The 54,333-nt window shown below is 62.1% G+C and carries 61 protein-coding genes (1 of these 61 only partly in view); 33 read left to right on the top strand and 28 right to left on the bottom strand.

Annotated features, from left to right (window positions below):
• From C5L13_RS12595 to C5L13_RS12530, 14 genes are all read left to right on the top strand, one after another.
• Positions 1-224, top strand: the final stretch of a protein-coding gene (locus tag C5L13_RS12595; RefSeq protein ID WP_105383644.1) for a conjugal transfer protein TraG. 1,759 nt of this gene lie to the left of the window's left edge; 224 of the gene's 1,983 nt are visible here — the last part of the coding sequence; its start codon lies off the left edge, out of view; its stop codon occupies positions 222-224.
• Positions 225-234: 10 nt separating this feature from the next.
• A complete protein-coding gene (locus tag C5L13_RS12590) occupies positions 235-699 on the top strand; it encodes a ribbon-helix-helix domain-containing protein (RefSeq protein ID WP_105383643.1) in 465 nt (154 codons plus the stop codon).
• Positions 700-841: 142 nt separating this feature from the next.
• Positions 842-1,837, top strand: coding sequence for a P-type conjugative transfer ATPase TrbB (gene trbB, locus C5L13_RS12585; protein ID WP_105383642.1), 996 nt, complete (start codon positions 842-844; stop codon positions 1,835-1,837).
• A complete protein-coding gene (locus C5L13_RS12580) occupies positions 1,834-2,166 on the top strand; it encodes a TrbC/VirB2 family protein (RefSeq protein WP_092715062.1) in 333 nt (110 codons plus the stop codon). Before trbB ends, C5L13_RS12580 begins: the two co-directional genes overlap by 4 nt.
• Positions 2,166-2,444 carry a VirB3 family type IV secretion system protein gene (locus C5L13_RS12575; RefSeq protein ID WP_105383641.1) on the top strand — a complete coding sequence of 93 codons (279 nt, stop codon included), beginning with the start codon at positions 2,166-2,168 and terminating at the stop codon, positions 2,442-2,444. Before C5L13_RS12580 ends, C5L13_RS12575 begins: the two co-directional genes overlap by 1 nt.
• 13 nt (positions 2,445-2,457) lie before the next feature.
• Positions 2,458-4,896, top strand: a complete 2,439-nt coding sequence (trbE, locus tag C5L13_RS12570) for a conjugal transfer protein TrbE (protein WP_105383640.1) — start codon at positions 2,458-2,460, stop codon at positions 4,894-4,896.
• Between the two features lie 2 nt (positions 4,897-4,898).
• Positions 4,899-5,666 (top strand): P-type conjugative transfer protein TrbJ, encoded by a 768-nt coding sequence (gene trbJ, locus C5L13_RS12565; protein WP_105383639.1) that lies wholly within the window; start codon positions 4,899-4,901, stop codon positions 5,664-5,666.
• A 10-nt stretch (positions 5,667-5,676) separates the two neighbouring features.
• On the top strand, positions 5,677-5,964 hold the full coding sequence (gene trbK-alt, locus C5L13_RS12560; protein ID WP_105383638.1) for a putative entry exclusion protein TrbK-alt: 288 nt from the start codon (positions 5,677-5,679) through the stop codon (positions 5,962-5,964).
• Between the two features lie 3 nt (positions 5,965-5,967).
• The gene (gene trbL / locus C5L13_RS12555; RefSeq protein WP_105383637.1) at positions 5,968-7,341 is read left to right on the top strand and encodes a P-type conjugative transfer protein TrbL; all 1,374 of its coding nucleotides are present in this window, start codon (positions 5,968-5,970) and stop codon (positions 7,339-7,341) included.
• The gene (trbF, locus tag C5L13_RS12550; RefSeq protein ID WP_105383636.1) at positions 7,338-8,027 is read left to right on the top strand and encodes a conjugal transfer protein TrbF; all 690 of its coding nucleotides are present in this window, start codon (positions 7,338-7,340) and stop codon (positions 8,025-8,027) included. The genes trbL and trbF overlap by 4 nt, the downstream gene beginning before the upstream one ends.
• Positions 8,024-8,980, top strand: a complete 957-nt coding sequence (trbG, locus tag C5L13_RS12545) for a P-type conjugative transfer protein TrbG (protein WP_105383635.1) — start codon at positions 8,024-8,026, stop codon at positions 8,978-8,980. The genes trbF and trbG overlap by 4 nt, the downstream gene beginning before the upstream one ends.
• Positions 8,977-10,119: a TrbI/VirB10 family protein gene (locus C5L13_RS12540; protein WP_105383634.1), complete on the top strand. Its 1,143-nt coding sequence runs from the start codon at positions 8,977-8,979 to the stop codon at positions 10,117-10,119. The genes trbG and C5L13_RS12540 overlap by 4 nt, the downstream gene beginning before the upstream one ends.
• A gap of 2 nt (positions 10,120-10,121) precedes the next feature.
• Entirely contained in the window at positions 10,122-10,337 is a 216-nt protein-coding gene (locus tag C5L13_RS12535; protein ID WP_105383633.1) for a DUF2274 domain-containing protein, read from the top strand.
• Between the two features lie 407 nt (positions 10,338-10,744).
• Positions 10,745-11,014 carry a helix-turn-helix transcriptional regulator gene (locus C5L13_RS12530; protein WP_105383632.1) on the top strand — a complete coding sequence of 90 codons (270 nt, stop codon included), beginning with the start codon at positions 10,745-10,747 and terminating at the stop codon, positions 11,012-11,014.
• On the opposite strand, the gene C5L13_RS12525 is transcribed toward C5L13_RS12530, so the two are convergent.
• The 13 genes from C5L13_RS12525 to C5L13_RS12465 all read right to left on the bottom strand — a co-directional run bounded on the left by C5L13_RS12525 (position 11,004) and on the right by C5L13_RS12465 (position 25,473).
• Positions 11,004-12,260: a tyrosine-type recombinase/integrase gene (locus C5L13_RS12525; RefSeq protein WP_105383631.1), complete on the bottom strand. Its 1,257-nt coding sequence runs from the start codon at positions 12,258-12,260 to the stop codon at positions 11,004-11,006. The two genes, C5L13_RS12530 and C5L13_RS12525, sit on opposite strands and share 11 nt — an antisense overlap.
• A 319-nt stretch (positions 12,261-12,579) precedes the next feature.
• Positions 12,580-14,157 (bottom strand): glutamine-hydrolyzing GMP synthase, encoded by a 1,578-nt coding sequence (gene guaA, locus C5L13_RS12520; RefSeq protein WP_105383630.1) that lies wholly within the window; start codon positions 14,155-14,157, stop codon positions 12,580-12,582.
• Positions 14,158-14,196: 39 nt separating this feature from the next.
• A complete protein-coding gene (locus tag C5L13_RS12515) occupies positions 14,197-14,850 on the bottom strand; it encodes a 5'-methylthioadenosine/S-adenosylhomocysteine nucleosidase (protein WP_105383629.1) in 654 nt (217 codons plus the stop codon).
• Entirely contained in the window at positions 14,847-15,296 is a 450-nt protein-coding gene (locus tag C5L13_RS12510) for a PaaI family thioesterase (protein WP_105383628.1), read from the bottom strand. The genes C5L13_RS12515 and C5L13_RS12510 overlap by 4 nt, the downstream gene beginning before the upstream one ends.
• Before the next feature lie 71 nt (positions 15,297-15,367).
• Positions 15,368-16,453: a DUF1513 domain-containing protein gene (locus C5L13_RS12505; RefSeq protein WP_105383627.1), complete on the bottom strand. Its 1,086-nt coding sequence runs from the start codon at positions 16,451-16,453 to the stop codon at positions 15,368-15,370.
• A gap of 5 nt (positions 16,454-16,458) precedes the next feature.
• Positions 16,459-17,562, bottom strand: coding sequence for an imelysin family protein (locus tag C5L13_RS12500; RefSeq protein ID WP_105383626.1), 1,104 nt, complete (start codon positions 17,560-17,562; stop codon positions 16,459-16,461).
• Entirely contained in the window at positions 17,562-19,100 is a 1,539-nt protein-coding gene (locus C5L13_RS12495) for a di-heme oxidoreductase family protein (RefSeq protein WP_105383625.1), read from the bottom strand. Before C5L13_RS12495 ends, C5L13_RS12500 begins: the two co-directional genes overlap by 1 nt.
• Positions 19,101-19,150: 50 nt before the next feature.
• A complete protein-coding gene (locus C5L13_RS12490) occupies positions 19,151-20,425 on the bottom strand; it encodes an imelysin family protein (protein ID WP_105383624.1) in 1,275 nt (424 codons plus the stop codon).
• Positions 20,426-20,560: 135 nt separating this feature from the next.
• Complete coding sequence (locus C5L13_RS12485; RefSeq protein WP_105383623.1) at positions 20,561-21,850, bottom strand: RsmB/NOP family class I SAM-dependent RNA methyltransferase; 1,290 nt, start codon at positions 21,848-21,850, stop codon at positions 20,561-20,563.
• A gap of 84 nt (positions 21,851-21,934) precedes the next feature.
• Entirely contained in the window at positions 21,935-22,345 is a 411-nt protein-coding gene (locus C5L13_RS12480; RefSeq protein ID WP_105383622.1) for a septal ring lytic transglycosylase RlpA family protein, read from the bottom strand.
• 383 nt (positions 22,346-22,728) lie between these two features.
• Complete coding sequence (locus C5L13_RS12475; RefSeq protein ID WP_105383621.1) at positions 22,729-23,625, bottom strand: SDR family oxidoreductase; 897 nt, start codon at positions 23,623-23,625, stop codon at positions 22,729-22,731.
• On the bottom strand, positions 23,625-24,800 hold the full coding sequence (gene queG, locus C5L13_RS12470; RefSeq protein WP_105383620.1) for a tRNA epoxyqueuosine(34) reductase QueG: 1,176 nt from the start codon (positions 24,798-24,800) through the stop codon (positions 23,625-23,627). Before queG ends, C5L13_RS12475 begins: the two co-directional genes overlap by 1 nt.
• Entirely contained in the window at positions 24,781-25,473 is a 693-nt protein-coding gene (locus tag C5L13_RS12465; protein ID WP_105383941.1) for a glutathione S-transferase family protein, read from the bottom strand. Before C5L13_RS12465 ends, queG begins: the two co-directional genes overlap by 20 nt.
• Positions 25,474-25,629: 156 nt before the next feature.
• Between C5L13_RS12465 and C5L13_RS12460 the strand changes: the two genes are divergently transcribed.
• Both C5L13_RS12460 and C5L13_RS28990 read left to right on the top strand, forming a co-directional pair.
• On the top strand, positions 25,630-26,436 hold the full coding sequence (locus tag C5L13_RS12460) for an undecaprenyl-diphosphate phosphatase (protein ID WP_105383619.1): 807 nt from the start codon (positions 25,630-25,632) through the stop codon (positions 26,434-26,436).
• A gap of 154 nt (positions 26,437-26,590) precedes the next feature.
• Entirely contained in the window at positions 26,591-26,809 is a 219-nt protein-coding gene (locus tag C5L13_RS28990; RefSeq protein ID WP_170117259.1) for a hypothetical protein, read from the top strand.
• Between the two features lie 85 nt (positions 26,810-26,894).
• On the opposite strand, the gene C5L13_RS12455 is transcribed toward C5L13_RS28990, so the two are convergent.
• The 6 genes from C5L13_RS12455 to dnaN form a co-directional block, all read right to left on the bottom strand.
• Positions 26,895-27,875: a complex I NDUFA9 subunit family protein gene (locus C5L13_RS12455; protein WP_105383618.1), complete on the bottom strand. Its 981-nt coding sequence runs from the start codon at positions 27,873-27,875 to the stop codon at positions 26,895-26,897.
• A 102-nt stretch (positions 27,876-27,977) separates the two neighbouring features.
• Positions 27,978-28,265 carry a DUF1330 domain-containing protein gene (locus tag C5L13_RS12450; RefSeq protein ID WP_105383617.1) on the bottom strand — a complete coding sequence of 96 codons (288 nt, stop codon included), beginning with the start codon at positions 28,263-28,265 and terminating at the stop codon, positions 27,978-27,980.
• A gap of 113 nt (positions 28,266-28,378) precedes the next feature.
• On the bottom strand, positions 28,379-29,074 hold the full coding sequence (gene pyrF / locus C5L13_RS12445; protein ID WP_105383616.1) for an orotidine-5'-phosphate decarboxylase: 696 nt from the start codon (positions 29,072-29,074) through the stop codon (positions 28,379-28,381).
• Positions 29,061-29,663 (bottom strand): histidine phosphatase family protein, encoded by a 603-nt coding sequence (locus C5L13_RS12440; protein ID WP_105383615.1) that lies wholly within the window; start codon positions 29,661-29,663, stop codon positions 29,061-29,063. The genes pyrF and C5L13_RS12440 overlap by 14 nt, the downstream gene beginning before the upstream one ends.
• Entirely contained in the window at positions 29,663-30,256 is a 594-nt protein-coding gene (pmtA, locus tag C5L13_RS12435) for a phospholipid N-methyltransferase PmtA (protein WP_105383614.1), read from the bottom strand. Before pmtA ends, C5L13_RS12440 begins: the two co-directional genes overlap by 1 nt.
• Before the next feature lie 118 nt (positions 30,257-30,374).
• The gene (dnaN, locus tag C5L13_RS12430) at positions 30,375-31,493 is read right to left on the bottom strand and encodes a DNA polymerase III subunit beta (protein ID WP_105383613.1); all 1,119 of its coding nucleotides are present in this window, start codon (positions 31,491-31,493) and stop codon (positions 30,375-30,377) included.
• A gap of 89 nt (positions 31,494-31,582) precedes the next feature.
• Between dnaN and C5L13_RS28745 the strand changes: the two genes are divergently transcribed.
• From C5L13_RS28745 to C5L13_RS12385, 10 genes are all read left to right on the top strand, one after another.
• Positions 31,583-31,723, top strand: a complete 141-nt coding sequence (locus C5L13_RS28745) for a hypothetical protein (protein ID WP_158693442.1) — start codon at positions 31,583-31,585, stop codon at positions 31,721-31,723.
• A 24-nt stretch (positions 31,724-31,747) separates the two neighbouring features.
• Positions 31,748-32,665 (top strand): 16S rRNA (cytidine(1402)-2'-O)-methyltransferase, encoded by a 918-nt coding sequence (gene rsmI, locus C5L13_RS12425; RefSeq protein WP_105383612.1) that lies wholly within the window; start codon positions 31,748-31,750, stop codon positions 32,663-32,665.
• On the top strand, positions 32,649-33,020 hold the full coding sequence (locus tag C5L13_RS12420; RefSeq protein ID WP_105383611.1) for a YraN family protein: 372 nt from the start codon (positions 32,649-32,651) through the stop codon (positions 33,018-33,020). The genes rsmI and C5L13_RS12420 overlap by 17 nt, the downstream gene beginning before the upstream one ends.
• A gap of 126 nt (positions 33,021-33,146) precedes the next feature.
• The gene (gene ugpB, locus C5L13_RS12415) at positions 33,147-34,469 is read left to right on the top strand and encodes a sn-glycerol-3-phosphate ABC transporter substrate-binding protein UgpB (RefSeq protein WP_105383610.1); all 1,323 of its coding nucleotides are present in this window, start codon (positions 33,147-33,149) and stop codon (positions 34,467-34,469) included.
• Between the two features lie 77 nt (positions 34,470-34,546).
• Positions 34,547-35,431: a sn-glycerol-3-phosphate ABC transporter permease UgpA gene (gene ugpA, locus C5L13_RS12410; protein WP_105383609.1), complete on the top strand. Its 885-nt coding sequence runs from the start codon at positions 34,547-34,549 to the stop codon at positions 35,429-35,431.
• Between the two features lie 9 nt (positions 35,432-35,440).
• Complete coding sequence (gene ugpE / locus C5L13_RS12405) at positions 35,441-36,289, top strand: sn-glycerol-3-phosphate ABC transporter permease UgpE (RefSeq protein ID WP_105383608.1); 849 nt, start codon at positions 35,441-35,443, stop codon at positions 36,287-36,289.
• Between the two features lies 1 nt (position 36,290).
• On the top strand, positions 36,291-37,391 hold the full coding sequence (locus tag C5L13_RS12400; protein ID WP_105383607.1) for a sn-glycerol-3-phosphate import ATP-binding protein UgpC: 1,101 nt from the start codon (positions 36,291-36,293) through the stop codon (positions 37,389-37,391).
• Between the two features lie 108 nt (positions 37,392-37,499).
• Complete coding sequence (locus C5L13_RS12395; protein WP_105383606.1) at positions 37,500-38,003, top strand: cupin domain-containing protein; 504 nt, start codon at positions 37,500-37,502, stop codon at positions 38,001-38,003.
• A 75-nt stretch (positions 38,004-38,078) separates the two neighbouring features.
• The gene (gshB, locus tag C5L13_RS12390) at positions 38,079-39,029 is read left to right on the top strand and encodes a glutathione synthase (RefSeq protein ID WP_105383605.1); all 951 of its coding nucleotides are present in this window, start codon (positions 38,079-38,081) and stop codon (positions 39,027-39,029) included.
• Positions 39,030-39,217: 188 nt separating this feature from the next.
• A complete protein-coding gene (locus C5L13_RS12385) occupies positions 39,218-40,753 on the top strand; it encodes a YifB family Mg chelatase-like AAA ATPase (RefSeq protein ID WP_105383604.1) in 1,536 nt (511 codons plus the stop codon).
• 18 nt (positions 40,754-40,771) lie between these two features.
• On the opposite strand, the gene cysK is transcribed toward C5L13_RS12385, so the two are convergent.
• Both cysK and dut read right to left on the bottom strand, forming a co-directional pair.
• The gene (gene cysK, locus C5L13_RS12380; protein WP_105383603.1) at positions 40,772-41,740 is read right to left on the bottom strand and encodes a cysteine synthase A; all 969 of its coding nucleotides are present in this window, start codon (positions 41,738-41,740) and stop codon (positions 40,772-40,774) included.
• A 131-nt stretch (positions 41,741-41,871) separates the two neighbouring features.
• Positions 41,872-42,342 (bottom strand): dUTP diphosphatase, encoded by a 471-nt coding sequence (dut, locus tag C5L13_RS12375; protein ID WP_105383602.1) that lies wholly within the window; start codon positions 42,340-42,342, stop codon positions 41,872-41,874.
• Positions 42,343-42,432: 90 nt separating this feature from the next.
• On the opposite strand from dut, the gene C5L13_RS12370 reads away from it, so the two are divergent.
• Complete coding sequence (locus tag C5L13_RS12370; protein ID WP_105383601.1) at positions 42,433-44,016, top strand: peptide chain release factor 3; 1,584 nt, start codon at positions 42,433-42,435, stop codon at positions 44,014-44,016.
• Between the two features lie 6 nt (positions 44,017-44,022).
• Here the strand turns inward: C5L13_RS12370 and C5L13_RS12365 are convergent, their stop codons facing one another.
• Positions 44,023-44,409, bottom strand: a complete 387-nt coding sequence (locus C5L13_RS12365; RefSeq protein WP_105383600.1) for a RidA family protein — start codon at positions 44,407-44,409, stop codon at positions 44,023-44,025.
• Positions 44,410-44,489: 80 nt separating this feature from the next.
• On the opposite strand from C5L13_RS12365, the gene C5L13_RS12360 reads away from it, so the two are divergent.
• Positions 44,490-45,017: an Lrp/AsnC family transcriptional regulator gene (locus C5L13_RS12360; protein WP_105383599.1), complete on the top strand. Its 528-nt coding sequence runs from the start codon at positions 44,490-44,492 to the stop codon at positions 45,015-45,017.
• On the opposite strand, the gene C5L13_RS12355 is transcribed toward C5L13_RS12360, so the two are convergent.
• Together C5L13_RS12355 and C5L13_RS12350 are read right to left on the bottom strand one after the other, a co-directional pair.
• A complete protein-coding gene (locus C5L13_RS12355) occupies positions 45,018-45,962 on the bottom strand; it encodes a threonine/serine dehydratase (RefSeq protein ID WP_105383598.1) in 945 nt (314 codons plus the stop codon).
• Between the two features lie 60 nt (positions 45,963-46,022).
• Entirely contained in the window at positions 46,023-46,919 is an 897-nt protein-coding gene (locus C5L13_RS12350) for a LysR substrate-binding domain-containing protein (RefSeq protein WP_105383597.1), read from the bottom strand.
• Between the two features lie 103 nt (positions 46,920-47,022).
• Here C5L13_RS12350 and C5L13_RS12345 point away from each other — a divergent pair, with 103 nt between their 5' ends.
• Positions 47,023-47,730: a glutathione S-transferase family protein gene (locus tag C5L13_RS12345; protein ID WP_105383596.1), complete on the top strand. Its 708-nt coding sequence runs from the start codon at positions 47,023-47,025 to the stop codon at positions 47,728-47,730.
• Between the two features lie 73 nt (positions 47,731-47,803).
• Here C5L13_RS12345 and otsA read toward each other — a convergent pair whose 3' ends face one another.
• Positions 47,804-49,180 (bottom strand): alpha,alpha-trehalose-phosphate synthase (UDP-forming), encoded by a 1,377-nt coding sequence (gene otsA / locus C5L13_RS12340; protein WP_105383595.1) that lies wholly within the window; start codon positions 49,178-49,180, stop codon positions 47,804-47,806.
• Positions 49,181-49,196: 16 nt separating this feature from the next.
• Positions 49,197-50,006: a trehalose-phosphatase gene (gene otsB / locus C5L13_RS12335; protein WP_105383594.1), complete on the bottom strand. Its 810-nt coding sequence runs from the start codon at positions 50,004-50,006 to the stop codon at positions 49,197-49,199.
• Positions 50,007-50,199: 193 nt separating this feature from the next.
• On the opposite strand from otsB, the gene C5L13_RS12330 reads away from it, so the two are divergent.
• Positions 50,200-51,027 carry a class II glutamine amidotransferase gene (locus C5L13_RS12330; protein ID WP_105383593.1) on the top strand — a complete coding sequence of 276 codons (828 nt, stop codon included), beginning with the start codon at positions 50,200-50,202 and terminating at the stop codon, positions 51,025-51,027.
• On the opposite strand, the gene C5L13_RS12325 is transcribed toward C5L13_RS12330, so the two are convergent.
• Together C5L13_RS12325 and coaBC are read right to left on the bottom strand one after the other, a co-directional pair.
• On the bottom strand, positions 50,993-51,358 hold the full coding sequence (locus C5L13_RS12325) for an MmcQ/YjbR family DNA-binding protein (protein ID WP_105383592.1): 366 nt from the start codon (positions 51,356-51,358) through the stop codon (positions 50,993-50,995). The two genes, C5L13_RS12330 and C5L13_RS12325, sit on opposite strands and share 35 nt — an antisense overlap.
• 1 nt (position 51,359) lies before the next feature.
• Positions 51,360-52,571: a bifunctional phosphopantothenoylcysteine decarboxylase/phosphopantothenate--cysteine ligase CoaBC gene (gene coaBC / locus C5L13_RS12320; RefSeq protein ID WP_105383591.1), complete on the bottom strand. Its 1,212-nt coding sequence runs from the start codon at positions 52,569-52,571 to the stop codon at positions 51,360-51,362.
• A gap of 131 nt (positions 52,572-52,702) precedes the next feature.
• On the opposite strand from coaBC, the gene C5L13_RS12315 reads away from it, so the two are divergent.
• The 3 genes from C5L13_RS12315 (at position 52,703) to C5L13_RS12305 (ending at position 54,154) form a co-directional block, all read left to right on the top strand.
• On the top strand, positions 52,703-53,068 hold the full coding sequence (locus C5L13_RS12315; RefSeq protein WP_105383590.1) for a hypothetical protein: 366 nt from the start codon (positions 52,703-52,705) through the stop codon (positions 53,066-53,068).
• Between the two features lie 62 nt (positions 53,069-53,130).
• Positions 53,131-53,388 (top strand): hypothetical protein, encoded by a 258-nt coding sequence (locus C5L13_RS12310; protein WP_158693441.1) that lies wholly within the window; start codon positions 53,131-53,133, stop codon positions 53,386-53,388.
• 217 nt (positions 53,389-53,605) lie between these two features.
• Complete coding sequence (locus C5L13_RS12305; RefSeq protein WP_105383588.1) at positions 53,606-54,154, top strand: glyoxalase superfamily protein; 549 nt, start codon at positions 53,606-53,608, stop codon at positions 54,152-54,154.
• Positions 54,155-54,333: the final 179 nt, after the last annotated feature.

The following is a 54,333-nucleotide window of genomic DNA, read 5'->3' as shown; positions in this document are numbered from 1 at the left end:
GCGCGGGCGAAGACGGCGGCGATCCGGCCAATGCCGGCATCCGCCGCGAGCCGGAATTGCCCGAGCATGAAGAAATCATCCCGCCGCCGTCGCCCGCGCAGGAATTCGAGCTTCTGGACGACGAACCCGATGTGGACGCCGCCAAGGCCAACGCCATGCGCAACCGAATGCGGATGGTCGCGCGGCAAGCCTCGCTCGACCCCGGCGACGGCATCGAACTGTAAGGACCGCGCCATGCCGACCCGCACCCGCAGGAATGTCTATTTCGATCCGGCTTTGCTCAAACAGGTCGATGCTCTCGCGATGCGCCGCAAGGTCTCGGCATCGGCCATCGTGGAGGCCGCCGTCGCGTCGTTCCTCTCCGGCGACACGACCGAGAAGCTGGAGGCGGCCATGTCGCGCCGCCTCGACAAGCTCGGCCGCCAGATCGGCACGCTCGACGAAGATCTCGCCGTGCTCGGCGAGACGCTCTCGCTCTTCGTCCTGATCTGGCTCTCCTCTACGCCGCCGCTGCCGGAGGACGCTCAGGCCGCCGCACGCGCGAAAGGCGCCGAGCGGTTCGAGGGCTTCATGCAGAATCTCGGCCGCCGTCTGGCGAGCGGCGACAGGTTCCTGAAAGAGCTTTCGCGCGACGTCGAGTCCATCCCCGAAGGTCCGGCAACAGACCAGAAAGATACGAACGGCGTACCGCAAGAATAATCGACCCGTCCTATTCACCGCCGATAGCCGTCGACCGCCGCACGGCTCTCGATACTTGTTGAACAGGCCCGATTTCGAGCTCTTTTAATCATCCCCGATCGGGGAACTGTCTGTTGCGTCCCCTTCCGAATTTGGGGATGGCATGACTTCTTCTCACCAGAAACCGGAGGCGATCCAGCGCGGCGCGCGAATGCTCCGCACGGCGCTCGGCCCGGCTATCGCACGCTTTCTGGAAGACCCCGCCGTCGTCGAGGTGATGCTGAACCCCGATGGGCGCATCTGGATCGACCGGCTCTCCGACGGACTGTCCGACACCGGCGAAGTCCTGTCGCCCGCCGATGGCGAACGCATCGTGCGCCTGGTCGCCCATCATGTCGGCGCGGAGGTTCACGCCCGAAGCCCGCGCGTCTCGGCCGAACTGCCCGAGACCGGCGAGCGGTTCGAGGGGCTTCTTCCTCCCGTCGTCGCATCGCCAGCCTTCGCCATCCGCAAGCCCGCCGTCGCCGTCTTCACGCTCGACGACTATGTGGCCGCCGGGATCATGCGCGCCGATCAGGCCGTGACGCTGCGCGAAGCCGTCGCAGCGCGCGCCAACATCCTCGTCGCGGGCGGCACCTCCACCGGCAAGACCACGCTGACCAATGCGCTTCTCGCCGAAGTGGCGAAGACCGCCGATCGCGTCGTCATCATCGAGGACACGCGCGAGCTGCAATGCACCGCGCCCAACCTCGTTTCCATGCGGACCAAGGATGGCGTCGCCACGCTCTCCGATCTCGTGCGCTCCTCGCTGCGCCTGCGCCCCGACCGCATCCCGGTCGGCGAGGTGCGCGGCGCCGAAGCGCTCGATCTCCTCAAAGCCTGGGGCACCGGCCATCCCGGCGGCGTCGGCACCATCCATGCCGGAACCGGCATCGGGGCGCTGCGCCGGCTCGAACAGCTCATCCAGGAAGCCGTCGTCACGGTCCCGCGCGCCCTGATCGCCGAGACCATCGACCTTGTTGCCGTTCTCTCCGGCCGCGGGTCCGCGCGCCGACTCGCCGAACTCGCCCGTGTCGAAGGGCTCGGGCCGGACGGTGACTACCGCATCACGCACCCCAGCCCTTTGGCCACCCCCACCAGCACAGGAGAACCCTCATGATCCGTATCCCCATGCGCGTGCGCCGTACCGTCGCGACGGTCGCTGCCGTCGCCTACGTCAATCTCGTCCTCGCTCCCGCCGCCCATGCCTCCGGCTCCTCCATGCCGTGGGAAGCACCGCTCCAGAAAATCCTCCAGTCGATCGAAGGCCCCGTCGCCAAGATTATCGCGGTCATCATCATCATCGCGACGGGCCTGGCGCTCGCCTTCGGCGACACGTCGGGCGGCTTCCGCAAGCTGATCCAGATCGTCTTCGGCCTGTCGATCGCCTTCGCGGCGTCGAGCTTCTTCCTGTCGTTCTTCTCGTTCGGCGGCGGGGCGCTCGTCTAATGGCGGTCGCGTTCGAGCAACTGGACGTGCCGGGATTTACCGTCCCGGTTCACCGCGCGCTGACCGAGCACATCCTGCTCGGCGGTGCGCCGCGTTCCATCGCGATCCTCAACGGGACGCTGGCCGGGGCCGTCGGCCTCGGCCTGCGTCTCTGGCTGGTCGGCCTCCTCATCTGGGTCGTCGGCCATTTCGCGGCGGTCTGGGCCGCCAAGCGCGATCCGCTCTTCGTGGAGGTCGGGCGCCGGCATCTGCGCATTCCCGGTCATCTGTCGGTTTGAGGGAGGCGCAAGCATGATGAACCTCGCCGAATATCGCCGCACCGCCAGCCGCCTTGCCGACTATCTGCCCTGGGTCGCGCTCGCCGCCGAAGGCGTCGTACTCAACAAGGACGGCAGCTTTCAGCGCACAGCGCGCTTTCGCGGTCCCGATCTCGATAGCGCCGTCGCCGCCGAGCTGGTTGCTGTCGCCGGTCGCATCAACAACGCCTTCCGCCGTCTCGGCTCCGGTTGGAGCATTTTTGTCGAGGCGCAACGCTCCGAGGCCGCGACCTATCCCGACAGCACCTTTCCCGATCCGGCGTCCGGCCTGGTCGATGCCGAGCGCAAGGCCGATTTCGAGGAAGCCGGCGCGCATTTCGTGTCGGGCTATTTTCTGACCTTCCTCTATCTGCCGCCGGCCGAGGAAGCCGCGCGCGCCGAAACTTGGCTCTACGAGGGCCGCGAGCGCAGCGGCGTCGATCCGCATGAGATCCTGCGTGCCTTCACCGATCGCACCGACCGCGTGCTGGCGCTGCTCGACGGCTTCATGCCCGAGTGCGACTGGCTCGATGACGGCGAGACGCTGACCTATCTGCATTCGACCGTCTCGACCAACCGGTATCGCGTGCGCGTCCCGGAGACGCCGATCTATCTGGATGCGCTGCTCGCCGATCAGCCGCTGACCGGCGGGCTCGAACCGCGTCTTGGCAGCGAACATCTGCGCATCCTCACCATCATCGGCTTTCCGACCGCGACGACGCCCGGCCTGCTCGATGATCTCAACCGGCTCGCGTTCCCATATCGCTGGTCCACCCGCGCGATCCTGCTCGACAAGACCGACGCAACCAAGCTCGTCACCAAAATCCGCCGCCAGTGGTTCGCCAAGCGCAAGTCCATCGCCGCGATCCTCAAGGAAGTCATGACCAACGAGGCGTCGGCGCTCGTCGATACCGACGCCGCGAACAAGGCGGCCGACGCCGACATGGCCTTGCAGGAACTTGGGCAAGATGTCGCCGGCATGGCCTATGTCACGGCGACGATCACGGTCTGGGATGCCGATCCGCGTCTCGCCGACGAGAAGCTGCGGCTGGTCGAGAAGGTCATTCAGGGCCGCGATTTCACGGCCATGGTCGAAGGTGTCAATGCCGTCGATGCCTGGCTCGGCTCGCTCCCCGGACATGCCTACGCCAATGTCCGCCAGCCGCCCATCAGCACCTTGAATCTCGCCCACATGATCCCCCTGAGCGCCGTGTGGGCGGGGCCGGAACGGGACGAGCATTTCGGTGCGCCCCCCTTGCTGTATGGCAAGACCGAAGGCTCGACCCCGTTCCGGTTATCCCTTCATGTCGGAGACGTCGGCCATACGCTGGTCGTCGGCCCGACCGGCGCAGGCAAGTCCGTGCTGCTCGCGCTCATGGCCTTGCAGTTCCGGCGCTACGAACGCGCCCAGGTCTTCGCGTTCGACTTCGGCGGTTCGATCCGCGCTGCCGCGCTCGCCATGGGCGGCGACTGGCACGATCTCGGCGGCGGGTTGACCGAAGGCTCCGACGGTTCGGTCTCGCTCCAGCCACTTGCCCGCATCCGCGACACCTATGAACGCGCCTGGGCGGCTGACTGGGTCGTGGCGATCCTGATGCGCGAGGGCATCACGATCACGCCGGAAGTGAAGGAGCATATCTGGACGGCGCTGACCTCGCTCGCATCCGCGCCGGTCGAAGAGCGCACCATCACCGGCTTCGCGGTCCTGCTCCAGTCCAACGACATCAAGCAGGCGCTCCGGCCCTATTGCGTCGGCGGAGCCTATGGCCGGCTGCTCGATGCCGAGGCCGAACATCTGGGCAGCGCCGACGTGCAGGCGTTCGAGATCGAGGGGCTGGTCGGCACAGGGGCCGCGCCCGCCGTGCTCGCCTATCTCTTCCACCGGATCGGCGACCGGCTCGACGGCCGCCCTACGCTGCTCATCATCGACGAAGGCTGGCTCGCTCTCGATGATGACGGCTTCGCCGGCCAGCTCCGCGAATGGCTGAAGACGCTGCGCAAGAAGAACGCGTCCGTCATCTTCGCCACACAGTCGCTCAGCGACATCGACAATTCGAGCATCGCGCCGGCCATCATCGAAAGCTGCCCGACGCGGCTCTTGCTGCCGAACGAACGCGCGATCGAACCGCAGATCACGGCGATTTATCGCCGCTTCGGCCTCAACGATCGCCAGATCGAGATCCTGGCGCGAGCGACGCCCAAGCGGGATTATTATTGCCAGTCGCGGCGCGGCAACCGGCTGTTCGAGCTGGGTCTGTCCGAAGTCGGCCTCGCGCTCTGCGCAGCATCCTCCAAATCCGACCAGACCCTGATCGCGAACCTCGTCGCCGAACATGGGCGCGAAGGTTTCCTCGCCGCATGGCTTCGCGCCCGCGACGCCGGATGGGCGGCCGACCTCATCCCGACTTTTCCCACCGCAGCAAAGGAGTCCTGACCATGATGATCCGTCGTTTCCGCTCGCGCGCCATGGCGCTCGCCGCAACCATGCTCGCGGCCGCGCCGCTCGTGATCTCGCCGATGGTGGCGACGCCCGCGCACGCCATCATCGTGTTCGACCCGTCGAACTATGCGCAAAACGTGCTGACGGCGGCGCGCACGCTGGAGCAGATCACCCACCAGATCACCTCGCTTCAGAACGAAGCGCAGATGCTCATCAATCAGGCGAAGAACCTCGCCAGCCTGCCGTTCTCGGCGCTCCAGCAGATTCAGCAGTCCGTCCAGAAGACGCAAGCGCTCTTGCAGCAAGCGCAGAACATCGCCTTCAACGTCCAGCAGATCGACCAGATGTTCCAGCAGAAATACGGGAACGTCTCGCTGTCCGCGACCCAACAGCAGCTCGTCGCCGATGCACGGTCGCGCTGGCAGAACACGGTGGGCGGCTTGCAGGACGCGATGCGCGTGCAGGCCGGAGCGGTGGGCAACATCGATACCAACCGCACGCAGATGTCCGAGCTTGTCGGCCGCAGCCAATCGGCGACCGGCGCGCTCCAGGCCACGCAGGTCGGCAATCAGCTTCTCGCTCTTCAGTCGCAGCAGCTCTCCGACCTTGTAGCGTTGCTCGCCGCCAATGGCCGTGCCGGTGCGCTGACCGAGGCGGAGCGCTCTGCAGCGGCTGAGCAAGGCCGTGTTCAGCGGCAGCGCTTCCTCACTCCGAGCAGCGGCTACACCCCCGGCAACGCGCAGATGTTCAACAACGGCAACTGAGGCGCGGGCGATGGATGGCAAGATGCTGGCCCGGCTGGGCGCAATCATATTCGTCGCTGTCGCAGTGACCGCGACGGCAATCGAGATGACCCGCGAGGAACAGGCTCCGCCCTCCGCGCCCGTGCGTCTTCACGAGCCCTCGGGCGATCCGTTGCGCGAGGGCCAGCGCCGGTGCCAGCAGCTTGGTCAGAAAGCGGCAGAGGATACCGACTGCCTGCGTGTCTGGGCCGAGACCCGCGACCGCTTTCTTGGCCGCACGACTGCGCCGGCCGTGCCGTCCACCGGCGAAGGGCGGTGAGCCATGGGCGGCGCAGGCGTCATCGACACATTCCTCGGAACCTTCACTAGATACATCGACTCAGGATTCGGCCTGCTCTCCGGCGAAGTGGCGTTCATCGCCACCACGCTCATCGTCATAGACGTGACGCTGGCCGCGCTGTTCTGGTCGTGGAGCGCCGATGACGACATTATCGCGCGCCTGGTCAAAAAGACGCTGTTCGTCGGCGTCTTCGCCTATCTGATCGGCAACTGGAACAATCTGGCGAAGATCGTCTTCGACAGCTTCGCCGGCCTGGGCCTGAAGGCGAGCGGCACCGGCTTCTCGACCGCCGACCTGATGCGTCCCGGCAAGGTCGCACAGACCGGCCTCGACGCCGCCCGCCCGCTGCTCGAATCCATCTCCGACCTGATGGGCTGGGTCGCCTTCTTCGAGAACTTCATCCAGATCGCCTGCCTGCTCTTCGCATGGGCGCTGGTGATCCTCGCGTTCTTCATCCTCGCCATCCAGCTCTTCGTCACGCTGATCGAGTTCAAGCTGTCGACGCTGGCGGGTTTCGTGCTGATCCCGTTCGGCCTGTTCGGCAAAACCGCCTTCATGGCCGAACGTGTACTCGGCAACGTCATCTCCTCCGGTATCAAGGTTCTGGTGCTCGCCGTCATCATCGGCATCGGCTCGACGCTGTTCAGCCAGTTCACGCGCGGCTTCGGAGGGGCGACCCCGAGCATCGACGACGCCATGGCCGTCGTGCTCGCCGCGCTCTCGCTGGTCGGCCTCGGCATCTTCGGTCCTGGCATCGCCAACGGCCTCGTCTCCGGCGGCCCGCAGCTCGGCGCGGGCGCAGCCGTCGGCACCGGCCTTGCCGTGGGTGGCGCTGCTCTGGCCGCTGGCGGTGGCGCGATGCTGGCAGCGAAGGGCGGAGCCGCGGCCCTGTCCGGCGGTGCAGCCGCCGTCCGCAGCGGTGCGACCGCCGCAGGCGCGGCCTCCGCTGCATATAGTATCGGTTCACTCGGTAAGTCCGGCGCATCAGGCGTGACTTCAGGTCTTAGCGGTGTCGCCCGTGCAGCAGGCAGCACGACCGGCAACGCGGCGACGTCGCCGCTTCGCCGCGCCACAGCCAGCGTCAAATCCAGCTTCTCCGATGGCGTGAAGGCCGGCTTCGGTGCGACCGGCGGGACTTCGACCGCCGGCACCATCGGTGGGTCCGACGCGGCCAATGACGCCGCATCCGCCAGTTCTTCGGTCGCTGCCTCCGGCGGCGCTCCCGATTGGGCCAAGCGCATGAAGCGCGGCCAATCCTTGAGCCATGGCGTCCAGGCGACCGCCCATGCCGTCCGTTCCGGCGACAGCCACGGCTCCGGCTCTTCCGTCAACCTTTCAGAAAGTGACCGCACATGAACCTCTTCAGACGACCCGCCGCGCATTACGGCAAGACCCCGCAACCCGAGACTCCCTACCAGAAGGCCGCGCAGATCTGGGACGAGCGCATCGGCTCGGCCCGCGTGCAGGCGAAGAACTGGCGATACATGGCCTTCGGTTCGCTGATCCTGTCGGCGGGCTTCGCTGCTGCACTCGTCATTCAGTCGGCGCGTGGCACCGTCGTTCCCTGGGTGGTGCAGGTCGATAGGCTCGGGCAGGCACAGACGGTCGCGGCGGCGACCGCCGACTATCGCCCGACCGATCCGCAGATTGCATGGCATCTCGCCCGCTTCATCGAACAGGTCCGCTCGATTCCGGCGGACCCGATCATCGTCCGCCAGAACTGGCTTCGCGCCTATGAATGGACCACCGATCGCGGTGCCGGCGCGCTCAATGACTATGCCCGCACCAACGACCCATTCGCCAAGGTCGGGAAGCAGCAAGTCGCCGTCGAAGTCTCCAGCGTCATCCGCGCTTCGGCGGATAGCTTCCGCGTCGCCTGGACCGAGCGCCGCTACGAGGACGGCAAGCTCGCTACGACCGAACGATGGACCGCCATCCTGACCATCGCGCTTCAGCCGCCGCGCGATGCCGACCGGCTTAAGGTCAATCCGCTCGGCATCTACGTCAACGCCATCAACTGGTCGCGGGAGATGAGCCAATGAACCGCGCAATCCGCAAATCCACGGTCGCCGTCCTGTTTCTTTCCGCTACGGCGCTCGCCGGCTGCGCCACCAATCGGCCGCCCGAGATCAACTACGACGCCAATGTGCCGCCTTTGCCTGCCGTTCCCGTAAGCGTGACGGACGACCGGCCGAAGCCTTTGCATATCCCGCCGGCCTGGACCGTCGCGCGTGGCGGTCAGGCAGCGGGCACGCCGACCGCGCGCGTCGATAACGCAAATGCAGCGGCCCGCGTGCAGCCACGCCGCGAGGGCTACTTCAACGCCATTCAGGTCTATCCGTGGAGCGAAGGTGCGCTCTATCAGGTCTATGCCGCGCCCGGCCAGATCACCGACATCGCGCTCGAACCCGGAGAGAGCCTGACCGGCGCAGGCCCGATTGCGGCCGGCGATACCGCCCGCTGGATCATCGGCGATACGGAATCCGGTTCCGGCGTGACCCGGCGCGTCCATGTGCTGGTGAAGCCGTCCCGCGCCGACATCGCCACCAATCTCATCATCACCACCGACCGGCGCACCTACATGGTCGAGTTGCGTTCCGGCGAGAAGCCCTACATGCCCGCCGTCGCCTGGGCCTATCCGCAGCCGGCCGGCGGCGGGCGTCAGGCCGTTCCGGCAACGCCGGTCATTCCGGCCGTCGCCGCGCGCAACTATCGCTATGGCCTGACCGGCAGCAATCCGCCTTGGAAGCCGATTGCCGTCTATGACGACGGCCGCCGCGTCTATGTCGAGTTCCCGCGCGGCATCGTGCAGGGCGAGATGCCGCCGATATTCGTCATCGGTCCCGAGGGCGAAGCGCAGATCGTCAACAGCCGCATCTATCAACACATTCTGATCGTCGACCGGCTGTTCGGCGCGGCCGAGCTGCGCCTTGGCGCCGGCGACCGCCAGCAGACCGTCAGGATCGACCGCACCGACGGGAGGCCGCAATCATGACCGAAGCCGAAACCAACGCCGAACCCATGCGCCTGCGCAGCGAGCCGCCGCGCGTCACACGCCTGTCCCGCAAGATGCTCGCCAGCGTCGCGGCCGTCGCCCTGGTCGGCATCGGCGGTGCGCTGATCTATGCCCTCCAGACTCGTGCGCCAGGCGATAGCGGCGAAGAGCTTTATTCCACAGCCAACCGTCAACCTGCCGATGGTCTCGCTAGCCTGCCGCGCGACTATACCGGCCCAATCCTTGGGCCGGCGCTACCGGGCGACCTCGGTCGGCCGATCCTGTCCGCGCAGAATGCCGGCCAGCCCGTCGCGCCACCCGTCGTCCCAACGCGCGGTAATGATGAGGCCGAACAACGCCGCCGTGCCGAGGAAGAGGCTGCCCGCACCAGCACCGTCTTCTTCCAGTCGCGGGCAGGCTCGACCACCACGAACACGACGGCGACCACGCCTGCGTTGCCGGGATTCGATCCCGCCATTCAGCCCGGCCAGTCGACTGCGCAGGACAGACAGCTTGCCTTCCTCAATGCTGCCGCCGACCGGCGCACCGTGACACCCGATCGCGTCACGCCGCCGGCATCGCCCTTCGTGCTCCAAGCCGGCGCCGTCATCCCGGCGGCGCTAATCACCGGCATCCGTTCCGATCTTCCCGGCCAGATCACCGCGCAGGTCACGGAGACCATCTATGACAGCCCGACCGGCCGCATCCTGCTCATCCCGCAGGGCTCGCGGCTGATCGGGCAATACGACAACAACGTCCAGTTCGGGCAGCGCCGCGCGCTCCTCGTCTGGAACCGGCTGATCTTCCCGAACGGCCGATCCATCGTGTTGGAGCGCCAGCCGGGCGCGGATGCGAGCGGCTATGCCGGGCTTGAAGATGGCGTCGATTACCACTGGTGGGATCTCGCCAAGGCCGCGGCGCTCTCGACCCTGCTCGGCGTCGGCGCGGAGCTGGCGACCGACGACAATGACCGCCTCATCGCCGCAATTCGGGGTGGCGCGCAGGACACGATCAATCAGGCCGGTCAGCAGATCGTCCAACGCCAGTTGCAGATCGCGCCGACGCTGACCATCCGGCCCGGCTTCCCAGTCCGCGTCATCGTCACCAAGGATTTGGTGCTCGAACCCTACAGGAGCTGACCATGGCCAAGCTGAAACTCGGCCCCATCGCCGATGACAAGCCCGTCAGGATCACGGTGGAGCTGCCTGCGGCGCTCCACCGCGACCTGATCGAATACGGCCGCCTGCTCACCGAAGGCGGCACGCCGATCGAACCCGCCAAGCTGATCGTGCCGATGCTCGAACGCTTCATCGCCACCGATCGCGGCTTCGCCAAGGCGCGACGGACGCCTGGCTAAGCCGTTGGGGGCAGCGGCTACGCTCCCGCTGCCCAACGCTTCGACCTTCTCCAACCAGCACCGGCGATGAGAATCCTGCGTTGCGCCAGTCCGAGCCTCCCGAGATTCTATTACCGCGGATCGACAGCATCCCCTTGAGCCAGGCCAATCGAACCAACGCGCGTTCATGACCGGGGGGTGCCTTCTGCGCGTAAGCGCGAATACGGCACGCTACACGCCGCCGATCGCCCTCCACAGTCCGCCATGCGCCGAGGAGATCGCAGTCACGTTGCTGGCCGCCTCCCGGCAAACGCTGGACACGGTGCTGAAGGAGCGAGGCGCGCTATGGCGACCCTGAACATCGGAATTGCCGATCACGAAGACATGGCGGCCTGCACCACGCGGATCGCGGGCGACGGGGGCTGGAAATGAGCCAATCGCCCCCACTGACCAAGCGCACCATTCGCCGGCATCAGCTCCGCGAGATCGTCCCCCTTGCCGACACGACCATCTATGACATGGAGCAGCGCGGCGAGTTTCCGCAGCGCTTCTATCTGACCGCCCGAACCGTTGTCTGGGATCTCGGTGAAGTGGAGGCTTGGCTTGAGCAGCGCCGCCAAGCCTCCAGAGCAAAAGCTGTCAAGCGGGCGCCGTCGCCTGACGTCAACCTGAGGAAAGCCCGGCCCGTCAAAGGCTAGGCTCGGGAACCAGAAGGTCCATGGACGCTGGATAGAGCGTCGGAACGTATTTCTGGCCTGCGACCCAGGCGTCGATGAGATTGGCCCATTCCTGCATCATGTGGCGGCGCTGGTGCTCATATTCCGCCTTGTTGTAGATGCCGCGCGACGACCGGCCGTCCTCATGCGCGAGGCACTTTTCGATCCAGTCGCTGTTGAAACCCAGCTCATTGAGCAGCGTCGAGCCCGTCCGGCGGAGATCGTGGACGGTGAACGGGTCCAGCGGCAGTCCCGCCTTCTTGGCCTGCTCGACGACTGCATAGGTCACGCGGTTGAACGTCGCCCGCGACATCGGCGCGTCCGCGTCATAGCGCGACGGCAACAGGTATCTGGAGTTGCCGGCGCAGGTCTTGAGCGCAACGAGGATGTCGATCGCCTGCTCCGGCAGATAGACATTGTGGGCCTTGGAGCGCTTCATCCGCTCCTTCGGGATCGACCACACCGCATTCTCGAAATCCACTTCATCCCAAGTCGCGTCCTGCAGCTCGCTCTTGCGAACCATGGTGATGAGGAACAGCTTCAGTCCGAGCCGGATGGTCGGCAGGGTCGCCACATGCTCAAGTTGGCTGAGCATGACGCGGATTTCAGCGGGCGATAGTGAGCGGTCCTTGGGAACGAAGGTGGCGATCGAGGCCGGCCCGACTTCCTCGGCGGGATTCGGCACCTTCTCCCCGTGCAGGATCGCGAAGGCGTAAACCAGCTTCACGATGTCCCGGACATGGACCGCCGTTGCGGGCGCGCCTCGGGCTTTCACCTTTGCGCACATCGCCCGCAAATCCTCGGAGCTGATTTCCGTCAGCAGCCGATTCCGAAATGTCGGAAGGATGTCCCGCTCGTAGATAGAGCGGCGCATAGCACGGGTGCTTTCCGCCATCCGGTGCTCTTGCAGCCAGCGCTCGCCAAACTCGCCGAAGCTCTTGGCCTCCTTGATCCGGCGCTTCTCCCGCTGCTTTTCCTGCGCAGGCGACCGCCCTTCGAGAATGGCGCGCTGCGCGTCGATCAGCTTCTCCCGCGCACGCGCCAGAGACAGGTCGGCCGAGCCGTATCGACCAAGCGTCAATGTCTCCCGGCGACCGTTCATGCGGTAGTCGTAACGGAACACGATCGCCCCGGAGGGCTGGACCGCGACGTACATACCGTCACGGTCGGCGACCTTGTATAATTTATCTTTTGGTTTCAGTGCCTTGATGGCGGCGTCAGTCAGCATTGGACCCTCCGAAATCGTTCAAAAAAAGCTAGAGAGCCACCAATTATACCGTCAGGCCAAAACAGGCCTCCCTGAACGGCGAATTTCCTTTTAATTTCAAAGGAGTAATTCCGAAAAAAATACCGTCACAAGCTCTCTAAGCCGTGACGGTATATGCAATCTGACGATGAAACAAGAGCCGCCATACCGTCAGCTATACCGTCAATCCCGAGGCTTGCCCCGCGATAGATGGCGATAGATGTCGGAAAATTTATTTAGCTATTTCAGTGTGTTATGGAGGGCTATAGCGTAAAATCGACGGCGTTCGGATGGGTCTGAATTATTCCCACTCGATCGTGCCGGGCGGCTTCGACGTTACGTCGTAGACGACCCGGTTGATGCCACGCACCTCGTTGATGATGCGGGTCGCCGTGCGGCCGAGGAAGTTCATGTCGTAAGGGTAGAAATCCGCTGTCATGCCGTCGACCGAAGTCACGGCGCGCAGTGCGCAGACGAAGTCGTAGGTACGGTAGTCGCCCATCACGCCAACCGTCTGCACCGGCAGAAGCACGGCGAAAGCCTGCCAGATCGTGTCGTAGAGACCGGCCTTGCGGATTTCGTCGAGATAGATCGCGTCCGCCTTGCGCAGGATGTCGAGCTTTTCGCGCGTAACGCCGCCGGGGCAGCGGATTGCGAGCCCGGGACCCGGGAAGGGATGACGACCGACGAAACGGTCCGGCAGGCCGAGTTCGCGGCCAAGTGCGCGGACTTCGTCCTTGAAGAGTTCGCGGAGCGGCTCCACGAGCTTCATGTTCATGCGCTCAGGCAGGCCGCCGACATTGTGATGGCTCTTGATCGTCACGGAAGGGCCGCCGGAGAATGAGACGCTTTCGATCACGTCCGGATAGAGCGTGCCCTGGGCGAGGAAGGCAGGCGCGCCCTTGCCGTCCTCGGCGATCTTCTTGGCTTCCGCCTCGAAAACTTCGATGAACAGGCGGCCGATCGTCTTGCGCTTCACTTCAGGGTCGGAGACGCCGGCAAGTTCGGTCAGGAACAGGTCGGAGGCGTCCACATGCACAAGCGGAATGTTGTAGTGGTCGCGGAACATCTTGACCACTTCCTCGGCCTCGTTGAGGCGCATTAGACCATGGTCGACGAAGACGCAGGTGAGCTGCTCGCCGATCGCCTCGTGGATCAGCACCGCCGCGACGGAGGAATCGACACCGCCTGAAAGGCCGCAGAGCACGCGGCCGGAACCGACCTGTTCGCGGATCTTGCGGATCATCTCGGCGCGATAGGCGGCCATCGTCCAGTCCGACTTCAGCCCCACGATCTTGTGCACGAAGTTGGAAAGGAGCTTGGCACCGTCAGGCGTATGCACCACTTCCGGATGGAACATGGTGGTGTAGTAGTGACGGCTCTCGTTCGCCGCGATCGCAAACGGCGCGTTTTCCGACGTTGCGATGACCTCAAAGCCTTCGGGAAGCTTGGTTACGCGGTCGCCGTGGCTCATCCAGACCGGATAACTGCTGCCGACGTCCCAGATGCCGTCGAAGAGCGGGCTCTTTGCCTTGATCTCCACATCGGCGCGTCCAAATTCTGCTGCGTGACCGCCTTCCACTTCCCCGCCGAGCTGCAGGCAGAGCGTCTGCTGGCCATAGCAGATGCCGAGGATCGGGATACCCGAGTCGAAAACGGCCTGCGGGGCACGCGGGCTGCCTTCCGATGTTACGGAGGCTGGCCCCCCGGAGAAGATGACGCCCTTGGGCTGGAGTCTCTCAAACGCGGCGGCCGCGTTCTGGAACGGGTGGATTTCGCAATAGACGCCGGATTCGCGGATGCGACGCGCGATCAGCTGCGTCACCTGGCTGCCGAAATCGATGATGAGGATGCTGTCGGGATGAGCTATCTGGGTCATGGCGAGCCTTTAAAGAAAAGTTGTTTTTAACGCAACTGCTCAGAAGGCCAATTCGCCATCCTCAAGCGCGTTAAAAAGACCGTCCACCGAATCCGCCAGCTTTACGTCGATCACGTGCAGGTATTCCCTCCAGTCGTCGACATGCTTGAGCTCTTCCTTTCCGTCCGAAATACCGCGCAGCCCGATGAGCGGAATTGCGAAAAACTGGCAGCAGCGCATCACGGCGAAGGTTTCCATATCCACCATGTCGGCTTCGATGAGATCGTAGGCGCCGCCGGAGACGATATTGCCGCCTGTCGAGAGTGAGGCGCTCGGAATGCCGGGGATACGCAAGGGGAGGGGCATCATCGCCGGATGGTCGAGGAAAGGCGTCCGGCCCTTCTCGAAGCCGAGCGGCGAGGCGTCCATGTCGCGGTAGGAGACCGAGGAGACCTGATAGACTTCGGTCTGTTCGAGGCTGCGGGAACCGGCCGAGCCGAGCGAGACGATGAGATCAGGCAATTCGCCCGAGGTCTTCAGCGTCGTCAGCACATGGCTCAACACGACGGCAGCCTCGACCGGACCGACACCGGTCATCAGCGGCTTGATGCGCGATTGAAGGGTCGGACCATATTCGGCGTCGACAGCCATGACGAAGAGAATGGATTTGCCGCCGGCAAGAGCCGGCTCGCCCAAGGGAAGCGGTTGGTTCATCCGGTTACGTCCTCCCGGCCGCGGATCACCATCATGGTCCCGGTCATGGATGCAATGAGTTTGGCGGGGCCGTCTCCGATGGCATAGGCACGGCCGTCTGCGACGATGATGGTTGAACCCGGCTTGGTGATTTCGCCGCGGAAGAGAAAGCGTTCGCCGCGGCCGGGCGACATCAGGTTTACCTTGAATTCGATCGTCAGAATGGACGCTTCCGGCTCGATGACCGTATAGGCGGCATAACCGCAAGCGGAATCAAGCGCGGCCGAGATGACGCCGGCATGCAGAAAACCATGCTGCTGGGTGAGTTTCGGGTCGAAGGGCAGCTCGATTTCCACCATGGCTTGTTCGACGCGTGCCAGTTCGGCGCCAAGCAGGCCCATCGCGCCCTGGCGCGCGAAGCTTTGCCTGATGCGTTGGCGAAAGTCGCCCGTATCTCTCCCGTTCATGTCCTATTCCTTTCGCAGGTGCGAAATTGGCATGGGGAGGGATGTTCGGCAAGCGAATGCTATGGATTGGGTTAAAAGGCGAGCCGAACGATGTGCTGATCCCAGGCGACGCGGCTGCGGGTCTCGTTGAACCGCCCGTCGTAGGAGGAAACGGCGATGCCACGCGCGGCGGGGGCGACACCGGCAGTGTCGCGGACAAACTCTTCCTTCAGGACAGCCCCGGTGTTCGCATCGAGGGTGACGGCTGCGCCGCCGACGGGCGACGTGATGCCGACGATGCCCTCGTGGCGGTTGACGGCGATCGCACCGACATAGTTGCCGAGCCGGATCGTTGTCTCCTCCGGCAGCGAGACGAAGGAGATGTCCTCTCCCTGCGAGAGCCAGCCGGCGAGCGGCGGCAGCGCGTTGCGCGCGCCTTCCCACTGGCAGGCGAACCATATGCGGCCATCCGCGCCGATATCGAGATGTCGCGTCGAAAGCTGACGAAGCGCGGGGGGCAGACCGTGCCGCTGCACGAGCGCGCCCGTCCTGGCGTCGAGCAGGACGAGCGACGGCTCCATGTGGTCGAGGTTGAGCTTGGTGCGGCCGAAATCCGGATGGGTCTCAATGCCGCCGTTGGCGATCACCAGGAGCGTGCCGTCATCCGAGACGGTCATGTCATGCGTGCCGATACCATGCGCTTCAAATTCGCCGATGCGGCGGAATTTATCCCGCGCGTCGTAGATGCCGATCATGCCGCGATTGCCGTCGAAATCATTCTCGCTGGCGTAAAGCAGAGCACCATTCGGGGAGAAATGCCCGTGGCCATAGAAATGCCGGCCTTCAGGCGAGGTGATGACGACCGGCTCTGCCTGGCCATCGGGGTCAAAGACCATGGCGAAAGTACCGGGCCGGCGGGCGAACGCGACGGCGCGGTTGGTGACGGCACTATAGGCCATGCCGTGGGCTCTGGCGGGTAAAGCGACGCGGTCGATGATTTCGCCGCGCTCGGAAATCGTGGCGATGCCGAAGGAACCGTCGGGCGCGCGAAAACCCGCGGCATAGACCGCGTCCGCCCGTTCCAGCGCCATCAGCGCGCGTGGCGAAAGCGCGGCGGTGAAGGCAATACCTGCCGCCTTCAGGAAGCCGCGCCGGTCAATGGCCTCGCCGCGCCACATGGCCGTCAGTCTCCATCCGAGAAGGAAAAGCCGGAACTGAGACCGATCGCGCCGCCGTAGCCCTCATTCAGGCTGGTGATCACTTCGCGGCCCTGGCCGAGCAGCGTGTCGAGCTTTTCGCGCTCCTTTGGGTCCTCAACCGCCGTCTCGAGGTCAGGCGTGACCTGCTCCGAAAGCTCGATCATAGATTTGAGGAGCGCTTGCGTGGAAGCGATGATCGGTCGATCGGATTGCTTCAGGAGGTTCTCCATGCCGGATACCTGCAGCAATGCCGCAAGACCCTCGAGATTGCCTTTGACGGAAGGCCAGGTGTTCTCGGAGCGCCAGAACAGCGCCTGCTTCGGGAATTTCGCCTTCTCCGGTCCCTTGTAGAAGGTCTCGATGCGCTGATCGCGCACGGTTTCGGCGCCATGGACGAGGATGCCGAGCAGCGCAGTGACCGCTTCTCCACCAGTGCGGAAGACCGGGTTGGCGGCCCCTGGCTGTTCCCACGCTTTTTGGATGCCATCAGGCGCATCCCAGATGCCGGAAATCTCCTTGGCAACATTGGTTATGTTGCCGGCAACCGCCGTGGCGTATCGGCAGCGAAAGCCGTTCTTCTCGGTAGAAAGGATCTCCGACCCCGTGCCAAAGAGCAGATATTCCAGGGCGCCGAAGCCCTGCGTCGCCACGCTCTTCGTCGCGAGCGTGGCGGGATCGGTCGCCGTTTCGTCCGATTTCGACAGAATTCCCTGAACCTGCTTGAGGCCGGTGCTCTTGCGGTCGGGATAGAACAGGATGCGTTCAAAGCGGTTCTGCTCGATGACAGGCCCGACGCGGACGATCTCGATATGGGCCCAGCTCACCGCAGCTGTACGGAAGGCGTTCCTGGCAGAATCGTAGTTTGCCGCCGAAGGCGCTTCGCAAAGCGTCTTCATAACGACCGTCATCTTCTCTGCCGATCGATGAAAGGCGCCATAGCCCGGCCGGATAAAACCGTCGACTGCAGCCGTCATGACTTTGGTGACCTCCGTTTCCGGCAGGTCGACGGATGGCGTGGGCTCGCCCTCCTGTGCAGCAGCCATGGCGGGTAGCAGCGAGATCAGGCCGGCGGCAAGGATCATGCGCATCAGAGAGACTCCAGGAATTTGATCAGCGCGGTGCGGTCGTCTTTGGAAAGCGAAGCAAAGGCGTCGCGAGCACGCTGGGCCTCGCCGCCGTGCCAGAGGATGGCTTCTGTGAGATTGCGAGCCCGCCCGTCATGCAGAAAGAAGGTATGGGCGTTGACGGTTTCGGTGAGGCCTATGCCCCAAAGCGGCTGAGTGCGCCACTCGTGTCCATCGGCAACGCCAACCTGCTGTCCGTCAGCCAGTCCCTCGCCCATGTCGTGCAGGAGGAAATCCGAATAGGGCCAGATGAGCTGAAAAGCATGGGCCTTGTTGCCGGCATCGCGGCGGGTGACGAATTTCGGCGTGTGGCAGGCAGTGCAGCCGGACTGGTAGAAGATCTCCTTGCCCTTCAGCACCGTCGGGTCGGCGATATCGCGTCTTGCCGGTACAGCGAGGTTCTCGGAATAGAAGGTCACGAGTTCCAGAACGGGGTCCGGCGCTTCGACAGGTCCGAGCCTTTCCTGTACGCCGGTCGGCATCGCAAGGCATTCAACCTCCGCCTTGGTGCAGTCTCCGTGATCGAAAGGATTGTCCGGTGTCGAAATGCCCAGATCGCCGGCAAAGGCTCCGGAACTCTGGTCACGGACGGAGGTGTTTTGGGCCTTGAAGCCGAAGCGGCCAAGCTTCAGGCCGCCCGTTTTGTGGTCGCGCGCGAGCGCGGGCTTACCCGATATCCCGTTGCCATCCTTGTCGTCGGGATCGGCTTTGGCGAGGATGTCCGCCTCGTGGATCGCCTGGATGAGCCCCATGCCGATCATCGGAGGCGCCACGCGCGGCGACAATGTCACGTCGCCTTCCAGCGGGCCATGGCTGAGATCGACGGCGGAATACGTCGGCTTGCGCAGCTGTACGACCTGCCCATCACCAAGCGTCACCGGGATTTCCTCATAGGAAACCTGCATCCGGCCTTCCGATTTCAGGCCGGGCACCGCCAGGTCCTGCAACTGCTCGCCATAGGTCGCGTCAGGGAAATTGAGTTTTCGGTAGTCTGAGATTGCCTCACGCTCGTCGTCAGTGCGGGCGGCGCGGGCAAGCCGGAGGAACATCGAGGTTGAATCCGCGGAGCCTTCGGGCGGATGTCCACGCCCATCCTTCAGATGGCAGCTTTGGCATGCCCGGGCGTTGAAGAGTGGTCCGAGCCCGTCGGACGCCTGGGTCGATGAAGGCGAGGAAACCCACAGCTTACGGAACAACGCATTGCCGAGCTTGAATTTCTCTTCCTCGTCGAAGTCGAGATTTGCGGAAAAATGCGAAAAGGCATCTCCGTTGACGAGCGCCTTGGTGGTCGCAGCGCCACCCTGCATGGTCTCGAATTGCTCAGGCTTGGAAAAATCGGTTGCAGGCCGCGTGACGGTTTCCACGCGCTTCTGATCTTTCGGATTGATATCCGTACGTGTCGTTGGAAAAAACGTCTCGCCGCCGACGGCTATCAGCGGTGCGAGAAGAAGAGCGCCCGAAACAAGCGGTAGCAGGAACAGCGAGGATATTGGCGCTCTCATCGGTCATCGGGCCGCAAGCTCATCAAGCCGCGGCCCGCCTTTATTGGAAATTATTTGAAAACGGCGTCAGGATTATCAAGGCTGTCGGAACCTTCAAGCTCGATCTTGCCGAGATCCAGCGACGCAATGACGCGCTCGGTCGTTTTGGTTTGATCGATCAGGCCATCGATCGCCTTCTGGACGACCGCATTGCCCTTGGCATTGTTCTCGCCGATCATCTGGTCATAGGCCTCGACCTTCTGTGCCCGGTCTGCCATGGCGTTCATGGCGGCGAGCGTCGCATCGAGCTTGCTCTTCATCTCCGTATCGAGCGCCTTGTCCTTGGCGGCGACCAGTTCCGAAAGCGAGGGGCCTTTCAGCTTCTTGCCGTCAACGCGGGTGTATTCGCCCGTATAGGCCGACTTGATGCCGATCGCGTCGTTGAGATGCGAGGCATAGGTGTTGTCGGAGAAGCAGTCGTGTTCTTCCTCCGGATCGTGGAGGAGAAGGCCGAGCTTCATGCGTTCGCCGGCAAGTTCGCCGTAGGACAACGAGCCTATACCGGTGAGGATTGCCGTCAGCCCCGCCTTCGGGTCGCCGGTGACGTTCTTGGTGGCATCGCCATCGGGAGCCCAGGCCTTCACCATGTCCTCGAGATCGGTAACGAGCAGGGTCGATGCGGCTTTCAGATAGGCGGCGCGGCGGTCGCAGTTTCCGCCGGTGCACTTGACCTTATCGTAATCGGTAAAGGGGCGCTTGCCCGCTCCCGCGCCCGTACCGTTCAGATCCTGTCCCCAGAGGAGGAACTCGATGGCGTGATAGCCGGTTGCGACATTCGCCTCGATCTCGCCGGCTTCGTGCAGGCTCTGAAGGGTCTCGGGTGTGATGTTGGTGACATCGATCTCTTCGCCGTTGACCTTGATTTTCGGATTGGCAATGACATTGGCGGTGTAAAGCTCGTTCCCGTCGCTTTCCTTGCCGTAAGAGGTGTCGACATAGTCGATCAGGCCCTCATCGAGCGGCCAGGCATTTACCTTGCCTTCCCATTCGTCGACGATCGGGTTGCCGAAGCGATAGACTTCCGTCTGCTGATAAGGAACGCGCGCAGCGATCCAGGCGGCCTTGGCGGCCTTCAGCGTTTCGTCGCTCGGCTTTGCGATCAGCGCATCGATTGCGGCGTCGAGCTTCTTGGCCGTCGTCAGCGAGTCCTCGTATTTGGCATGCGCAAGCTCGGCATAATGCTTGAGGACGGCGGCGGCATCGGCGGCCTTTGCCGGCGTGACGGTGTAGGCCGCGGAGGCGGCAAAAAGCGCCAGCGCGGCGCTCAGAACGGTCTTGCGGATCATAATCCCTCTCCTTTGGCGGCCGAGGTTCCCTTGCCGCCTATCGCGTTCTTCGCGCAAATGGAAACTGGTGTCAAATGATCTAGTTTAGAACGTTTTGAAAGAAGGAAAGGCGGTTTTTGACCCTGCCGTTCGCGGTCAAAGCTTGCGCTGCATCCGACAGAAAAAGAAACCGTCGGTATCGGTGCTTGCCGGGGTAAGCGTGACGGAGAGATGATCTTTCGATCGCGGCTTTGGCGCATCTTTTCCGAATGCCTGGCCCCATTGCGGCTCGGTCGGCACGACCGAAAACTGCGGGTTTTCTGCGCAGAACCGCGCCGTCTGCCGGTCGTTCTCTTCCGGCAGGATAGAGCAGGTGACATAGAGCAGCGCACCGCCCGGCTTCACAAAGGCTGCCGCTTCCGCCAGCGCCTCCTGCTGTTGGGCGATGCGCTCATCGAGGTTCTTCGGCGTCAGGCGCCATTTCGTATCCGGACGTCGGCGCCATGTCCCCGTGCCGGTGCAGGGCGCATCGACGAGAACGGCATTGAGCTTGCCCCTCAAGGGCTCGAGCTGACGGGCGTCGTCATGGACCTGAACGTTGCGGGTGCCGGCGCGGCGCAGCCGCTCGATGATCGGTGCAAGCCGCTTGCGATCGGTGTCGTAGGCGTGAATCTGACCCTTGTTGTGCATGGCGGCCGCCATGGCGAGGGTCTTGCCGCCGCCACCGGCGCAATAGTCGAGAACCTGATCGTGTTCGCTGGGCTGCACGAGTTCGGCGACGATCTGCGAACCTTCGTCCTGAACTTCGAACCATCCTTTTTGGAACGAAAGCTCGGCCGTGACGTTCGGCAGACGGGATGCTCCTTCGCCGGCGGCAATCCGGATGCCGTTGCGGGCGATGCGCGCGGGTTTGGCGCCGGAGCGTTCCAGCGCCTTGACGACCTTCTCTCGTGATGCCTTCAGCGTGTTGGCGCGGAGATCGAGGGTCGGCCGGCCACTGAGTGCCTTGGCCTCGACAAGCCAGTCCTCGCCGAAATTGGCTTCGAAGGATGGCTGTATCCAGTCCGGGATGTCGCCCTGAACATTGAGCGGCGCATCTTCGAGATTGCGGGAGGCAAGTGCCGAGAGGTTCGCTTCGGTAAGAGCAGGCGGCGCAAAGCGGTCATCGGCGAACTCGACATGCAGAGCCTCGGGCGAGAGGCTCCATTGCCGGATGAGGACCGCATAGGCGAGAGCAGTCGGGCTCTCGTCGTCCATGAGCCAGGCATGCGAGAGCCGCATCCTCAAGGCGTCATAGACGATGTTTCCGACGGCGGCGCGATCGCCCGAGCCGGCAAAACGATGTGCAAGGCCCCAGTCCTTGAGGGCGTCGGCGACAGGGCGCTTCCGCGTCTCTATATCGGACAGAACCTCGATGGCTCCGGCCACTCGTCCGCCCAGTCGCATGTCGCTCTCCGTGTCGGTTGCACCCGTATGGGAGGGCTCCTAGCTGCGATTGCTCCGAAGAGCAAGAGGCGGTGCCGTCCAGCCTCAGCCGTCGATTGCTTTCAGGCCCTTGCCGGCGATCTTCTGGTTTCCGGCGTCGACGATCTGATAGCAGACCTGTGCGGTGCCGGAGCTTACCATGCCGATGTTCTTGGCGGCGGCCCTAGAGACGTCGATCACCCGGCCACGGATAAACGGTCCGCGGTCGTTGATGCGTACGACGACGCTCTTGCCGTTGCGTTTGTTCGTTACCTTCACCTTTGTGCCGAAAGGCAGTGAGCGGTGCGCGGCGGTAAGCAGTGAGGCATTCATCCGTTCACCGGATGCAGTCTTGGAAGTCAGAGCATACCAGGATGCGTGACCGCACCCGGGCGCAGCATTGGCCTGCGCGGAGCCGAGAAGTGCAAAAGCAGCAGTTGCGGCCACGGCGAAAGTCGAGCGTCGAATTGTTGTCAAGTCGGTCGTCCCCGTTCGATTGGTCCCTGCACGTTGCGTGCAGGAATGGCTAAGCGGGGCGAAAAGTGGCGGAAAAGTGGGACCTTTGATCACGGAATATTACTGATTGTAATATTCGTGATTATAATTACGCCGATTCTTTTAAGAAGCCAGCTAACTTTCTTCGGAAGAAAACCTTTAAAAACAGACAGAAAGCGGAAAGCTATTCCTGAACGATTCCCAAAGTCCGGCCGTTCACGAAAAGTGCAGAAAAAAATTTGTTGCGATGCAAGATTCTTTGCCTCATTTGGGCAAATATTGTGGCGAGTTGCCGTAGGTCTTAAGAAATAATAACCGGCAGAATGGCAAAAGATGGAATTTTCACCCGTTTCAAAATGGGAAAATTATCCTCTCCAGCGGCCCGACGACCACATTTCTGCAAGTGACATGCGATAGTCTGGAAAGCGGAATTGGAACCCCAATGCGCGGATCTTGGCATTGGAAACACGCTTGTTGGCTCCATAAAAGGACCGGGCCATAGGGGTCATGTCGGCTGTCTCGAAATCCTGTTCCGGCGGTGGCTCCACCTCCATCAGCCGGGCTGCCTCGACGATGACGTCCTGCGGCGGCCCGGGCTCGTCGTCCGCGATATTAAATATGCCTCCCACCTTGCTCTTTGCGAGAAACAGGGCGGCCCCGCCGATGTCTTCGACGCGGATTCGGTTGAAGACCTGGTCCTTCTTTATGATCCGCCGCGCGGTGCCACGTGCGAGATTGACGAAGGCGTTGCGGCCTGGTCCGTAAATGCCGGCAAGCCGCAGGCTTGCCACCAGTATGCCCGCGTTTTTTCCTTCGTCGGCCCAGGCCTCCTCCGTGTCGACCCGCTCGATAGAGCGGTCGAGAATAGGGCTGCCAGGCGTCTCCTCGGTCACCCAACCCCCACCATGGTCGCCATAGACGCCGACGGTAGAGAGGTAGCCGATCCATTCGAGCTTCGGGCAAAGCTCGCGCAGTTTGCCAGAGACGAGTTTCAGCAACGGATCGCCTTCGTGGCTGGACTGCTGGCTCTTCGCTTTCGTTGGCGGAATAGACTGGATGAGGTGGGTCACCTCCTTCAATTCGGCCAGCAGTTCGTCGCTGAACGGGCTGCCGTCGAAAATGAAAGCCTTGATATCTTTCGACACCAGTTCCAGTGCCTTTTCCGCGGTCCGGACCGTACCGGAAACCCAGGCTCCGTCGGCCCTGAACGCCTCGGCGATCGCCTGGCCCGAATAGCCACATCCGAAGATCATCACGCGCATTAGGCAACTCCCGCCAGTTTCCATTCGTTCAGGACCTCCGGGTCGTTCTCGAGGTTCCGCGTCTGCGCAAACCGCAGGAATTCACCTTCCCGCATCAGGCGCTTCAATGCCCATATAGCCATACCGCGAACGACAGGCGAGGGGTCGTGCGAGAGCTGGATGCAGCGCGCAACGAGATTTGCGTCACCGGAATTGCCGGCGGCGATCAGCACGTTGCGAATGAAGCGGTCCCGGCCGATCCGCTTTACCGGAGAACCGCTGAAGAAGATGCGGAAGGTCGGATCGTCCAACGTCAAGAGAAATGCGATCGACGGTTCCTTCAGGTCTTCCCGCGCCTTCAGCTTCATTTCCGAAGCGCTTGCCGCGAACTTGTTCCACGGACATGCGGCCAGGCAGTCGTCGCAGCCATAGATGCGGTTGCCGATCAGCGGGCGGAATTCCGGATCGATCGGCCCTTTGTGCTCGATGGTCAGGTAGGAGATGCAGCGGCGCGCATCGAGCCGGTAGGGCGCCGGAAAAGCGGCGGTGGGACAGGCGTCGAGGCAGGCACGGCAGGAGCCGCAATGATCGTCCTCCCGTTCATCCGGAAGAAGGTCGGCGGTTGTGAACAAGCTGCCGAGGAAGAGCCAGGAGCCGTGAGTGCGGCTCACGAGGTTGGTATGCTTGCCCTGCCATCCAAGTCCGGCCGCCTCCGCCAGCGGCTTTTCCATCACAGGAGCCGTATCGACGAAAACCTTGACATCCTCGCCGGCGCGGGCGGCGAAGCGCGTCGCGATTTCCTTCAGCCGGCCCTTGATGATGTCGTGATAGTCCCGGTTCCGGGCATAGACGGAAATCGCCGCCTTATCGGGTTTCTCCAGAATGCCGCGTGGATCTTCATCCGGTCCGTAGTTGAGGCCGAACATGACGATCGACCGCACCTCCGACCAGAGCACCTTCGGGTCGGCGCGGCGTTCGCGGGTCTCGGCCATCCACTCCATGGTGGCGTGGTGCCCGTCAGCCAGAAAGGTGCCGAGCCGTTCGGGAGCTCTGGGAATAGTGTCCGAGCCGGTGATGCGACAGAGGTCGAAGCCCTGCGCGGCGGCCTCTTCGCGGATGAAGGCGGTCAGCTTCTCCCGCCGCCTAAGCGCCTTGTCCTCCTCTCGCGCTCTCGCTTCAGAAATCAAGGTCCGCATAGTGAGATACCGGAGTGATGCCGCGGATGCGTTCGGCAAGCAGCGGCCGGAAAGAGGGACGGGATTTCAGCCGCTGATACCATTCCTTGGCGACCGGCGTCTCGGCCCAATCGATCTCGCCGAGATAGTCGAGGACGGAAATCGAGGCGGCGGCGGCAAGATCCGCGTAGGTCAAACGATCTCCGGCGAGCCAGGGCCGCGAGCCGGCGAGCCAGGAGAGATATTTCATATGCTGCCGGATGTTGGCGCGCGATGTGCGCAGCACTTTCGAATCCGGCGCGCCGCCCCCTTGCGCCGCCGTCATCTGCAGCTTGTAGATCAGTTCGCGGGTCAGCGGCCGCGTCACATCCTGTTCCATCTTCTGGAGGAACCACTCCATGAGGCGGCGGATTTCGGCGCGCTGCCAGGGATCCTCGGCGAGCAGCCGGCGGTCGCGTTTCAAGACGCCGTGTGTCTCGTCCAGAAATTCCATGAGCACGGAAGGGCCACAAAGTACTCGCATGCTGTCATCCACGTAGACGGGGAGCGTGCCCGCGGGATTGAGCGTGAGGAATTCGCGGCGCTTTTCCCACGGCTGCTCTTCGACCAGTTCCGCCTGAAACCCGTATTCGGCAAGAATCAGCCGAACGAAGCGGGAAGCCGAAGACATGGAGTGATGGTAGAGAGTGGGCATCGATAATTGAACTTCACGAACATCGTCTAGGAAGGGTAAGGCTGCTTTTTGCGCCCGCCTGACATATGACAGCTATATGGATTTGGTAGGGCCAACACAAGCAACGGCTCATAGAGTGCTTAAAACTGCCCTTATCTACTCAATAAAGGATTAAGAATGGCGGATCAGTCCATTTTCAGCGCCCTCGTTCTTGGCTTGATCGAGGGGCTCACGGAATTTCTTCCCGTTTCGTCCACCGCCCACGTTCTGCTAGCCGGCCATTTTCTAGGGTTTCAATCTCCAGGCAACACATTCGCGGTATTGATCCAGCTCGGTGCGATTTTGGCGATCCTGCTTGTCTATTTCCGCAAGCTTCTGCAGATCGCCACCGACCTGCCCACTAGCGCAAAGGCCCGGCGCTTTGTCGCCACCGTGCTCATCGCCTTCCTGCCTGCGGCGGTCATCGGCGCTCTGGCGCATGATTTCATCAAGACGGTACTCTTCGAAACACCGATGCTAATCTGCGTCGTCCTGATTCTCGGGGGGCTCGTACTGCTGGCTGTCGACAAGATGAAATTCCAGCCGGTCTATCACGACGTGATGGACTACCCTCCGTCGCTCGCCTTCAAGATCGGGCTTTTCCAATGCCTCGCGATGGTTCCGGGCACATCCCGTTCGGGTGCTACCATCGTGGGGGCGCTGCTTCTCGGCGCCGACAAGCGTTCGGCAGCGGAGTTTTCCTTCTTCCTTGCCATGCCGACCATGCTCGGTGCGTTCACGCTGGATCTCTACAAGAACCGCGAAGCGTTGAGTTTCGATGACGGTGCGGTAATCGCCGTTGGATTTGTCGCGGCTTTCGTCACTGCCATCGTCGTCGTGCGCTCCCTGCTCGATTTCGTATCGAGCCGAGGCTATGCACCTTTCGCCTGGTGGCGGATCGCCGTTGGTGCCGCCGGTCTCATCGCCCTTCTTTTGGGGGCGTGAACAAAAAAGGCGGCCCGGAAGGCCGCCTTGTTTTCGGATCAGGTCACCTTAGTGCTGGACAGACGCCGTGCTGCACGGGTCGACGCCGTAGGCTGGCGCGCATCCGCTCTTGGTGGCAGCGCCTGTCTTCGGGGCCATGAACGAGCCCGCCAGGATGATCAATGCCGCGCATGCAAAAAAGAGGGCGATGGGCTTGCCCATGGAGGAATGCCTTTCCAAGGATGATTTGATCGTCACGGGTGAATGTCTGTTGGGAGGCGAGCTTTATTGCTCGCATTCAAACAATTCAATAAAGGATTTTGCTGAACCCGGCGTTAACGCCACTGCATTGATCACTGCGGCCTTTGTGCCACATCTCATGCCCGAAAGTTAAGCCGAAACAAAGGACTGCTCGCTTTTTGGGCGAGCAGGGCCTCTTTCCGCAAGGGCAAGCAAACGTTCAGCAAGATAAAGAAAAGTCAGGCAGCCCGGCCGGACCCGGTATATTGGCCCTGGGGACGATACTGCACGAGGTAGGATGGCAGGATGGACGTCGCGAGCGTCGGACGGATGCCCATCCCCTGGATCGTGCGGTCTTCCTTGGCTGCTGCTTCGGAGACGACATTGTCGACCTTGAGCAGTTGTACCTGATCGCTGGTGATCGGCGGCTTCACGAAGGGGATGAGCGATGCGATGCTGCCGATCAGCGATGCTATCCCGAAGGGCAGCGAGACGAGCTTATTCGACCGATTGGTAACACGCAGCATCGTTTCGAGACATTCGCGGAACGTCATGACTTCCGGACCGCCGAGTTCGTAGATCTTGCCGGCGCGGATCGTACCGTCGACCGAGCGGGCGACGGCTTCGGCGACATCCTCGACATAGACGGGCTGGAACTTCGTCTTGCCGCCGCCAACGAGCGGCAGAGCCGGAAACACCTTCGCCATCGCTGCGAACTTGTTGAAGAAGCTGTCTTCAGGGCCGAACATGATCGAAGGGCGAAGGATGACGGCATCGGGCAGCAGAGAGAAGATCGTCGCTTCGGCGCGGCCTTTGCTGCGCGCGTAGGACGACTTGGAATCCGGATCGGCGCCGATTGCGGAGATATGCGTAAGTTTGGCGCCGGCCGCATGGGCGGCTTCCGCGATCGAGCGGGCGCCGAAATCCTGAACCGCATCGAATGTGTTGCGGCCCGACTCGAACATGATGCCGACGCAGTTCACCACATGAGAAGCGCCTTCGACAGCCCGGAAGATCGACTGGCGGTAACGCAGGTTAGCCTGTACGAGCGCGATCTGGCCGACATAACCGGCCGGCAGCAGAAAGCCTGCAAGATCGGGGCGGCGCACCGCGACCCGCACCCGGTAGCCCCGTCTGACGAGCGTTCTTACCACATGCCGCCCGACGAACCCGGATCCTCCGAAAACGGTGACGAGGGGCGGAAGGTTACTGACGGTCATGACATGCTCCGGGAGCCGATTGGAAAGGTTGAATGGTCTTTAGCCGAATCGCGACAGAGGTGGAAGTGCCTACACTGCCGCATCCCTGCAGGTTTCCGAGCTTCAGGCGCCTTCGACGACGACCAGTTCTCCATCTGCCGCTTCCTGGCGGATTTTTGCAGCGATCTGATATTCCGGCGAATTATAGCAGTCGATCGCTGCCTGTGCCGAGGGGAACTCGAGGACGACATTGCGCGCACGCGCCTTGCCTTCCAGTTCCGTGAACGCGCCGCCGCGAGCGAGCGCCTTCGCGCCATACTTCTCAAAGGGGACTTTCGTCGCGGCAACATAATCCTTGTAGCGTTCCGGATCGCGAATATCGATGCGGGCGATCCAGTATCCCTTGGCCATGAGAATTCCTCCGATACGATGCTAAAAGCTGGCTTCGATCAAATTGGGCGGCCAGTCAATATGATCAAGGCCACAATATGCCGCCATGGCGGATAGCCGCGGCGCAAAGGTCTTTAGGAAAGGACGGTTTGCATCTCGGCTAAAATTGCCTCCGCCGCCCCCTTCGGATCGGGTGCCTTGACGATCGGGCGGGCGACGACGAGATGGCTCGATCCGGCGCGCAGTGCATCTGCGGGCGTCATCACCCGCTTCTGATCGCCGGCGTCCGAGCCGACCGGACGGATGCCCGGTGTGACGATCGCCATATCCGGGCCGACGATCTTGCGCACCGCAGCCGATTCCTCGGCCGAGCAGACAATACCGCCCATGCCGGCTGAAAGCGCCTGTTCAGCGCGGCGCAGCACCAAGGTATGCGGATCGTATTCGTAGCCGGCGTCCACGAGGTCGGTCTCATCCATCGACGTCAGCACGGTCACGGCAAGGAGGCAGAGACCGGAGCCGTTGGCTGCCTCGACGGCGGCACGCATCGCCTTCGGATAGGCATGCAGGGTCAGCATGGTCATACCCATCTTGGCGATATTCTCGACGCCCTTCGCCACCGTGTTGTCGATATCGAGCAGCTTCATGTCGAGGAAGACATTTTTACCGTCTTTGGCAAGATCGCGGGCGAATTCGAGCCCGCCCGCAAAGGCGAGCTGATAGCCGATCTTGTAGAAGGAAACCGCGCTGCCGAGCGTTGCGACCATCTTTTCTGCTTCGCCGACGGTCGGAATGTCGAGGCCTACGATCAGACGATTACGCGCGTTCATCGGCTCCAGCTCCCTGCCATGTCTCGATGGCCGTCCAGTCGCATGAGACGGTTCGATCCGCAAGGGCGAAGTGGAAGAGATTTCCGCCGCCGCCGGGCTGATCCCGGTCCCGCGAAATCGGCATGCCGAGAAGATGGCATTTCAGAAGGGTGCCGACGCCGCCATGGCCCACGAAGGCGATCGGCACCTCGGGGTCGTGGCTGTCGAGAATCTGAACAACGGCGGAGACGATCCGGGCTTGCGCGTCGACGGCCCGCTCCCAGCCCTTGAAGCTCTCCTGCGGATGGGCAAAGAACCAATCCGCCGCTTTTTCGAACTCGGGTGGCGGCAGGAAACCGGTGGCCGACCGGTCGTTCTCGTGCATCCGAGGGGCGACCTCGACTTCAATGCCGGCGGCAGACGCAAGTATTCTTGCGGTCTCCACGGCTTTCACCTCATCGCTCGAAACGATCCGGCCGATCTTTTTCGCCCAGTCCGACCGGCTGGCCTGTTCGGCACGCGCCTGCCCAACGTCCGAAAGCCCCCAATCCGGCACCGGCACGTCGGGATCGATCCGAACCTGGGGATGGGTAATGTAGAGGCCGAACATCAGGGCCGCGTATAGGTCCACAGCTGCGCCGGCGGAATATTGCGCATGACGAAATCGTAGTGCTTGATCTTGTAGCGGTCCGGATTGGCGATGATCGGCGAAATGGGGCCGTAGGTGATCTGCATCATCGGCCGGCCCGCCGGCATGCGGTCGAGCAGGTTTTCCAGAAGGGCGATGCGACGCTCCATCGGGAAGCTCAGCAGCGGAATGGCGGAGATCACGCTGTCAAAGGTCTTGTCTTTTAAATTGCCCAAAGTCCGGTCGAGATCGAAGGCGTCGCCGTTGATGAAATTCACGCCGGGAAAGGTCTTCAGGAGATGCTGATAGAAGTCCGTCGAATATTCGACGGAGACGAGCTCCTCCGGCCGGACGCCGTGCCTAAGGATAGCCTTGGTGATGATCCCCGTGCCGGGGCCGAGTTCCAGGACAGGCAGACCCGACCCGGTATTGATGACGCTTGCCATTCGTTTCGCGGTGACGGAGGAAGTCGGAAGAATGGCGCCGACCTGTTTCGGCCCGTCGATCCAGCCTTTGAAGAACCGGATTTCCTCATCGAACTTGCGGCCCAGCCGCTCTTTCAGACGCAATTCCATCGCCTGTCCTCCCTCTTAAGTGCCCTATGTGGACGTTCATGCCGCAAAGGCAAGAGCAAATGTCGCGTTTGGCACAGGTCATGAAAAAAGCGGCTGACTGTCAGCCGCTTCGATGATTCTAGACGCGCATCGGCATCAAGACATAAAGGGCGTCGTCCCCGGCGGTATCCCGCACCAGCGTCGGAGAACCCGCATCCGCCAGCATGAAGATCGCGTCATCGCCGGACAACTGCGCGGTGATGTCGAGCAGATACTTGGCGTTGAAGCCGATCTCCATCGGATCATTGTCGTAGCCGACCGCCACTTCTTCCGTCGCGCTGCCGGAGTCCGGGTTGTTGACCGTCAGCATGAGCTGGCCGTCCGTAAGCGACAGTTTGACTGCGCGGCCACGCTCCGAGGAAATGGTGGAGACGCGGTCCACCGCCTTGGTGAAGCTTTCGCAATCGACCCGCATTTCCTTGTCGTTGCCGGTCGGAATGACACGCTGGTAGTCGGGGAAGGTGCCGTCGATCAGCTTCGAAGTCATCACCACCGTGCCGATCGTCAGGCGGATCTTGGCATCTGAAACCTCGACGGTGACGACCGCTTCCGGATCGTCCATCAGCTTCTGCAATTCGCCGACCGTCTTGCGTGGAATAATGATCCCCGGCATGCCTTCCGAGCCGGCCGGTGCCTGAACATCGGCCCGGGCCAGGCGGTGCCCGTCGGTCGCGACAGCGCGAAGCTTCAGGTCGCCGCCAGCCTCGATCGTATGGAAGAAAATGCCGTTCAGATAGTAACGGGTCTCTTCGGTCGAGATCGCGAACTGCGTGCGGTCGATCAACATCTTCAGATCGGTCGCCTTCAGCTTGAAGGTATGGGTGAAGCTGCCGGCAGTGAGATCCGGGAAGTCCGATTCCGGCAGGCACTGCAACGAGAATTTCGAACGGCCGGACTGGACGGTCATGGAGCCGCCGTCGGGATTGGTGGCGAGCAGCACTTCGGAGCCGTCGGGCAGCTTGCGGACGATTTCATAAAGCAGATGCGCCGGAACCGTCGTTGCCCCCGCATTCTCGACCATGGCCGGGAGGGCTTCGGTGATCTCGAGGTCGAGGTCGGTCGCCTTCAGATCAAGGCTGTTTCCGGAGGCGCGCATCAGCACGTTGGAGAGGATCGGGATCGTGTTCCGCCGCTCGACCACGCGGTGCACGTGGTTCAGCGATTTCAGAAGGTTGGACCGCTCAAGAGTAATACGCATGGACGCTATCGCTTTCGACCGTGACGATCCGGCAGGGCCGGACCCTGATATTGTGCCGGCAACGCAGCCGGATGATGTGGACGCGCAAAATGGCAGAGAACGGCGGCGAAAAGCAAGAGGTGAACAAGGAGTTACGACGCCAAATCGCCAGATCGGCCTGCACTGCACACAGAAAACATCCGCTGCGTTTACTTGCCGAACCGGGCTGGGTTGCTCATAAAGAGGCATGAGCATCCTATTCCGTATGGTATCCCGTGGCAGACGAACATAAAGCCGCCCAGCGCGGCTATCGCGTTGCCAATACATTCGTGCCTGCCAGACCGCAGGAACCGGCGCTTTATCTGGTCGCGACGCCGATCGGCAATCTCGGGGACATCACCCTGCGTGCTCTTGAGACGCTTGCCGGTGCCGACGTGCTCGCCTGCGAAGATACGCGTGTCACCCGGGTCCTGCTGGACCGCTACGGCATCGTTAACCGGCCTTTTGCCTATCATGAACACAATGCCGACGAGGCCGGGCCGAAGCTGATCGCGGCGCTGGAGGAAGGAAAATCGGTGGCGCTCGTCTCCGATGCCGGCACGCCGCTCGTCTCCGATCCCGGCTATCGGCTGGGGCAGATGGCAATCGAGGCCGGTCACAGGGTCGTGCCGATCCCCGGTTCCTCTGCGCCGCTTGCTGCTCTTGTCGGCTCCGGCATGCCGTCGGACGCCTTTCTTTTTGCCGGTTTTCTGCCGGTCAAGGACAAGGGACGGCGCGATCGGCTGGCGGAGCTTTCGAAAGTGCCCGCCACGCTGATCTTCTTCGAATCTCCGCATCGGATTGGCGCTACTCTTGCGGCGGCCGCGGAGGTGCTTGGCAAGAGCCGCCGGGCCTGCGTCTGCCGGGAGCTCACAAAGACCTTCGAGGAGTTCCGTCGAGGATCGCTGGATGAACTTGCGACCTACTATGATGAAGAGCGAACCGTGAAAGGCGAGATCGTATTGCTTGTCGCGCCGCCCGAGGCGGAGGAAGCGCCGGGCGAGCTCGAGGTGGAAGCGCTGCTGCGGGAGCTCTCGGCCACGATGCCGACGGCCAAGGCAGCCGCGGAAGCCGCCCGTCTCACAGGTCTTGGCCGAAAGGATCTCTATCAGCGACTTCTGGACATGAAGGAAGCCGATGGCGGCGGAGAATGATCCGGGCCTGAAGCGGCGCAAGGCCGAACGCCGAGGCCATGTCTCGGAATATCTGGCCGCGTTTTATCTGATGGCGAAGGGTTATCGCATTCTTGCCATTCGCTATCGCACCAAATTGGGCGAGGTCGATCTCATCGCCCGCAAGCGCGACCTCGTAATTTTCGTGGAGGTCAAGGCACGCATAGGCGAGCGCGAAGCCATCGATGCGGTCGGCTACATCACCCAGCGGCGAATCCAGGCGGCTAGCGATCTTTGGCTTTCAAAGCGTAAGGATGCGGCTACGCTTTCGCAGCGCTACGACATTATTGTGGTGCTCCCAGGACGCTTTCCCCGCCATTTTCCGGACGCCTTCTGATAGCTGGCTTTGGTCCTTGAAATATTTGATCCTTGCACTGTCACAAAACTGACATAAAACTGTAAAGGCGGTGTCATGGGAGGACCCTATTGGGGGCCGGCACCAATCAAGGTGGAGGACATAACAATGTTGAAAAAACTTTCGATGGCCGCATTCGCGGTCGCGCTTTCGGCAACGTCGTCGCTTGCCGCGACGGAAGTCACCTGGTGGCACGCCATGGGTGGCGAACTTGGCAAGAAACTGGAAGAGATCGCCCAGAAATTCAACGACAGCCAGGCCGACTACAAGGTCGTTCCGGTCTACAAGGGAAGCTACCCGGAAACGCTGACGGCCGCGATCGCTGCCTTCCGAGCCAACCAGCAGCCGGCTATCGTTCAGGTCTTTGAAGTTGGTACCGGCACGATGATGGCCGCCAAGGGCGCCGTCTACCCGGTCTACAAGCTGATGGCCGACGAGGGCGAAACCTTCGACCCGAAAACATTCCTGACACCGGTCACCGGTTATTATTCCGATACCCAGGGCAACATCCTCTCGTTGCCCTTCAACTCGTCCACACCGATTATGTATTACAACAAGGACGTCTTCAAGAAGGCTGGTCTTGATCCGGAAGTCGCTCCGAAGACCTGGAAGGAAGTCGAGGAGTTCTCCAAGAAGATCGTTTCCTCCGGCGCGGCCAAGTGTGGCTTCACCTCGGCCTGGATCACCTGGGTTCAGACGGAAAACCTCTCGGCGCTCCACGACAAGCCCTTCGGCACCCTGCAGAACGGCTTTGGTGGCGTGAAGTCCGAATTCACCTTCAACGGCCCGCTCCAGGTCAAGCATTGGGCAAATCTGAAGAAGTGGCAGGACGAAGGCCTGTTCAAGTATGGCGGTCCGGTCGGCGGCGACCAGGCGGCGACGATGTTTTACGCGCAGGAATGCGCAATCACCATGAACTCGTCTGCAGGCCGCGCTGGCGTCATCAACAACGCCAAGACCTTCACGCCGGGCTTTGCTCCGCTGCCTTACTATGACGACGAGATCAAGGAGCCGAAGAACTCCATCATCGGCGGCGCCACTCTCTGGGTGCTGAACGGCAAGGACAAGGCCACCTACAAGGGTGTAGCCAAGTTCTTCAGCTATCTCTCCAAGTCGGAAGTCCAGGCTGATTGGCACCAGTTCACCGGTTACCTGCCGATCACCAATGCTGCCTACGACCTCGGCCAGAAGCAGGGTTACTACCAAAAGAACCCCGGTTCGGACATCGCGATCAAGCAGATCACCCGCGGCACGCCGTCGGAAAATTCCAAGGGCGTTCGCTTCGGCAACTTCACCCAGGTCCGCACGATCGTCGACGAGGAGTTCCAGGCACTTCTCGCCAACAAGAAGGACGCCAAGCAGGCGCTCGACAGCGCCGCGCAGCGTGGCAACGCGCTTCTGCGTGAGTTCGAGGCGGCCAACTCGAACTGATAGTCCCGATCACTGCAGGGAGGGCCGGCGTTCGCCGGGCCTCCTTCGCTCGTTCATTATTTTGTGGTGAGGGAACGGTGGATACCAAGAGAACAACTTTCAACAACCGCCTGCTGCCCTATCTGCTGCTCGCGCCCCAGCTCGCCATCACGCTTGTCTTCTTCATCTGGCCTGCCGCCCAGGCCGTGAAGTCCTCCTTCGAGCGGGAGGACCCCTTCGGCTTTTCCACCGTCTTTGTCGGTTTCACGCATTATCAGCGGCTTCTCGCGGATCCGAATTATCTGGATTCTCTTTGGCGCACTGCCGTGTTTGCCGTATCGGTAACGGTTCTTGCGATGGTGCTTGGCCTTGCCTTCGCGGCTGCTGTCGATCGCCTGGCGCGGTCCGCCAAGTTCTACACCACGCTCCTCGTCTGGCCCTATGCTGTCGCCCCGGTGGTCGCCGGCGTCCTCTGGTGGTTCCTGTTCAACACGTCCACGGGCCTCTTGCCCTACTTTCTGGAACGCTTCGGCATTCGCTGGGATCACGATCTCAACGGCACCCATGCCATGATCCTGATCATCATCGCCGCGGCCTGGAAGCAGATCTCCTACAATTTCCTTTTCTTCCTCGCCGGCTTGCAGTCGGTGCCCCAGTCGCTGATCGAAGCCGCGGCGATCGACGGTTCCGGCCCGGTGAAACGCTTCTTCACGATTTCCTTGCCGCTTCTGTCGCCGACGACGTTCTTCCTGTTCATCATCAACGTGAACTACACGATGTTCGACACCTTTCCGATCGTGGATGCCACGACGGGTGGCGGACCGGCGCAGGCCACGACCACGCTGGTCTACAAGGTCTATCAGGATGGTTACGTGGGTCTAAATCTCGGTTCCTCTTCGGCTCAGTCGGTGCTTTTGATGTTGATCGTGATGCTGCTGACCTTCGTGCAGTTCCGCTTCGTCGAACGCCGCGTCCAGTATTGAGGAACGATCATGGTTGAAAATCGCCCCTTCCTGACCTTCCTCACCCACGCTTTCCTGATCCTGGGATTTCTGGTGGTCGCTCTGCCGGTCTATGTCGCGATTACGGCGTCGACCCATGATATTTCGACGCTGATGAGCGGTCCCGTTCCGCTTCTGCCGGGTTCGCATTTCATCGAGAACTATTCGACCATCCTGACGAGCGCCTCGGCCGCCCATGGTCTCCCGAACTACTCGCATATGGCGCTGAACTCCCTGGTCATGGCGCTGGTAATCACCGCAGGAAAGATTGCGATCTCGATCCTCTCGGCCTTCGCGATCGTGTATTTCCGGTTTCCCTTCCGGCAGTTGGCCTTCTGGATCATCTTCGTCACTCTGATGCTGCCGGTCGAGGTGCGCATCATGCCGACCTACAAGATCGTGGCCGACCTGGGCATGCTGAATTCCTGGGCCGGTCTGACGGTCCCCCTGATCGCATCGGCTACGGCCACATTCCTGTTCCGCCAGTTTTTCATGACGGTGCCGGACGAGCTTCTCGAAGCGGCCCGTGTGGACGGAGCCGGCCCGCTGAAGTTCTTCCGGGACATCCTGCTGCCGCTCTCGCGCACCAATATCGGCGCGTTATGCGTCATCCTCTTCATCTATGGCTGGGTTCAGTATCTCTGGCCGCTCCTGGTGACCACGGATCCCGGCTACTACACGCTGATGATGGGCATGAAGCGCATGGTCACGGTGCAGGACGGCGTCATCGAGTGGCACCTCGTCATGGCAGGTTCGGTGCTTGCCATGCTTCCCCCCATCCTGGTCGTGGTTTTCATGCAGCGGTTGTTCATCCGCGGCCTTACTGAAACGGAGAAATGACATGGCCGGTATTCACATCGCCGAGGTTTCAAAGGTTTATGCCGGCGGCGTAAAAGCCGTGAATTCGGTGTCGATCGACATCACCGACGGAGAATTCATCGTGTTGGTCGGTCCGTCCGGCTGCGGCAAGTCGACACTTCTGCGCATGGTCGCGGGGCTGGAGACGATTTCCGGCGGTCAGGTGAAGATCGCCGACCGCGTCGTCAACAACGTGGAGCCGGCCGATCGGGACATCGCCATGGTGTTTCAGAACTATGCGCTCTATCCGCATATGACGGTCTACAACAACCTCGCCTATGGCCTGAAAAACCGTGGTACGCCCAAGGCCGAGATTGATGCCCGCGTGACGGAAGCGGCCCGAATGCTGGAGATCACCCAGTATCTCGATCGCAAGCCGCGTGCGCTTTCCGGCGGCCAGCGCCAGCGCGTCGCAATGGGCCGTGCGATCGTGCGCAAGCCGGCCGCTTTCCTGTTCGATGAACCGCTGTCAAACCTCGACGCGAAGCTGCGTGTCTCCATGCGCGGCGAGATCAAGCGCCTGCAGCGCCGCCTCGGCACCACGTCCATCTACGTCACCCACGATCAGCTCGAGGCGATGACGCTCGCCGACCGCCTCGTGGTGCTGAATGGCGGCAGGATCGAGCAGATCGGTGCGCCTCTGGAAGTTTATCACGCGCCGGCGTCCACCTTCGTCGCGAGCTTCATCGGCTCGCCGGCCATGAATCTCGTCAAGGGCGAACTGCACGGCGACAAGCTGGCGATCGGCCCGGCAATGGTCGGCCTCAACGGTTTTGCGCCCACGTCCGGCACCGTTACCGTGGGTGTCCGCGCCGAGGATATCCGGATTGCCCGTGCGGATGAGGAGGCTCTGCCCTTCCGTCTGGAATATGCGGAGGAACTGGGTGCTCAGCGTCTTATCCACGGCACGGTGGGCGATCAGCAGATTACCGCCGCCGTATCGCCTGAAATCGAACTTGCGCCCGACATGCAGATTGCTTTCGATGCGAGCCGCCTGCATTTCTTCTCGGTCGATACCGGCAAGCGCCTGCCCGGCAATCTGCCGGCAGAGGCGAAACTCGCTCCTATCGAGCCAGTCGTCTGACCGGCGTCCTGAAATCGTGCTGATCGCTAAAATTGTAGCATTGGCTTGAACAACCAGGTTACGCTTTGCCGCTATCGTCTCCCGATCTGACAGCTACAGGGGGGCAATATGAGCTGGCAAATTCTTGCTGCGAGTGTGGCGGCCATGGCCGTTCGGCACAAGTCCTACGCGCCGGAGCAGACGCCGGTTAAAGCATTCGTTGGCGCCTGTCCGGATTCTCTCGAAATGGCGCCGCTGCCGATCGAGCCGTCCTGGATTATCTCGGGCGACCCGCAGGCGCGCGCTGCCTCCCATTCCAAGGCCGACGATCAATGCGCCGCGACCGGGGTGTGGGATTGCACCGCCGGCACCTTCCGCTGGTTTTTCGGCTGGGACGAGACCGTCGTGATCCTTGAAGGCGAGGTGCATGTAACGGCCGAAGACGGCACCCAGAGCACCCTGCGCAGCGGCGATGTGGCCTATTTCAAGGGCGGCACCTGGGCCACCTGGCGGATCGATAACTATGTCCGCAAAGTCGCTTTCCTGCGCAAACCTTTTCCGGCGCCGCTCGCGGCGCTCTATCGTCTTCGCAACATGCTGCGCCCCAAGGCCCAGGTCGGCCTGGCGGCTTGATATCGGTTTGATTTCCGTTGCCTTCGAGCGCCCGCCGTCCTACATCAGGCGGGCATTTTTTGAGGGGCTGAAGTCATGGCGAAAATCCGCACCGTCGCGTTCCAGATGGACCACATCTCCGGCGTCAACATAGCCGGCGATTCCACATTCGCCATGGCGCTGGAAGCGCAGGCCCGTGGCTTCGAGCTTTTCCATTATACCCCCGACCGGCTGACCCAGCGAGATGGCAGGATCTTCGCGACCGTGGAGCCGCTGCAGGTCCGGGACGTGAAGGGCGACCATTTCACGCTCGGCGAAAAGGAACGCGTCGATTTGTCGACCATGGACGTCGTCCATCTGCGCCAGGACCCGCCCTTCGATATGGGCTATATCACTTCGACGCATCTGCTCGAACGTATCCATCCGAAGACTCTGGTGGTGAACGATCCGGTGTGGGTCCGCAATTCGCCGGAGAAGATCTTCGTGACCGAATTTGCCGATCTGATGCCGGCAACCCTCATTTCGCGCGACCCTGCGGAAATCGCACACTTCCGGGAGGAGATGGGCGACATCATTCTCAAACCGCTCTACGGCAATGGCGGTGCGGGCGTTTTCCATTCGGCGCGCGACGATCGGAACTTCACGTCTCTTCTGGAAATGTTCGGCCAGATGTATCGCGGCGAGCCCTATATCGCTCAGGCCTATCTGCCGGCTGTGCGCAAGGGAGACAAGCGCATCCTGCTGGTGAATGGGGAACCGGTCGGCGCGATCAACCGGGTGCCGGCCGAACATGACAGCCGCTCCAACATGCATGTCGGCGGGCGTGCGGAGGCGACCGAGATCACGGCGCGCGAACAGGAGATTTGCAAGCGGATCGGGCCGGCGTTGCGGGAACGCGGCTTCCTCTTCGTCGGCATCGACGTGATCGGCGACTACATGACCGAGATCAACGTCACCTCCCCGACCGGCATCCGCGAAGTCAAGAAGTTCGGCGGCGCAGACGTCGCAAGCCTGCTGTGGGACGCCATCGAAGCGAAGCGGGGCTGAGGCCAACGGGCTCTCTCGTTCGCTTTTGTTCCAGCGATGCAACCCGATACAACTCGGTTGCACCGCAAGCGTGAATTTGTTCCCTTAATGTTCTTGTATTTCCGCTGATCCTGTGTCAGGTTGCAATCGCTGGCGCGGAAAGCGTGTGTCGCTGACGCTCCGGACATGATGTTTGGGGGCAGGGTCACATGGTTTCGCGCGTCAGCACGGTTGCATTCCAGGGCATAGAGGGCGTTCCGGTCGACGTGCAGGTCATGGTCGGTCCGGGTAAGATGAACATGCATATCGTCGGCCTGCCAGACAAGGCGGTGGCCGAAAGCCGGGAGCGGGTGCAGGCGGCTCTCCACGCTTCGGGGCTTGCCATGCCGCCGAAGAAGGTGACGGTCAATCTTGCGCCGGCCGATCTGCCGAAGGAGGGTTCGCACTACGACCTGCCTATCGCGCTTGGGCTGATGGCGGCGCTCGGGGCTATTCCCGGCGATGCGCTGACTGATTATGTGGTGCTCGGAGAACTCAATCTCGACGGCACGCTGGCGCCCGTGGCCGGGGCTCTTCCGGCAGCCATCGGCGCCAATGCGATCGGCAAAGGCCTGATTTGCCCGGCCGATAGCGGCGCGGAGGCCGCGTGGGCTGGTCCCGATATAGACATCCTCGCGCCCCGCAGTCTGATTGCGCTCGCCAACCATTTCCGCGGCACGCAGGTTATCTCGCGGCCGCAGCCGGCAATCCGCGCGCTACCGGCCAACCTGCCGGATCTTGTGGATATCAAGGGGCAGGAAAGTGCTAAGCGGGCGCTGGAAGTCGCCGCGGCCGGGGGCCACAATCTCTTGATGGTCGGCCCACCCGGATCGGGAAAATCCATGCTTGCCGCACGGCTGCCGTCCATATTGCCGCCGCTTTCCGCGGTCGAGCTTCTGGAAGTATCGATGATCCACTCGATCGCCGGCCAGCTTTCCGGCGGCAAGCTTTCGGATCGCCGCCCGTATCGTACGCCGCACCATTCCGCCACTATGGCGGCATTGGTCGGCGGCGGCTTGCGCGCCAAGCCCGGTGAAGCCTCGCTCGCCCATCACGGCGTGCTCTTCCTGGATGAATTTCCCGAATTCTCGCCTCAGTCGCTCGATGCGCTGCGTCAACCGCTCGAAACCGGCGAATGCATCATCGCCCGCGCCAATCACAGGGTCTCCTATCCGGCGAGTATCCAGCTTGTTGCGGCCATGAACCCCTGCCGCTGCGGGATGGCCGGCGAGCCGGGGCACACCTGCGCCCGAGGTCCCCGCTGCGCTGCCGATTACCAGGCGCGCATTTCCGGGCCGCTGATGGATCGCATCGATATCCGCATCGATGTCCCGGCGGTTTCCGCGGCCGATCTTATCCGCCCCATGCCCGCCGAAAAAAGCGCCGACGTCGCCAGGCGCGTCGCCGCGGCGCGAGAGAGACAGCGGGAGCGTCTGGAGCATGCCGGCCACCCGGCGATCCTCACCAATGCCCGGTGTTCCACGTCGTTGATCGAGAAATTCGCCGAGCCGGACGCAAATGGCCTGCAGTTGCTGCGGGATGCGGCGGAGAAATTGAAATTCTCCGCCCGCGGTTATCATCGGGTTCTGAAGGTTGCCCGCACGCTTGCCGATCTCGACGGCAAGGATACGGTCGGCCGCATCCACCTGGCCGAAGCCATCTCATACCGCATGGCCGGCGAGCGGCTGGCAACGGCTGCGGCGTGACGTGGGCGGAATAGGGGCCTAGCCTCCCAACCCTTCGAAGAGCGCGGTCGAAAGATAGCGTTCCGCGAAGGAGGGGATGATGACCACGAGGTTCTTGCCGGCATTCTCCTCGCGGCTGCCGACCTTGACGGCGGCGACGAGAGCCGCACCGGAGGAAATGCCGACCGGCACGCCTTCGAGCCGGGCCACGAGGCGGGCCATCTCCATAGCCTCCGGGCCGTTGACGGTGACGATCTCGTCATAGATCTTCGTGTCGAGAATTTTCGGCGCGAAACCGGCGCCGATACCCTGGATCTTGTGCGGGCCGGGTTGGCCGCCGGAAAGCACGGGAGATTCTTCAGGCTCGACGGCGATGACCTGGAGGTTGGGGTTGCGGCCCTTCAGTACCTGGCCGGCCCCGGTGATCGTGCCGCCGGTGCCGATGCCGGAAACGAAGATATCCACCTGGCCGTCAGTGTCGTTCCAGATCTCTTCAGCGGTCGTCTTGCGATGGATTTCCGGATTGGCCGGGTTTTCGAACTGCTGCGGAATGATCGCGTCAGGCAGCGTCGACGCAAGCTCTTCGGCTTTGGCAATCGCGCCCTTCATGCCTTTCGGTCCTTCTGTCAGGACGAGTTCCGCGCCGAGCAGCGCCAGCATCTTCCGGCGCTCGATCGACATGGTTTCCGGCATTGTGAGGATCAGCTTGTAACCCTTCGCGGCAGCGGCGAAGGCAAGCGCAATGCCGGTATTGCCGGAAGTGGGCTCCACCAGCGTCGTCCTGCCGGGCGCAATCTTGCCCTGGGCTTCCAGGCTTTCGATCATCGCAACGCCGATACGGTCCTTTACCGATGCGATCGGGTTGAAGAATTCCAGCTTGGCCAGGAGATTTGCCTTGATGCCCTTCTCCTTGGCGAGCTTGTCGAGACGTACGATCGGCGTGTCGCCGATGGTTTCGGTAATCGAAGAATAGATCCTGCCGCGGCCCGGCGTTCTCGTCTCTGCCATGGTGCTCTCCCTGAGTTTGAGGGAGAAGGTAGGGCTTGTTCGGGTCGAATGCCAGCAACGTCACACCGGCGGAAGCGAGAAATGGAAATTTTGTTTCCGGAGAAGGCGGAACCCGAAAATGGCGTTGCGGTTCAAACGCCGGTCGAGCCGAAGCCGCCAGCGCCCCGGGCGGTCGCGGTCGCCTCTGCGATCTCCGCAACGCGCGCCTGGGTCACCGGTGCCACGACCAGCTGGGCAATCCGCATGCCGCGCGTGATCACGAAATCCTCTTCGCCGAGATTGATCAGCAGTACCTTCACCTCGCCGCGATAGTCGCTGTCGATCGTACCAGGCGTATTAAGGCAGGTAATGCCGTGCTTGAAGGCAAGGCCGGAGCGCGGGCGCACCTGCATTTCGAACCCGTCGGGGATTTCGAAGATGAAGCCGGTTGGTACCAGCGCCCGCTTGCCCGGTGCGATGGTGATCGGCACATCTTCGGCCACCGCCGCCCGCACGTCCATTCCGGCCGCACCGGCGGTCTCATAGGACGGCAGGTCGATGCCCATGCCATGCGGCAGGCGGATGAGATTGAGCTTCGGCGCGGAGGGGGTGTGCATGTTCATAAGGTATTACTTTGCCCCCGTAGCCGGCAGGTCAATTGCAATGGCGGGCTTTAATCGCTAGATACGCCGGCAATTCACAGGATTTACACTATGCCCGAAACCATTGCCGAGGCGGTTGCCCGCCGCCGCACATTCGCGATCATTGCCCACCCGGACGCCGGCAAGACGACGCTGACCGAAAAGCTGCTGCTTTTTGGCGGCGCGATTCAGCTGGCCGGCGAGGTCAAGGCGAAGAAGGATCGCATCCAGACCCGTTCGGACTGGATGAAGATCGAGCGCGAGCGCGGCATCTCGGTGGTCACCTCGGTGATGACCTTCGAATATGGCGGCAATGTCTTCAACATTCTCGACACGCCCGGCCACGAGGATTTTGCCGACGACACCTATCGCACGCTGACCGCGGTGGATGCGGCCGTCATGGTCATCGACGCGGCAAAAGGTATCGAACCGCGTACGCTGAAACTCTTCGAAGTCTGCCGGATGCGGGACATCCCGATCATCACTTTCGTCAACAAGATGGACCGCGAAAGCCGCGATCCTTTCGAGATCCTCGACGAGGTGGAAGAGAAACTGGCGCTCGACACGGCGCCGGTGACCTGGCCGATCGGCCGCTCCAAGACCTTCTGCGGTTCCTATCATCTCGCCGACAACACCGTGCGGGGGTCGGACACGGAAGTGAAGCCGACCAAGGTCAACGGCCCCCAGTCGGTTGCCGATCGCCTGCCGGAAAACGAACGGGCAGCGTTTATCGAGGAAACGGAACTCGCGATCGAGGCCTGCAGGCCTTTTGATCGGCAGGCCTTCCTCGAAGGCCATATGACGCCGGTCTTCTTCGGCTCCGCGTTGCGCAATTTCGGCGTCCGCGATCTCATCGATGCGCTGGGCGATTTCGCGCCGCCGCCGCGCGACCAGGTCGCCGACATCCGCAAGGTCCATGCTGCCGAGGACAGGATGACTGCCTTCGTCTTCAAGATCCAGGCGAACATGGATCCTAACCATCGCGACCGCATCGCCTTTGCCCGCGTCTGCTCCGGCAAGCTGGAACGCGGCATGAAGGCACGGCTTGCACGGACCGGAAAGCAGCTCGGGCTGACGGCGCCGCAATTCTTCTTCGCGTCGCAGCGTCAGTTGGCGGATACCGCCTATGCCGGCGATGTGGTCGGTATCCCGAACCACGGCACGCTCCGTATCGGCGACACGCTGACGGAGGGCGAGTCGCTGGTCTTCCAGGGTGTGCCGAACTTCTCGCCGGAAATCCTTCGCCGCGTACGGTTGGAGGATGCCATGAAGGCGAAGAAGCTGAAGGAAGCCCTGCAGCAGATGGCGGAAGAAGGCGTCGTGCAGCTCTTCTCGCCGGAAGATGGCTCGCCGGCCATCGTCGGCGTGGTGGGCGCGCTACAGCTCGACGTATTGAAGGAGCGGCTTTCCGCCGAGTACGGTCTGCCGGTCTCGTTCGAAATGTCTCGCTTCTCCGTCTGCCGCTGGATCTCGTCGGAGCAACCGGCCGATCTTGAGAAGTTCCTCACCGTCAAGCGCGGCGATATCGCCCGCGATCTGGATGGCGATCCTGTCTTCCTGGCGCAGGATGCCTTCTCGCTGCGGTACGAGGCAGAGCGTTACCCAACCATCAAGATGGTAGCGATTAAGGAATATCACGTCGCCAAGGCGGCGTGATTTCCGTCAGCCCGCGGCGATGATATCGATCTCCACAAGCCAGTCGTCGCGCAATGTCTCGACGACGATGGCGGTCGTCGGCACGCAATGCGGGCCGAGCGCGGCAAGCCGAGCGTTCTGGTTCGCCTCCACGTAGGATCCGTCGCGCAGGTAGCTGGTCACGCGCACGATATTGTCCGTCGTCATTTCCGCTTCAGCCAGAATTCGCTTCAGATTTGACCAGATCAGCCGCAGTTGCGTGTCGAGATCGGCTCCGGCCGTTCCCGTTTCGTTGAGACCCATCGTGCCGCTGACGAAGAGAAAACGATCCGGATGGCGCACTTCCACGGAGTGCACATAATCGGGCGTAGCAGCATAGATGCCGTCTCGCGGATTTCTAGCAATCATTTCCATCTCTGTTCCTCTGGAATTTCTACGGCTTTATCGCATTATTCCCGAACATTATTCGGCGTGAAAGCAGAAAGGGCGGCATAATGGAAAATACAGAAGCCATTCGGCCGAAACGGCGAGAGGCGGCCGCGCTGGACACATTCGACCGAAAGATATTAGCCGCACTCGCCGCCGACGCAGACCAGAGCTATGCCGCGCTCGGCCAAAAGGTCGGGCTCTCGCCGCCGGCGGTGCATGAGCGGGTGAAGCGCCTGAAGCGCTCCGGAGTGATCCGCGACACCGTCGCGAGGATCGACGGTACTGCGGTCGGCAAGCCGCTCCTCGCTTTCGTGCATGTTGAGGCGGCCGGCTGGGGAAAGAGCGAGCGGCTGATGCGGATCGCCCGCTTTCCGGAAGTCGAGGAAATGCATTCCGTCGCGGGAGACGCGAGCATGATCCTCAAGGTTCGGACGGAGAACCCGCAGGCGCTGGAATTCCTGCTCGGGCAAATCCATTCCGTACCCGGCGTGCGCGGCACCCGCAGTTATGTCGCGCTCTCCACCTATCTCGACCGTCCTGTGCAGGCGGACGTGACTGAGGATTGGCCGTCCGTGCCGTTACCGCAAGAGTGATCAGCCGAACTTGACCGCAGTCGTATTGGCGCCGCAGACGAGCACGCAGACGCGTTCGTCAGGTTCGGGCACATATCTGCCGGAGAGAAGAGCGGCGAAGGCTGCAGCCCCGCCGGGTTCGGCCACGATCCGTGCGCCGGCCCATAGCGCCTTCTGGGCATTGAGTATTTCGTCGTCGGAGACCAGCACCGGCGGCAGGACGAATTTTTGTGCCACCGGGAACATCAACGCGCCGATTTGCTTCGGCGCAAGCGAGTCCGCGGCGATGCCGCCGGCCGGCGCGTCCACCGGCCTGCCGGCCTTGAAGGCGTGATCGAGCGTCGGCGCGCCGTCCGATTCGACCGCGACGATCTTTACCCGGCCGCGGAACCACGAGGCGATGCCGCCGATCAGCCCGCCGCCGCCGACAGCCACCAGCAATGTCGTCATATGCGGCAGGTCCTCTTCGATCTCCTTGCCGAGCGTGCCCTGGCCCGTCAGCGTCTCCATCTGGTCATAGGCATGGATTTGCAGCGCCCCGCTTGCCGCCGCATATGTCTCGCTTGCCGCCAGGGCATCCGCATAGCGGTCGCCGCCGACCACCAGCTCTGCGCCATAGGAGCGGATCAGATCGATCTTCGCCTGCGAGGCGACGCTCGGCACGAAGATGTGCGCCGGCACGCCACGTTCGCGGGCGGCATAGGCGACCGCCGCACCATGATTGCCGCCGGATGCCGCCACCACGCCGGCCGCCGGGACGTCGCGGGTAAGCAGGCTGGTGAAGGCGCCGCGCACCTTGAAGGAGCCGGAATGCTGCAGCAGTTCGAGCTTGAGGTCCACTGGCCGCATCGGGCCGCCGAAATCCTTCATGTCGACCCGCATCACCGGTGTGCGGCGAATGAACGGACGGATCTGCGTCTCGGCTTCGGAAATGCGTTCGGGCGTGACGAGATTTTCGATCGACATGATGGCCTCTTTTGATTGGATGGCGATGGGTAGCCCGTAATTCGGCGAATGAAAAGCGCTTCAGTCGCCCACCCGCTCTGCGAGGAAGTCGACGACCGCGCGAACGGCCGGAAGCTGCCCGCGCCGATGCGGCATCAGGATCGTCGTGGTGATGCTGCCGGCTGTCCAGGCAGGAAGCAGACGAATGAGCTTTCCTTCGGTAAGTGTTCCCTGACAAACCGAGGTTGGCAGACACGCCACACCAAGCCCCGCAATCGCCGCCTTCATCATCACCATGGGTTCGTCCGCAGCGATCACCGGCGTCGGCGCGATCTGAACCTCTTCTCCGTCCTGCGACGTCAGCTGCCAGCGGGTGTCTCCGAGACCCGCCGTGATGGCTCGATGTCCGGCAAGGTCCTCCGGCCGCCGCGGTTCCCCATGAAGCCTGACATAGTCCGGGGAGGCGACGACGAAGAAAGCGTGGGTAGCGAGCTTGCGCTGCAGCAACGTCGAATCCGGCAAGGGCGCCTGATGGCTGCGGACTGCGATATCGAACCCCTCCTGCACGATGTCGACGAACCGGTCGCTGACATGCAGCGAGAGTTGCAGCTTGGGATATCGCGCCGGAAGTTCGACCAGATGTTCCGCGAGCACGAACTGGGCGGTCGGCACGGCGGCGGTCATTCGCACGATGCCGCTCGGCTCACCGAGATGGGTGCGCACGATTGCCTCGGCCATCTCGGCTTCGATGACCGAGGCCTGGGCATGCCGGAGGAATTCCCTTCCCAGATCGGTGAGAGCAAAGCTTCTTGATGTACGCTGGATCAGCCGTACCCCGAGCCTGCTTTCCAATTCTGCCACCCGCTTGCTCACGGTGGATTTTGGCACACCCAGCATTCGCCCGGCGGCCGAAAAGCCGCCATGCTCCACCGCTTGAACGAAAAAATTCAGATCGTTGAGGTTGAGCGGACTGCTCATGTCAGCTTCCAGATTTGTAAACTTTGAGGCGCTGAAATGGCATCTACACATTCAGCGTCCACAAATCATATTGGCTTCCAGCATCAACGCAAGGAGTGAAATCATGACACCGATCCTGTTTTATGGTGTGCCTGAAGGATGTTCGTTCGGTTCGATTGTCGCGCTGGAATGGACCGGCGCCCCCTATCGGCTCTGCCGTATCGACATGCCGGGTGTAGTCTCGAGTGAGACTTACAGGCCGCTGAACCCGATTGGCGAAACGCCGTCGCTGATGCTGCCGGACGGCCGGGTGATGAGCGAGAGCATGGCAATCCTCAACCACATTGCGGCACGCACCGTGCATAAAGGTTGGGGTTTTCCTTCGGACTCGGAGAAATTCGACCGGCTGAACCAGATGCTGGCCTTTCTCAACACCAGCTTCTTCAACGCATTCGGCCCGCTCTGGCATACGGTGGAGCATGAGCTTGAGCCGCAAGCCAAGGAAGCTCTGCGAGCCTACGGCATTGAGAAGGTGGAGAAGGCACATGCTCAGCTGGAAACGCTGCTTGGCGGCCGCCCATGGCTGCTCGGCGAGGAAAAGAGCTTCGCGGACGCCTATTTCGCCGGCATCGCCCGCTGGAACGACTTTCACCAGGTTGTCGACCGGCGGAAGTTCCCCTCTCTGAATGCTCTCTACGAGCGGCTTCAGCAAGATCCCGCAGTGCGCTTCGCCTGGGCGATCGAGCACGAAGAGGATGCGAAGACCACCGGCAGGTTCCTGGGGCATGTCAGCCTCGACGAGGCGCTGGGATCGCTGAAGCAGGCAGCTTGAGAAGGACGTGGGGGATATTCGGCTGGATATCCCCCGATGCCGAGGGTGCGGCCGTATTCCCGCGACACCCGGTTCAGGCGGCTGCAAGATCCTTCAGGAAGTCGTCGCACCAGTGGTTGATATCGTATTTCAGGAGATGGTCCATCATCTTCTCCCAGCGCTGCTTGCGCTCTTCCAGCGACATCGTCAGCCCGCGTGCGATCGCATGTGCCGTGCCCTCGATATCGTAGGGATTGACGAGCAGCGCGCCGGTAAGTTCGCGGGCCGCACCAGCGAAGCGCGACAGTACGAGCACGCCGGGATCCTCCGGGTCCTGGGCGGCGACATATTCCTTGGCGACGAGGTTCATCCCGTCGCGCAGCGGCGTCACCAGTCCGATCCGCGCCAGCCTGTAGAGGCCGGCCAGCACCGGTCGGGCCACGGAGCGGTTGACGTACCGGATCGGCACCCAGTCCACGGTGCCGATCGCGCCGTTCACCCGCCCGGCCTGTTCGGCGACGGTGCGCTGCATCTGTTCGTATTCCGGCACTTCCGAGCGGGATTTCGGGGTGATCTGCAGATAGGTCACCTTGTTCTGGTAGGCGGGATTGATGGTGATGAACTGTTCGAAGGCGTCGATACGTTGGGTAATTCCCTTGGAATAGTCGAGCCGGTCGACGCCGATGATGAGGTCGCGGCCTTCGACGCTCTGGCGGGCCTTGCGCACGATCGCGTTGGAGGCGGCTTTGCGGGCGAATTCCGCGAAGGCGGCCGTCTCGATGCTGATCGAATAGGCACCGCCCTTGAATGTGCGCCCATAAGTGCTGAACTTGCCTTCGCTGAGGCGTTCGCCAATGCCCTCGCGCACCAGCCCGCCGCCGAAATTGTCGAGGTCGAAATCCGTCTGGAATCCGACGAGATCGTACTGGGACAGCCCGCGCATGATCTGCTCGTGCACCGGCATGGAAAACAGCACGTCCGCGGGTGGCCAGGGAATGTGCAGGAAGAAGCCGATCTTATTCTTGAAACCCATCTGGCGCAGCTCGGAAGCAAGCGGGATCAGATGGTAGTCATGCACCCAGATGACGTCGTCTTCCTTGATAAGCGGCGCCAGCCGATGGGCGAAGAAACGGTTGACGCGGAAATAGCCGGCCATTTCCTTGCGTCCGTATTCCGCGAGGTCCAGCCGGTAATGGCAGATCGGCCAGAGTACCCGGTTGGCGAAGCCATGGTAATATTCCTCCACATCGGTCTTGGTAAGATCGGTCAGCGCGTAGGTGATGTTGCCATGCGTCTGCAAGTGAAGGGCGGCAGGCTCCTTCCCGCCGCTCGACTTTCCGGACCATCCCATCCAGATACCCCCGCGTTCGGCTAGCGCCGCCTGCAGGGCGACGGCCAATCCGCCCGCCGGGGCGGCCCCGCTTTTTTCCGGAACGGTGACACGGTTGGATACGACCACGAGACGGCTCAAGGTTTCTTCCTTTTATTCATGCAGCGGTTTTATCGTCGGCAAGCGCAGCAAGGATGCCTCGGAGCGCTTCGGCCGATCGGATGATCGATTTTGCCTCGGTCCCATCCAGCGTCTCGGCAATGCGGATCGAATGTCCGCCAAGTTCATTGGCGATGCGGAACATGGCTTCGTCGGTCACGTCGTCGCCGATGGCTATCGGCTTGCGGCCTTTGAACGGGGCTTGGTCGAGGAAAGCTTTGAGGGCATGGCCTTTGCTCGCGCGTGCGGGTCGGATCTCCATCACCATCTTGCCCCGCTGAAGGATGAAGTCGGGGCCTGCCATTTCGAGATAGCGCGGCATGGCGTCCTCGAGCACGTCCTGCTGCTCGGGGGCCAGGCGGTAGTGAGCGGCGACCGCAGCCCCCTTGTCCTCCACCAGCACGCCGGGCCATTGTTTTGCCTCGCGAGAAAGCGCAGCTTTCAAGTCCTCGAACGAGGCGCCCGGTTCTATCCGGCTGATGGCGCCCGACGGATCGCGTCGTTCCGACCCGTGCAGCCCCGCAATCGGAAAGGCATAGGGAGCAAATAGCCGGTCGGCATAAGGCAGTGCCCGACCCGTTACCAGGGCGAGCGCACCGTCGAGTTTCATGGAAATCCGGTGGAGATGCACCGGCAGATCCGGGGGCACGACTATACCGTCAGGGGTTTCGGCCAGATCGATCAGCGTGCCGTCGATGTCGAGAAATAAGGCCCACTCGTGAGGTTGGTTTGCCAGTTTGGAGAGGACTTGCTCTCCCGGCAGAGCCGATGTTTGCCCTGCCTGAATGGGATGTTGCTGATGCGACATAGTGCCTGATTTAGGCCACAAGTTCACGCCGGCAACCCGTGCTTGGCAACATTACGTTGCAAAAAGTGATGTCTGCCCTGCCGAAAACCTGTCATCAGGGATTCCGGTTGAAGTTCCGTTAACCATTTACCGGGACTCTGAGCTTTACAAGTTTCTGGCCGCGGTCGGGCGGCGATGTCGGAGCAGCAGATCCATGTGCCGTTGGGCAGCCTATCGCGGTGAACCTCTTTATCTCGAAGAGCTCGTATCCTCGCCGGCCCATTCTCTCATCGAGCAGTCCCATTGCGCCACCCGTGCCAAGACGGCCACCAATGGCGACGGCTTCGGCATCGCATGGTATGGAGACCGGCCGGATCCTGGCCGCTATCGCGATATTCTCCCGGCCTGGTCGGACTGCAATCTGAGAAGCATCGCCCGCCAGATTCGCTCCCCGCTGTTCCTTGCCCATGTCAGGGCCGCAACTGCAGGCGGCACGCGGCGCGACAACTGTCATCCCTTCGTGCACGGCAATTGGTCATTCATGCACAACGGCCAGATTTCCGGCTTCGAACGTATTCGCCGGAGCATGGAAAGCATGCTTTCGGACGAGCTCTTCCACGTCCGCACCGGCACGACGGATTCCGAGCTTCTCTTTCTGCTTGCGCTGGAACTGGGCCTTGATACCGATCCGTTTGGAGCGATGGAAAAGGCTATCGCGACGGTAGAAGACCTCTCGGTCGAAAAATCCGGCGACGCGCTGGTGCGCTTTACCGCGGCCTTCTCGAACGGTCAGGAGCTTTTTGCGGTGCGTTATGCCACCGATCACAAGCCCCCGACCCTCTATGCCGCGCCGATGGGCGGCAAGACGGGTTATTGCCTTGTCTCCGAGCCGCTGAACGATGATGTCGATGCGTGGGCGGAAATACCCGACGCCAGTGCCGTGAAGGTCAGCAGCGAAGGCGCACAGGTATCTGCCTTCGCTCCTCGCCTCAAGGATGTGGACACCGTCAGGAAGTCGGCGCAATCCCCAATTCCTGCCTAAGTTTCTTCGTCAGGCCGGCCGCCACAAGGTGATATGATTGTGTGAGGTAGTGGACGAGCTCGTCATCCGAAAGCGGCGATGAGCTTCCGATCTCCACCCATTTGCGTTTGGCAAAATGGGGAGCCTGGCGAATCCCCTCGAGCGCCGTCAGGATCTCGAAACTCTCTTCCGGGCATTTCGCCACCACGCGTGCCTCGTCGCCTTCTCCTGAAAGCAATGTAAAGACCTTGCCGCCCACTTTGGCAACGTGGCTGTCCCACTGATCGACAAGGGACGTGCCCGGCAGACTTTTGACGAAGGCATCGAAGCCCTTGCGCCCGAAAACGCTCATGTCAGGCTCCCGTCAGCCGTTCGGCGATAAGCTGTGCCAATCGTTCCGCGACCTCGTCCTTGCCGAGATCCGGCCATTCGTCGATCCCGTGGGCAGAGATGATCTTTACGCGGTTGCGACTACCGCCCATGATGCCGGTCTCGGGGGAAACGTCATTGGCGACGATCATATCGGCGCCCTTGCGTTCGAGCTTGGCGCGCCCGTTCTTCTCGATATCCTGCGTCTCGGCGGCAAAGCCCACGACCAGTTTCGGCCGCCTGTCGTGATGTCCCACCGTTTTCAGGATGTCGGGATTTTCGGCAAGCTGCAGCGGAGGTGGGACCTCTCCCGGCCGTTTCTTGATCTTCTGTTCAGCGGAGGAGGCGACGCGCCAGTCGGCGACGGCCGCCACCATCACCGCGATATCGGCCGGCAAGCGGGAAAGCACGGCATCGAGCATCTCTTCCGCCCGTTCCACATGCACGGCCTTGACGCCGGACGGATCGGGGATGGTCACCGGGCCGGAGATCAATGTGACGTCGGCACCAAGTCTTGCAAGTGCTGCAGCTATCGCATGGCCCTGACGGCCGGAAGAGCGGTTGGCGATGTAGCGGACCGGATCGATCGGCTCATGCGTCGGACCTGACGTGACGATTGCCGTCTTCCCGGCCAATGGTTTCGCTGTGCCGTCCAGCAACCGTTCCACCGCCGCGACGATTTCCAGCGGTTCGGCCATGCGGCCGATCCCCGCCTCGTTGCTTTCGGCCATCTCGCCGGCCATGGGGCCGATGAAATGGATGCCGTCCGCCTTCAGCGTCTCGGCATTGCGCCTTGTCGCGGGTGCGGCCCACATTTTCGGATTCATGGCGGGTGCGATCAGCACCGGCCGGTCCGTCGCCAGCAATACGGCGCTAGCGAGATCGTCGGCAAGCCCATGCGCCATCTTTGCCATCAGGTCGGCACTTGCAGGCGCCACGACTACCAGATCGTTCTCGCGTGCAAGCCGGATATGGCCGACATCCTGTTCGTCCTCGCGCGAAAAGAGATCGACATAGACATGGCTGGCGGAAAGTGCGCCGACGGCAAGGGGAGTGACGAATTCCTGGGCCGCCCTGGTCATGATCGGCCTGACCGATGCACCTCGCTCGCGTAGCCGGCGGATGAGATCGAAGCTTTTATAGGCCGCGATGCCGCCGGAGATGATCAGAAGGATGCGCTTGCCTGTCAGTGCCATGCTCTTGTCCGGATAGGAGATATGTGACGGAAGCTAAGCCCTTGCCCACAAAGTTGCAATCGGCGCGACTTCCGGTGTCATGGAACTGTGACGAGAGGGTGGGCGTTCTTTTTCCGCAAAGGAGAACTTTCATGGCCAAGAAGAACGCAATTCCTAAAAAGGTCGCTGGTTTCAAGATACCGAGATCCATTCGCAAATCCTCGTTCCTGAGGAGCATGCTGGCCAGCAAGACGGGTCGGGATATCCTGGGTAAGGCATTGCTCGCAGGTGCCGGTGCTGCAGCCGCCGTGTTGGCGGAGGAGCGTAGTGAGATCGCTCAGGCCGGAAAGAAGGGTGCCCGCAAGGGCGCAAGGGTCGTGGGTATTGCCGGCGAGGCCATCCAAAGCGCGGCGCATGCCGCCATGGACGTGGTGGCCGATCAGACCCGTTCGATTTTCCCGGCCAACAAGAAGAAGGAAAAAGACGATCGCCCTTTAAGGGAAGCGGTAAGGCACTAGCCACGAGAGGTGGTTCCTCCCGCCGCAAGCGGAAATCTCGCCTGCCGCGACCGCTGACGCGCTTGGTTCTGAAACGGTACGGCAAAACGCCGGCGGGCCGAATAGGGGCGGCTGCAGTTTTGAAGGCGCTCGGCGTACTTGTGCGGCGCCACCCGAAGACGGCGTTGGAAATGGTGGGTGCCGGTTTGGGCGAAGCCGGCCGCGTGGGTTTCCAGGAAGTGAAGGCGGCCGTCATGCCGTCCCGCAATCCGCAAGAGGAAGGGGGCGCCGCCGCTCCGGCCGCGTCTCCCAACAGCCCTGCGGAGATGAAAACCGTCTGAAGTGACCTTCTTCTTCGAAGCCGTGGAGACCGGATTGATCACCCTGCAGATGTGATGCTATCGATAGGTCGGCCGGATGCGGCCAGCCGTCTGCGGGGCTTTCAGCCCATGGTGAACGCATCCACCGCCTCTCATCCTCAGCCACCCGGCCGATGATGACGAACGGATCAGCAATGCGGACACTGATCTTGCCGTTCGTCCTTTGGAGGGTGATGAGATGCGCGATTTCCGCGATGCTAAACTGATGGCCAGAAGCCTGCGGGAGGCGCTGGCAGAACGTAAGATAGATCTTACCAATAGCCAGGTGCTCGAACTCGTCGCGAGCCAGTTCGGCTACGACAACTGGAATGTGCTTGCCGCAAAGATCGAGGCAGCGGAGCCTCCCCGAAAGCAGGAGGCTGCGTCGATCCAGCCCGCGATCCCGATCTTCCGCATATTCTCCGTCGATAAGGCCACAGAGTTTTATTGCAGCTTTCTGGGCTTCAAGGTGGATTGGGAGCACCGCTTCGGCGACAACTCCCCGCTCTATTGCCAGGTTTCCCGCAGCGGCATGCTGATGCATCTGAGCGAGCATGCGGGCGATGCTTCACCCGGCGCGCGGGTCTTTGTGCCGATGCAGGGTATCAGGCAATTCCATGCCGAACTGATCGGCAAGAACTATTCCTATATGAGGCCCGGGCTCGAACAGGCGCCGTGGGGCCTGGAGGTCACGGTCACCGACCCCTTCAGCAACCGGATTACCTTCTGCGAGCGCGAGGAAGCGTAGCGGCTGGCCGCTAGAGCGTTTCATCGCTTGACTGAATCTGATGGGATTCCCTGTGGGCCGGTTTTGTGATTCAAGGTGCTGGCTGGGCGGAGGCCAGCATCTGATGACACGAGCTCTTTCGAATGATCTTCGCGAGCGTGTTGTGGCGGCGGTTGTGGCCGGTGAGAACTGCCGTTCGG

The sequence above is a fragment of the Neorhizobium alkalisoli genome (assembly GCF_002968635.1).
Lineage (GTDB): Bacteria > Pseudomonadota > Alphaproteobacteria > Rhizobiales > Rhizobiaceae > Neorhizobium > Neorhizobium alkalisoli.
The sequence above is the reverse complement of the archived record's forward strand: the minus strand, read 5'-3'. Positions and strand labels throughout refer to the sequence as shown.

Bases quoted from the DNA above. Each gene is read 5' to 3' on its own strand.
- C5L13_RS12455 (WP_105383618.1), bottom strand. From the start codon at position 27,875: ATGACCGTCAGTAACCTTCCGCCCCTCGTCACCGTTTTCGGAGGATCC.
- C5L13_RS12590 (WP_105383643.1), top strand. From the start codon at position 235: ATGCCGACCCGCACCCGCAGGAATGTCTATTTCGATCCGGCTTTGCTC.
- C5L13_RS12400 (WP_105383607.1), top strand. From the start codon at position 36,291: ATGGCCGGTATTCACATCGCCGAGGTTTCAAAGGTTTATGCCGGCGGC.
- C5L13_RS28745 (WP_158693442.1), top strand. From the start codon at position 31,583: ATGGCAGAGAACGGCGGCGAAAAGCAAGAGGTGAACAAGGAGTTACGA.
- trbB (WP_105383642.1), top strand. From the start codon at position 842: ATGACTTCTTCTCACCAGAAACCGGAGGCGATCCAGCGCGGCGCGCGA.
- C5L13_RS12345 (WP_105383596.1), top strand. From the start codon at position 47,023: ATGACACCGATCCTGTTTTATGGTGTGCCTGAAGGATGTTCGTTCGGT.
- trbJ (WP_105383639.1), top strand. From the start codon at position 4,899: ATGATGATCCGTCGTTTCCGCTCGCGCGCCATGGCGCTCGCCGCAACC.
- C5L13_RS12495 (WP_105383625.1), bottom strand. From the start codon at position 19,100: ATGAGAGCGCCAATATCCTCGCTGTTCCTGCTACCGCTTGTTTCGGGC.
- pyrF (WP_105383616.1), bottom strand. From the start codon at position 29,074: ATGAACGCGCGTAATCGTCTGATCGTAGGCCTCGACATTCCGACCGTC.
- C5L13_RS12525 (WP_105383631.1), bottom strand. From the start codon at position 12,260: ATGCTGACTGACGCCGCCATCAAGGCACTGAAACCAAAAGATAAATTA.
- otsB (WP_105383594.1), bottom strand. From the start codon at position 50,006: ATGTCGCATCAGCAACATCCCATTCAGGCAGGGCAAACATCGGCTCTG.
- C5L13_RS12305 (WP_105383588.1), top strand. From the start codon at position 53,606: ATGCGCGATTTCCGCGATGCTAAACTGATGGCCAGAAGCCTGCGGGAG.
- C5L13_RS12330 (WP_105383593.1), top strand. From the start codon at position 50,200: ATGTGCCGTTGGGCAGCCTATCGCGGTGAACCTCTTTATCTCGAAGAG.
- C5L13_RS12505 (WP_105383627.1), bottom strand. From the start codon at position 16,453: ATGTGGCGCGGCGAGGCCATTGACCGGCGCGGCTTCCTGAAGGCGGCA.
- C5L13_RS28990 (WP_170117259.1), top strand. From the start codon at position 26,591: ATGATCAATGCCGCGCATGCAAAAAAGAGGGCGATGGGCTTGCCCATG.
- C5L13_RS12350 (WP_105383597.1), bottom strand. From the start codon at position 46,919: ATGAGCAGTCCGCTCAACCTCAACGATCTGAATTTTTTCGTTCAAGCG.
- C5L13_RS12510 (WP_105383628.1), bottom strand. From the start codon at position 15,296: ATGAACGGGAGAGATACGGGCGACTTTCGCCAACGCATCAGGCAAAGC.
- gshB (WP_105383605.1), top strand. From the start codon at position 38,079: ATGGCGAAAATCCGCACCGTCGCGTTCCAGATGGACCACATCTCCGGC.
- C5L13_RS12420 (WP_105383611.1), top strand. From the start codon at position 32,649: ATGGCGGCGGAGAATGATCCGGGCCTGAAGCGGCGCAAGGCCGAACGC.
- trbK-alt (WP_105383638.1), top strand. From the start codon at position 5,677: ATGGATGGCAAGATGCTGGCCCGGCTGGGCGCAATCATATTCGTCGCT.
- guaA (WP_105383630.1), bottom strand. From the start codon at position 14,157: ATGACCCAGATAGCTCATCCCGACAGCATCCTCATCATCGATTTCGGC.
- C5L13_RS12365 (WP_105383600.1), bottom strand. From the start codon at position 44,409: ATGGAAATGATTGCTAGAAATCCGCGAGACGGCATCTATGCTGCTACG.
- trbG (WP_105383635.1), top strand. From the start codon at position 8,024: ATGAACCGCGCAATCCGCAAATCCACGGTCGCCGTCCTGTTTCTTTCC.
- trbL (WP_105383637.1), top strand. From the start codon at position 5,968: ATGGGCGGCGCAGGCGTCATCGACACATTCCTCGGAACCTTCACTAGA.
- C5L13_RS12500 (WP_105383626.1), bottom strand. From the start codon at position 17,562: ATGCGCATGATCCTTGCCGCCGGCCTGATCTCGCTGCTACCCGCCATG.
- pmtA (WP_105383614.1), bottom strand. From the start codon at position 30,256: ATGGAATTGCGTCTGAAAGAGCGGCTGGGCCGCAAGTTCGATGAGGAA.
- ugpB (WP_105383610.1), top strand. From the start codon at position 33,147: ATGTTGAAAAAACTTTCGATGGCCGCATTCGCGGTCGCGCTTTCGGCA.
- C5L13_RS12460 (WP_105383619.1), top strand. From the start codon at position 25,630: ATGGCGGATCAGTCCATTTTCAGCGCCCTCGTTCTTGGCTTGATCGAG.
- trbF (WP_105383636.1), top strand. From the start codon at position 7,338: ATGAACCTCTTCAGACGACCCGCCGCGCATTACGGCAAGACCCCGCAA.
- cysK (WP_105383603.1), bottom strand. From the start codon at position 41,740: ATGGCAGAGACGAGAACGCCGGGCCGCGGCAGGATCTATTCTTCGATT.
- C5L13_RS12385 (WP_105383604.1), top strand. From the start codon at position 39,218: ATGGTTTCGCGCGTCAGCACGGTTGCATTCCAGGGCATAGAGGGCGTT.
- C5L13_RS12490 (WP_105383624.1), bottom strand. From the start codon at position 20,425: ATGATCCGCAAGACCGTTCTGAGCGCCGCGCTGGCGCTTTTTGCCGCC.
- C5L13_RS12465 (WP_105383941.1), bottom strand. From the start codon at position 25,473: ATGCCCACTCTCTACCATCACTCCATGTCTTCGGCTTCCCGCTTCGTT.
- C5L13_RS12440 (WP_105383615.1), bottom strand. From the start codon at position 29,663: ATGTTCGGCCTCTACATTACCCATCCCCAGGTTCGGATCGATCCCGAC.
- C5L13_RS12515 (WP_105383629.1), bottom strand. From the start codon at position 14,850: ATGAACCAACCGCTTCCCTTGGGCGAGCCGGCTCTTGCCGGCGGCAAA.
- coaBC (WP_105383591.1), bottom strand. From the start codon at position 52,571: ATGGCACTGACAGGCAAGCGCATCCTTCTGATCATCTCCGGCGGCATC.
- trbE (WP_105383640.1), top strand. From the start codon at position 2,458: ATGATGAACCTCGCCGAATATCGCCGCACCGCCAGCCGCCTTGCCGAC.
- C5L13_RS12530 (WP_105383632.1), top strand. From the start codon at position 10,745: ATGAGCCAATCGCCCCCACTGACCAAGCGCACCATTCGCCGGCATCAG.
- C5L13_RS12355 (WP_105383598.1), bottom strand. From the start codon at position 45,962: ATGTCGATCGAAAATCTCGTCACGCCCGAACGCATTTCCGAAGCCGAG.
- dut (WP_105383602.1), bottom strand. From the start codon at position 42,342: ATGAACATGCACACCCCCTCCGCGCCGAAGCTCAATCTCATCCGCCTG.
- C5L13_RS12325 (WP_105383592.1), bottom strand. From the start codon at position 51,358: ATGAGCGTTTTCGGGCGCAAGGGCTTCGATGCCTTCGTCAAAAGTCTG.
- C5L13_RS12370 (WP_105383601.1), top strand. From the start codon at position 42,433: ATGCCCGAAACCATTGCCGAGGCGGTTGCCCGCCGCCGCACATTCGCG.
- C5L13_RS12575 (WP_105383641.1), top strand. From the start codon at position 2,166: ATGGCGGTCGCGTTCGAGCAACTGGACGTGCCGGGATTTACCGTCCCG.
- C5L13_RS12535 (WP_105383633.1), top strand. From the start codon at position 10,122: ATGGCCAAGCTGAAACTCGGCCCCATCGCCGATGACAAGCCCGTCAGG.
- C5L13_RS12485 (WP_105383623.1), bottom strand. From the start codon at position 21,850: ATGCGACTGGGCGGACGAGTGGCCGGAGCCATCGAGGTTCTGTCCGAT.
- ugpE (WP_105383608.1), top strand. From the start codon at position 35,441: ATGGTTGAAAATCGCCCCTTCCTGACCTTCCTCACCCACGCTTTCCTG.
- C5L13_RS12450 (WP_105383617.1), bottom strand. From the start codon at position 28,265: ATGGCCAAGGGATACTGGATCGCCCGCATCGATATTCGCGATCCGGAA.
- C5L13_RS12315 (WP_105383590.1), top strand. From the start codon at position 52,703: ATGGCCAAGAAGAACGCAATTCCTAAAAAGGTCGCTGGTTTCAAGATA.
- C5L13_RS12395 (WP_105383606.1), top strand. From the start codon at position 37,500: ATGAGCTGGCAAATTCTTGCTGCGAGTGTGGCGGCCATGGCCGTTCGG.
- dnaN (WP_105383613.1), bottom strand. From the start codon at position 31,493: ATGCGTATTACTCTTGAGCGGTCCAACCTTCTGAAATCGCTGAACCAC.
- queG (WP_105383620.1), bottom strand. From the start codon at position 24,800: ATGCGGACCTTGATTTCTGAAGCGAGAGCGCGAGAGGAGGACAAGGCG.
- C5L13_RS12580 (WP_092715062.1), top strand. From the start codon at position 1,834: ATGATCCGTATCCCCATGCGCGTGCGCCGTACCGTCGCGACGGTCGCT.
- C5L13_RS12475 (WP_105383621.1), bottom strand. From the start codon at position 23,625: ATGCGCGTGATGATCTTCGGATGTGGCTATTCGGGCCAGGCGATCGCC.
- C5L13_RS12540 (WP_105383634.1), top strand. From the start codon at position 8,977: ATGACCGAAGCCGAAACCAACGCCGAACCCATGCGCCTGCGCAGCGAG.
- C5L13_RS12360 (WP_105383599.1), top strand. From the start codon at position 44,490: ATGGAAAATACAGAAGCCATTCGGCCGAAACGGCGAGAGGCGGCCGCG.